Origin of the sequence: Microcoleus sp. B4-C1, assembly GCF_036705285.1 — a bacterium.
Lineage (GTDB): Bacteria > Cyanobacteriota > Cyanobacteriia > Cyanobacteriales > Microcoleaceae > Microcoleus.
Genome location: NZ_JAUBUC010000001.1, coordinates 57,307 through 114,977 on the forward strand (window position 1 = coordinate 57,307; position 57,671 = coordinate 114,977).

At 44.1% G+C, this 57,671-nt stretch carries 55 protein-coding genes and 1 pseudogene (2 of these 56 only partly in view); 22 read left to right on the top strand and 34 right to left on the bottom strand.

Annotated features, from left to right (window positions below; genetic code table 11):
* The 11 genes from QUB26_RS00300 to QUB26_RS00350 all read right to left on the bottom strand — a co-directional run.
* Positions 1 to 1,271 carry the 5' portion of an NAD(P)/FAD-dependent oxidoreductase gene (locus tag QUB26_RS00300; protein ID WP_333237051.1) on the bottom strand. The gene continues 265 nt to the left of window position 1, outside the view, so only the first 1,271 of its 1,536 coding nucleotides appear in the window; it begins with the start codon at positions 1,269 to 1,271; its stop codon lies beyond the left edge, outside the window.
* Positions 1,272 to 1,410: 139 nt separating this feature from the next.
* The gene (locus tag QUB26_RS00305; protein ID WP_333237047.1) at positions 1,411 to 3,126 is read right to left on the bottom strand and encodes a multicopper oxidase domain-containing protein; all 1,716 of its coding nucleotides are present in this window, start codon (positions 3,124 to 3,126) and stop codon (positions 1,411 to 1,413) included.
* A gap of 55 nt (positions 3,127 to 3,181) precedes the next feature.
* Entirely contained in the window at positions 3,182 to 3,376 is a 195-nt protein-coding gene (locus tag QUB26_RS00310) for a heavy-metal-associated domain-containing protein (RefSeq protein ID WP_333237045.1), read from the bottom strand.
* Positions 3,377 to 3,510: 134 nt separating this feature from the next.
* Complete coding sequence (locus tag QUB26_RS00315) at positions 3,511 to 4,275, bottom strand: IS1 family transposase (protein ID WP_333237042.1); 765 nt, start codon at positions 4,273 to 4,275, stop codon at positions 3,511 to 3,513.
* Positions 4,276 to 4,344: 69 nt separating this feature from the next.
* Positions 4,345 to 4,497, bottom strand: coding sequence for a hypothetical protein (locus QUB26_RS00320; protein WP_333237040.1), 153 nt, complete (start codon positions 4,495 to 4,497; stop codon positions 4,345 to 4,347).
* On the bottom strand, positions 4,494 to 5,180 hold the full coding sequence (locus tag QUB26_RS00325) for a class I SAM-dependent methyltransferase (RefSeq protein WP_333237038.1): 687 nt from the start codon (positions 5,178 to 5,180) through the stop codon (positions 4,494 to 4,496). Before QUB26_RS00325 ends, QUB26_RS00320 begins: the two co-directional genes overlap by 4 nt.
* Positions 5,181 to 5,321: 141 nt before the next feature.
* A complete protein-coding gene (locus QUB26_RS00330; protein WP_333237036.1) occupies positions 5,322 to 5,858 on the bottom strand; it encodes a universal stress protein in 537 nt (178 codons plus the stop codon).
* A 55-nt stretch (positions 5,859 to 5,913) separates the two neighbouring features.
* Positions 5,914 to 6,405, bottom strand: coding sequence for a DUF1269 domain-containing protein (locus QUB26_RS00335; RefSeq protein WP_333237034.1), 492 nt, complete (start codon positions 6,403 to 6,405; stop codon positions 5,914 to 5,916).
* An 89-nt stretch (positions 6,406 to 6,494) separates the two neighbouring features.
* Positions 6,495 to 7,184 carry an isoprenylcysteine carboxylmethyltransferase family protein gene (locus QUB26_RS00340; protein WP_333302396.1) on the bottom strand — a complete coding sequence of 230 codons (690 nt, stop codon included), beginning with the start codon at positions 7,182 to 7,184 and terminating at the stop codon, positions 6,495 to 6,497.
* 50 nt (positions 7,185 to 7,234) lie between these two features.
* Positions 7,235 to 7,495, bottom strand: a complete 261-nt coding sequence (locus QUB26_RS00345; RefSeq protein ID WP_333237030.1) for a DUF2933 domain-containing protein — start codon at positions 7,493 to 7,495, stop codon at positions 7,235 to 7,237.
* A 43-nt stretch (positions 7,496 to 7,538) separates the two neighbouring features.
* A complete protein-coding gene (locus QUB26_RS00350; RefSeq protein WP_333237028.1) occupies positions 7,539 to 8,159 on the bottom strand; it encodes a DUF305 domain-containing protein in 621 nt (206 codons plus the stop codon).
* A 70-nt stretch (positions 8,160 to 8,229) separates the two neighbouring features.
* Here QUB26_RS00350 and QUB26_RS00355 point away from each other — a divergent pair, with 70 nt between their 5' ends.
* Complete coding sequence (locus tag QUB26_RS00355; protein ID WP_333151717.1) at positions 8,230 to 8,370, top strand: hypothetical protein; 141 nt, start codon at positions 8,230 to 8,232, stop codon at positions 8,368 to 8,370.
* Positions 8,371 to 8,502: 132 nt separating this feature from the next.
* Here the strand turns inward: QUB26_RS00355 and QUB26_RS00360 are convergent, their stop codons facing one another.
* Positions 8,503 to 8,862 carry a four-helix bundle copper-binding protein gene (locus QUB26_RS00360; protein ID WP_333142793.1) on the bottom strand — a complete coding sequence of 120 codons (360 nt, stop codon included), beginning with the start codon at positions 8,860 to 8,862 and terminating at the stop codon, positions 8,503 to 8,505.
* Between the two features lie 268 nt (positions 8,863 to 9,130).
* Between QUB26_RS00360 and QUB26_RS00365 the strand changes: the two genes are divergently transcribed.
* The 8 genes from QUB26_RS00365 to QUB26_RS00400 all read left to right on the top strand — a co-directional run bounded on the left by QUB26_RS00365 (position 9,131) and on the right by QUB26_RS00400 (position 17,035).
* A complete protein-coding gene (locus tag QUB26_RS00365) occupies positions 9,131 to 11,239 on the top strand; it encodes a response regulator (RefSeq protein WP_333237023.1) in 2,109 nt (702 codons plus the stop codon).
* A gap of 88 nt (positions 11,240 to 11,327) precedes the next feature.
* Entirely contained in the window at positions 11,328 to 11,456 is a 129-nt protein-coding gene (locus tag QUB26_RS00370; protein ID WP_333142795.1) for a hypothetical protein, read from the top strand.
* A complete protein-coding gene (locus QUB26_RS00375; protein ID WP_333142796.1) occupies positions 11,456 to 11,905 on the top strand; it encodes a pyridoxamine 5'-phosphate oxidase family protein in 450 nt (149 codons plus the stop codon). The genes QUB26_RS00370 and QUB26_RS00375 overlap by 1 nt, the downstream gene beginning before the upstream one ends.
* 135 nt (positions 11,906 to 12,040) lie before the next feature.
* Entirely contained in the window at positions 12,041 to 14,167 is a 2,127-nt protein-coding gene (locus QUB26_RS00380) for a heavy metal translocating P-type ATPase (protein WP_333237019.1), read from the top strand.
* A gap of 27 nt (positions 14,168 to 14,194) precedes the next feature.
* Positions 14,195 to 14,659 (top strand): hypothetical protein, encoded by a 465-nt coding sequence (locus QUB26_RS00385; RefSeq protein WP_333237014.1) that lies wholly within the window; start codon positions 14,195 to 14,197, stop codon positions 14,657 to 14,659.
* A gap of 9 nt (positions 14,660 to 14,668) precedes the next feature.
* On the top strand, positions 14,669 to 16,240 hold the full coding sequence (locus tag QUB26_RS00390; RefSeq protein ID WP_333237012.1) for an oleate hydratase: 1,572 nt from the start codon (positions 14,669 to 14,671) through the stop codon (positions 16,238 to 16,240).
* Between the two features lie 251 nt (positions 16,241 to 16,491).
* The gene (locus QUB26_RS00395; RefSeq protein ID WP_333237010.1) at positions 16,492 to 16,719 is read left to right on the top strand and encodes a hypothetical protein; all 228 of its coding nucleotides are present in this window, start codon (positions 16,492 to 16,494) and stop codon (positions 16,717 to 16,719) included.
* A 70-nt stretch (positions 16,720 to 16,789) separates the two neighbouring features.
* Positions 16,790 to 17,035, top strand: coding sequence for a hypothetical protein (locus tag QUB26_RS00400; RefSeq protein WP_333237008.1), 246 nt, complete (start codon positions 16,790 to 16,792; stop codon positions 17,033 to 17,035).
* A 70-nt stretch (positions 17,036 to 17,105) separates the two neighbouring features.
* Here QUB26_RS00400 and QUB26_RS00405 read toward each other — a convergent pair whose 3' ends face one another.
* Positions 17,106 to 18,314, bottom strand: a complete 1,209-nt coding sequence (locus QUB26_RS00405; RefSeq protein ID WP_333237006.1) for an MFS transporter — start codon at positions 18,312 to 18,314, stop codon at positions 17,106 to 17,108.
* A 284-nt stretch (positions 18,315 to 18,598) separates the two neighbouring features.
* Here QUB26_RS00405 and QUB26_RS00410 point away from each other — a divergent pair, with 284 nt between their 5' ends.
* Genes QUB26_RS00410 through QUB26_RS00420 form a run of 3 tightly spaced genes read left to right on the top strand, consistent with a single transcriptional unit; the run spans position 18,599 to position 27,430 of the window.
* Positions 18,599 to 20,293, top strand: a complete 1,695-nt coding sequence (locus QUB26_RS00410) for a hypothetical protein (RefSeq protein ID WP_333142803.1) — start codon at positions 18,599 to 18,601, stop codon at positions 20,291 to 20,293.
* A 23-nt stretch (positions 20,294 to 20,316) separates the two neighbouring features.
* The gene (locus QUB26_RS00415; RefSeq protein WP_333237004.1) at positions 20,317 to 21,639 is read left to right on the top strand and encodes a hypothetical protein; all 1,323 of its coding nucleotides are present in this window, start codon (positions 20,317 to 20,319) and stop codon (positions 21,637 to 21,639) included.
* Positions 21,632 to 27,430, top strand: coding sequence for a DEAD/DEAH box helicase (locus QUB26_RS00420; RefSeq protein WP_333237002.1), 5,799 nt, complete (start codon positions 21,632 to 21,634; stop codon positions 27,428 to 27,430). Before QUB26_RS00415 ends, QUB26_RS00420 begins: the two co-directional genes overlap by 8 nt.
* 38 nt (positions 27,431 to 27,468) lie before the next feature.
* Here QUB26_RS00420 and QUB26_RS00425 read toward each other — a convergent pair whose 3' ends face one another.
* The 7 genes from QUB26_RS00425 to QUB26_RS00455 all read right to left on the bottom strand — a co-directional run bounded on the left by QUB26_RS00425 (position 27,469) and on the right by QUB26_RS00455 (position 38,380).
* Complete coding sequence (locus tag QUB26_RS00425) at positions 27,469 to 28,611, bottom strand: phosphoribosyltransferase-like protein (protein WP_333237000.1); 1,143 nt, start codon at positions 28,609 to 28,611, stop codon at positions 27,469 to 27,471.
* A gap of 15 nt (positions 28,612 to 28,626) precedes the next feature.
* Entirely contained in the window at positions 28,627 to 29,922 is a 1,296-nt protein-coding gene (locus tag QUB26_RS00430) for a hypothetical protein (protein WP_333236997.1), read from the bottom strand.
* A gap of 2 nt (positions 29,923 to 29,924) precedes the next feature.
* Positions 29,925 to 30,773 (bottom strand): hypothetical protein, encoded by an 849-nt coding sequence (locus QUB26_RS00435; RefSeq protein WP_333236995.1) that lies wholly within the window; start codon positions 30,771 to 30,773, stop codon positions 29,925 to 29,927.
* Between the two features lie 380 nt (positions 30,774 to 31,153).
* Positions 31,154 to 35,059: a hypothetical protein gene (locus QUB26_RS00440; RefSeq protein ID WP_333236993.1), complete on the bottom strand. Its 3,906-nt coding sequence runs from the start codon at positions 35,057 to 35,059 to the stop codon at positions 31,154 to 31,156.
* A gap of 44 nt (positions 35,060 to 35,103) precedes the next feature.
* Positions 35,104 to 35,937, bottom strand: coding sequence for a hypothetical protein (locus QUB26_RS00445; RefSeq protein ID WP_333236992.1), 834 nt, complete (start codon positions 35,935 to 35,937; stop codon positions 35,104 to 35,106).
* A complete protein-coding gene (locus QUB26_RS00450; RefSeq protein WP_333236990.1) occupies positions 35,934 to 37,313 on the bottom strand; it encodes a GNAT family N-acetyltransferase in 1,380 nt (459 codons plus the stop codon). The genes QUB26_RS00445 and QUB26_RS00450 overlap by 4 nt, the downstream gene beginning before the upstream one ends.
* Before the next feature lie 749 nt (positions 37,314 to 38,062).
* Entirely contained in the window at positions 38,063 to 38,380 is a 318-nt protein-coding gene (locus QUB26_RS00455; RefSeq protein ID WP_333236988.1) for a hypothetical protein, read from the bottom strand.
* A gap of 251 nt (positions 38,381 to 38,631) precedes the next feature.
* On the opposite strand from QUB26_RS00455, the gene QUB26_RS00460 reads away from it, so the two are divergent.
* Positions 38,632 to 38,814, top strand: coding sequence for a hypothetical protein (locus QUB26_RS00460; protein WP_333142813.1), 183 nt, complete (start codon positions 38,632 to 38,634; stop codon positions 38,812 to 38,814).
* 213 nt (positions 38,815 to 39,027) lie between these two features.
* Here the strand turns inward: QUB26_RS00460 and QUB26_RS00465 are convergent, their stop codons facing one another.
* From QUB26_RS00465 to QUB26_RS00510, 10 genes and pseudogenes are all read right to left on the bottom strand, one after another.
* Positions 39,028 to 39,372 (bottom strand): hypothetical protein, encoded by a 345-nt coding sequence (locus tag QUB26_RS00465; protein ID WP_333302401.1) that lies wholly within the window; start codon positions 39,370 to 39,372, stop codon positions 39,028 to 39,030.
* Positions 39,365 to 40,786 (bottom strand): reverse transcriptase domain-containing protein, encoded by a 1,422-nt coding sequence (locus QUB26_RS00470; protein WP_333236985.1) that lies wholly within the window; start codon positions 40,784 to 40,786, stop codon positions 39,365 to 39,367. Before QUB26_RS00470 ends, QUB26_RS00465 begins: the two co-directional genes overlap by 8 nt.
* Positions 40,779 to 42,584, bottom strand: coding sequence for a group II intron reverse transcriptase/maturase (gene ltrA / locus QUB26_RS00475; RefSeq protein ID WP_333316173.1), 1,806 nt, complete (start codon positions 42,582 to 42,584; stop codon positions 40,779 to 40,781). The genes QUB26_RS00470 and ltrA overlap by 8 nt, the downstream gene beginning before the upstream one ends.
* Before the next feature lie 648 nt (positions 42,585 to 43,232).
* A pseudogene (locus QUB26_RS00480) lies at positions 43,233 to 43,700 on the bottom strand (reverse transcriptase N-terminal domain-containing protein); the annotation flags it as partial.
* A gap of 1,104 nt (positions 43,701 to 44,804) precedes the next feature.
* The gene (locus QUB26_RS00485; protein ID WP_333151713.1) at positions 44,805 to 45,437 is read right to left on the bottom strand and encodes a hypothetical protein; all 633 of its coding nucleotides are present in this window, start codon (positions 45,435 to 45,437) and stop codon (positions 44,805 to 44,807) included.
* A 107-nt stretch (positions 45,438 to 45,544) separates the two neighbouring features.
* Positions 45,545 to 45,865, bottom strand: a complete 321-nt coding sequence (locus QUB26_RS00490) for a hypothetical protein (protein ID WP_333151711.1) — start codon at positions 45,863 to 45,865, stop codon at positions 45,545 to 45,547.
* A 71-nt stretch (positions 45,866 to 45,936) separates the two neighbouring features.
* Positions 45,937 to 46,176: a hypothetical protein gene (locus QUB26_RS00495; RefSeq protein WP_333316052.1), complete on the bottom strand. Its 240-nt coding sequence runs from the start codon at positions 46,174 to 46,176 to the stop codon at positions 45,937 to 45,939.
* Positions 46,177 to 46,190: 14 nt separating this feature from the next.
* Positions 46,191 to 46,508, bottom strand: coding sequence for a hypothetical protein (locus QUB26_RS00500; RefSeq protein WP_333151707.1), 318 nt, complete (start codon positions 46,506 to 46,508; stop codon positions 46,191 to 46,193).
* Positions 46,509 to 46,874: 366 nt separating this feature from the next.
* Positions 46,875 to 47,534 (bottom strand): siphovirus Gp157 family protein, encoded by a 660-nt coding sequence (locus QUB26_RS00505; protein ID WP_333316054.1) that lies wholly within the window; start codon positions 47,532 to 47,534, stop codon positions 46,875 to 46,877.
* Positions 47,535 to 47,551: 17 nt separating this feature from the next.
* Positions 47,552 to 47,887 (bottom strand): DUF3846 domain-containing protein, encoded by a 336-nt coding sequence (locus QUB26_RS00510; RefSeq protein WP_333236980.1) that lies wholly within the window; start codon positions 47,885 to 47,887, stop codon positions 47,552 to 47,554.
* Positions 47,888 to 48,023: 136 nt separating this feature from the next.
* Between QUB26_RS00510 and QUB26_RS00515 the strand changes: the two genes are divergently transcribed.
* From QUB26_RS00515 to QUB26_RS00540, 6 genes are all read left to right on the top strand, one after another.
* Positions 48,024 to 48,248 carry a hypothetical protein gene (locus tag QUB26_RS00515; protein WP_333302403.1) on the top strand — a complete coding sequence of 75 codons (225 nt, stop codon included), beginning with the start codon at positions 48,024 to 48,026 and terminating at the stop codon, positions 48,246 to 48,248.
* Between the two features lie 125 nt (positions 48,249 to 48,373).
* Positions 48,374 to 50,041, top strand: a complete 1,668-nt coding sequence (locus QUB26_RS00520) for a hypothetical protein (RefSeq protein ID WP_333236977.1) — start codon at positions 48,374 to 48,376, stop codon at positions 50,039 to 50,041.
* Entirely contained in the window at positions 50,034 to 50,546 is a 513-nt protein-coding gene (locus tag QUB26_RS00525; RefSeq protein WP_333236975.1) for a hypothetical protein, read from the top strand. The genes QUB26_RS00520 and QUB26_RS00525 overlap by 8 nt, the downstream gene beginning before the upstream one ends.
* 43 nt (positions 50,547 to 50,589) lie before the next feature.
* Positions 50,590 to 51,387, top strand: a complete 798-nt coding sequence (locus QUB26_RS00530) for a mobilization protein MobD-like protein (protein ID WP_333103598.1) — start codon at positions 50,590 to 50,592, stop codon at positions 51,385 to 51,387.
* 477 nt (positions 51,388 to 51,864) lie between these two features.
* On the top strand, positions 51,865 to 52,986 hold the full coding sequence (locus QUB26_RS00535; RefSeq protein WP_333236973.1) for a DUF6753 family protein: 1,122 nt from the start codon (positions 51,865 to 51,867) through the stop codon (positions 52,984 to 52,986).
* A gap of 58 nt (positions 52,987 to 53,044) precedes the next feature.
* Positions 53,045 to 53,467, top strand: coding sequence for a hypothetical protein (locus tag QUB26_RS00540; protein ID WP_333236971.1), 423 nt, complete (start codon positions 53,045 to 53,047; stop codon positions 53,465 to 53,467).
* On the opposite strand, the gene QUB26_RS00545 is transcribed toward QUB26_RS00540, so the two are convergent.
* Positions 53,409 to 54,638, bottom strand: a complete 1,230-nt coding sequence (locus QUB26_RS00545) for a hypothetical protein (protein ID WP_333316056.1) — start codon at positions 54,636 to 54,638, stop codon at positions 53,409 to 53,411. The genes QUB26_RS00540 and QUB26_RS00545 overlap by 59 nt on opposite strands.
* Positions 54,639 to 54,816: 178 nt before the next feature.
* On the opposite strand from QUB26_RS00545, the gene QUB26_RS00550 reads away from it, so the two are divergent.
* The 3 genes from QUB26_RS00550 (at position 54,817) to QUB26_RS00560 (ending at position 55,956) form a co-directional block, all read left to right on the top strand.
* Positions 54,817 to 55,050 (top strand): hypothetical protein, encoded by a 234-nt coding sequence (locus tag QUB26_RS00550; protein ID WP_194012320.1) that lies wholly within the window; start codon positions 54,817 to 54,819, stop codon positions 55,048 to 55,050.
* Between the two features lie 152 nt (positions 55,051 to 55,202).
* Positions 55,203 to 55,823, top strand: coding sequence for a Uma2 family endonuclease (locus QUB26_RS00555; RefSeq protein WP_333316058.1), 621 nt, complete (start codon positions 55,203 to 55,205; stop codon positions 55,821 to 55,823).
* The gene (locus tag QUB26_RS00560) at positions 55,810 to 55,956 is read left to right on the top strand and encodes a hypothetical protein (protein WP_333151689.1); all 147 of its coding nucleotides are present in this window, start codon (positions 55,810 to 55,812) and stop codon (positions 55,954 to 55,956) included. Before QUB26_RS00555 ends, QUB26_RS00560 begins: the two co-directional genes overlap by 14 nt.
* A gap of 109 nt (positions 55,957 to 56,065) precedes the next feature.
* On the opposite strand, the gene QUB26_RS00565 is transcribed toward QUB26_RS00560, so the two are convergent.
* The 3 genes from QUB26_RS00565 to QUB26_RS00575 all read right to left on the bottom strand — a co-directional run.
* A complete protein-coding gene (locus QUB26_RS00565; protein WP_333151687.1) occupies positions 56,066 to 56,587 on the bottom strand; it encodes a hypothetical protein in 522 nt (173 codons plus the stop codon).
* Between the two features lie 185 nt (positions 56,588 to 56,772).
* Positions 56,773 to 57,132 (bottom strand): hypothetical protein, encoded by a 360-nt coding sequence (locus QUB26_RS00570; protein ID WP_015179737.1) that lies wholly within the window; start codon positions 57,130 to 57,132, stop codon positions 56,773 to 56,775.
* 282 nt (positions 57,133 to 57,414) lie between these two features.
* On the bottom strand, positions 57,415 to 57,671 hold the 3' end of the coding sequence (locus QUB26_RS00575; RefSeq protein ID WP_333316060.1) for a hypothetical protein. 469 nt of this gene lie beyond the right edge of the window; 257 of the gene's 726 nt are visible here — the last part of the coding sequence; its start codon lies beyond the right edge, outside the window; the stop codon is at positions 57,415 to 57,417.

Consider the following 57,671-nt stretch of genomic DNA (forward strand, 5'->3'; position numbering starts at 1 on the left):
ACATAGTGTTTTTCCACAACATCCAGGATGGAATCCAAGATTTCTTGCTTCTTCTGGTTGTAAGCTTTGCGATCGCTCTCCCGCAATTGCTTGAAATAGCCGTAATTGGCAACCGTGAGAAATTCCACAATTTGGCAATCTTCTGGGCAATCTCGACTCGCTTCCGTCAGTAAAGTAGGCGTTGTAATCGCAAAACTAGGATTAGAAAAGTCATGGCGATCGTACATCTGTGCGAAGGATTCATTCAGGTCTTGATGCCCGCTATGGGCGAGGTTCCACTTGCCAAATCCATAGTCTCGCAGGTCTATATCCTTGACGACGCAATACGCCATGTAGTTAGATGCCGAATATTCATAGTTAAGTTTTCGACGCACAGTTTTGGAGAACTTTTCCTCACCGATCATCTTGGCGGCTCTTTGAGGGTCAATATTGCAAATCACCGTATCACCCGTAAATTCGGAGGTTTGATTATTGGTGAGATCCATTGCTTGAACTCCCGTAACCGTTCTGTCTGTGACTCTAAAATTCGTGATTTCATGGTTTAGCAACACCTCTCCCCCATGTGATTCGATCACCTTGACTAAGGAATTAATCACATCCTCAAAATGCTGGGTTGGGTAAAATGCACCTGCTTGATAGCCTCGGAACAATGCCACCCAAGCATAAAACGACAGTTGATTTGGAGGTAATAAAAAATCAAGCCATTGCAGAGCCAATAGGGTTTGAGCGGCTTGGGGTAGCTGAAACTTGTCAAATACATCTTGAAGTGTGCTGTTGAGATGCTGGAAAGCACATAATGCTTCACTTGGGTGTTTGAGTAATTTAATCGGCTTGATTGGAGGAGCAATTATTTTCAAGCCTACGCCAGTCTTTTCTACTTCGTTAACGAATTGGCGAATGCGATCGCCATGTGCCGGAAATAGAGCCGATAATCGCTGGATCAGTTCTTCTGGTTCTGAGGGAATATCCAACGCATACCCTGGCATTCGCATATGGTCAAAGCCGTCCGGGTCATAACGTTCAAAAGTTACTTCCTTATCCAAGCCCAGTTTTTTGAGCACTTGATTGACAGTTTGCCCTTCACCACAGTTCCAGACGTAGTGAAATTGAGCATTGAATGTATACTTTTTAGCCATTGTAAACGTATGCCCAAATCCCCCTGGATGCTCGTGAGCTTCGAGGATTTGCACAGTCTTGCCGGAGTTTGCCATCAAAGCACCAAAGGTCAATGCTGATAAACCACTGCCGATAATCAGGTAATCCGGTTTCATAAGAGAGTCTCTCGAACAATAAACATCTTTACAATATCGCTGTAGCGCCTGTAGCCTGAGAATTAGACATCCAGTGAAAGGCTTTGAAATTGAAGTTATAACCAATTACAGCGGGTTAACTAGCCTGATAGATGCCTGATTATTCCTTGACTCGATAATTTCTCATCATGCCAGCGTCTTCGTGCTCTAAGGTATGACAGTGGTATGTATATAAGCCGCTGTATTTCTCAAATTTCATGAGCAGCTTCACTCGCTCACCCGGCATTACCATTACAGTATCCTTCAAGCCCTCGTCTACATAGCCATCCTTGACAGTTTGCCATCCTGCGGCAAGTTCTGGCAGCACTTCCCGACTAATAACTTGAAACTGCACGCCGTGTAGATGGATAGGGTGCGCCATCCCCTTCGCATCCATCATGGCTCCGGGGTTGAGTTTATTGATAATCTCCCACTGTTCGATCGAATTTAGCTTTACGGTTTCTTGCGGTAATACAGTATTCATTTCAAAGGGCTGCCCATTAATCACCCATTTCATACCTTTGAGAGAAAGCTCAATAGGTCGTGGCTGGGTGGCATTAACGGCATCTTCTGGACGCAATAGTGGTAGGGCTGCTAGTTGACTGGGGAGTCGCAGAGTTTCTTTTTCTTTGCGCTCAATCTTGACGTTGAATAGCATCATCGCTGAACCAAGTTCCGGGGCATTGTCAGAACTCATCATGCCGCTCATGCTGCTACCTCCTACATTTTCTGCTCCTGAAAAAGCCAGACTATTTAGAGATACTTCTGTCCCAACTTTCAACTTACTGAAATCTGCCCAAACATCAATCCGCTCACCTGGCGCTAACATGACATACTTTCGTTCGGTAGGTCGAGGCAGTAAGCTACCATCAGTGCCAATGATGGTCAGTAGATCGCCACTGCTCCACGCAAGCTTGTAGATACGTGAATTAGATCCATTTAAGATGCGAAGGCGGTAGACTCGTGTCGCCGCAGAAAGTGTGAAGTTGGGCTTACCATTCACGAATATCTTTTGACCCAAAAAGCCCATCATGCTGCTCATGTCACCCATCATGCCGTTGCTGGATTGACCGGAATTACCCTGTTGCATCCCGCCCATGTTGCTATTACGGGGGGTACCTATTTTGCTGCCGAGATAGAGGAGTTGATTATCGGCATCTAAGGTGCGATCTTGCAGTACGATCGGCACATCATAAGCCTTGGTGGGTAGATTAAGGGCTTCTTCTTCTGCATCTGTGACTATAAATAGTCCCGCCAAGCCAGCATAGGCTTGCTGCCCTGTAAGCCCGTCTGGATGAGGATGAAACCAGTTCATACCTGCCCGATTAATCACCTCAAACTCGTAGACATAGGTCTGTCCTGGCTGAATCGCAAAGCGAGGATGTCCATCCATCTCCTCTGGTAAAATCAATCCATGCCAATGCACAATGCTGGCTTGTCCTTGAGGAAGGTTATTTTGGAAGTTGACCCGCACGCGCTGACCTTTGCGAACGCGAATAATGGGGCCTAAATAACTATCGGGAATGGTTTGTAAGCTGTTTGGGTCGCCCTTGACCAGTTGTGCTGCGTAAGACCAAACTTGGGTCATTTGTCCCGGCAAGATTGGAACCGTTGTCGGTGCAGCCTTCAGGTTGATTTCAATATCGGGAATAAATTTTGCATTCGGCCCACGGGCTACGGTGTTCCCCTGAGCCATTTCTGTGGTGGAAGATTGAGGCGAACAACTGGATAGCAGGCTGTGAATTCCGCTTCCGATGACAAGTCCGCCTGCAAATCCACTCCCTCGAAGAAAGTTTCGGCGGGTTAGGGGATGTTGGTAAGTGGTTTTAATGGGCATATCGCTCTCATTTCTGAATACGTCAATAAGCTTGTCTTGTCCCTTCAGAACTTTGTTAAGCCACTTTGTAGCCAGCCGCCGTAATTACATCCTTGATTGCAGCTTCTGAGGCTTGAGTTTCCACTGATACAATCTTGGTTTTTGGATCTCCCTGAACGGTAGCTTTAACATCGACTGTTCTAATCGCTTTAGTAATGGTGTTTACACAACCACCACAGGTCATATTGGGAACTTTTAATTGGAGTTTCATAATGTCAAATCCTTATTTTTGTGTGGTTCAGTCAAGAAAAACGTTTTGGACAATCAGCAATGCTTTTCTCCACTTTTCAACCAGTTCAGTTTCACTGTTCGGGCAGTAATCTGTACACTTATGCGGTAGTGCTTTTATGTAAAGGATGGATAAAATTCAGGCAGTCGAGCCTTCAGCATTGCTAATCTGATTTGGTGATTATAGTCATGAATGAAGTTCCAAATAGCACTCTTGTGATTCTCCAACTTCTTAGAAAACGATAACGTCTTCCTGACCAATCGCGAAACTCGCTGCCTGAGTGTATTATTCAATCGTTCAATGTAGCTGGTTAATCCACTTTCTTTGCCGACAGACTTATGCCGTTTACTGGGTAAAACCGCAGCATAGGCTTCCCAATGGTCAGTATAAATCTTGGCACATTGGCGATAGACACTCGGTAGGGAATCCCATAATGCTTGAGCCGACTTCAAGGAACGGTCTCCAATATGACATCCAATCACTTCCCGAGTCTTGGCGTCAATCGCTAACCAGACCCATTGTTTAGTCCCTTTGTCGTCTACAAAAGACCAAAGTTCATCGATTTGGATGGTATGTTTTCCGACTTGTTTCGGGATGACTGTGGCCTTTTGTTCTACGGCAGCGTACAGGTGGTTCACATAATTTTGGAGCCAGCTCTCAGAAACATCCATGACTCGGGCAATACCAGCGAGGGAAATCCGCTCCAGAAGAAGCAATTCAATTTTTACCAAGGTGTCCGTGTCCTTGGCTTGCCACTGAGGGTTTTCGACAAACTGACGGCCACAGTCGCGACATTTGTGATTTTGTTTGCCCCGACGAGTCATGCCATTTTTCATCACATCGTCAGAACCACAAGTGGGACAAATCAGATAGGGTTTCATGATCAGACTCCTCAAAATACCGAACCTAAAGTTATTATCCTCCATCCTTTACATAAAAGCACTACCCACTTATGCTTGTTGGGTGAGTACGAGTACCACAAAGCTAATAATAATTAGGAAGCCTGCATCCAGTTCAAGGATAGTTTCACTGACAGATTTGAGCCACATAAAATAGATCAGGGGAAAGGCGATCGCCAAACACCAGATTTTTAGAAATATCATGATTTCTTAAAGCCGATACAAGCCATACTGGTGAAGCGAGCTAATCCTATTGGGAACGATAAAAACTGAACGCGATTTAACCCGGCTTCACGTATCAGCGCTGAGAGTTTTTCCTGGTTGAAACATCGAGTGCCCCAATGCCACTGAATGAGTGAGCCGAGTAGTCCCGATCGAGTCACCACAAGAACTAATGGTGCGCCCGGACGCAAAACTCTGACCATTTCTTGTAATCCCTGTGCTGGATTCAGTAAATGTTCAAGCATATAGGCACTCATGACACCATCAAAAGAATGGTCTGCAAATGGCAACGTATTCACATCACTTTGACAGATTTCATGACGAATATTTGCCTGACTGAGTTGTTGATCGGCTATTTTGAGCATCTCCGATGAGACATCGACTCCAGTAATCTGTATTGTTGGATTAATAGTTTGAGCAAATGCCAGACTGAAGTCCGCTGTGCCAATACCACAATCACAAATGTTCAGGTTATCAGGCCAGTGAAGCAAAATATCAGCGTTTTTTAGCGATCGCCATAGCTCTCGATAAGCATGACGATAACCCAGAAGACGAACAAGTTGATGCCACCAGATGGCAGCTTTGTTATAGGTTTGAGACAGTTGTGTAGTTGTTGGATAAACTCGTTGAACTGAAACCTGCCACCATCCAACCGTCCATTCCATTGTGAAACCTCATTGATATGGAGTAATAATGCTAGTAGCTGCTGCTAATGTCTGGACACCCTTCTCACCAGGTGACATAATATGCACCAACATGAGGTTGGCTTGATTCGATTTTGCTTCCATTTGCTGTAAGTCTCTGACCTATGTGTGAGCGAGAGTAGGTTCAGTTTTTTCAGTTTTTATCGTGATGGGATGTTGCACACTCAAAACAGAGCAGGGGGCATGGTGAAACACATAGTTACTGACGCTCCCCTGAATTAACTCTTTGACACCGGACAGTCCCCGATGCCCGATGACGATCAGATCCGCTTCCCAGTCTTGGGCGATCGCACAGATGGTTTCACCGGGGTTATCCACAAAGTCGCCAGTTTTTTGCATAGATTCTGCACCTACACCCGCTGCGATCGCCCGTTCACTAGAGGCTTGCAGTAACTTCAAGCCCATCTGTTTGTAGGTTTTCCAATGCTGTTCGTAGAACTGTACTTCTGTATTAAAATACTCAGGATTGTAACTTCCGCTGATAAGTCCTTCGATCTGGGGAAACCCTTTCTCCTGCATATGGATAATATGGAGCAGGAGCAAACTGCCTCCGGTCGTTTTTGCCTGATCGATCGCGATTTCAACAACATGATCGGTCAGATCGGATTGATCGATCGCCACTAGAATTTTGTGAAACATAGAATCTCCTTTCAGAATGATACGTGGTGGCTTCGAGATTTCTTGGAGTTACGACTTACCCTGCTTCGGTTTTCGTAAGAACTGCCTGAAGTTGTGCCTCATCTTCGTGGGATAACGAAGTTCGTAGGACTTTTCCCTCAAATTTGCTCAAGTCGTCCAAAACCTTGTCAGGTGTAGACTTTCTCACCAAAACAAAAATGGCAGAGGTTCCAGGTTCGATCGTGTTGCCTAGTTCTTGAATGAAATTGTCATCAATGCCGATATCCGTTAAGGCACCGGAAAGGGCACCCACTGCTGCACCCACAATTCCCAGTATGGGTTCAAAAAACATCAAGCCGATTAACAGTCCCCAGAAGCCGCCACTTAACGCGCCACCGGTGACGAGTTCTTGAGTTTGTTTAATCTTGACTTTGCCATCTTTCTTTCTGACCACGATCGCTGCATCTTCTAGATCGATCAGATATTCCCGCTCCATTTTTCTGAGATCGAGCAACACTTCATCTGCCTTAAATTCATCAGGAAAGCCAATCACAATTAGATCACTCATATTTTTCTACCTGTTTAAATGAACACTCAACTTTGAAAAGGAAAAACTTGCACGAAGGTAATCACAGTTCCTAGTCCTAGAAAAAAATACTAGATGTCATGGTGAGACTCCTGTGAATGAGCTAGTTTTTTCTGAATGTTGCGATGACCCCAGGGGACAAATGCAGGTGTCAGTGCGGCATAACGGGCATACTCCTCACCAAATTCTGCTAAGGCATCCCGTTCTTCTTGGTGAGCTAATCGGATATACATCGCGACCAAAATGGGGAACATGAGCAACGTCACGAGAGTAGGCCATTCCAGCAAAAAGCCCAACATGATGACAATGAAGCCGACATACTGCGGATGGCGAATGGTTGAATATGGCCCTGAAACCGCCAATGTATGACTTCGTTGAGCTTTGTAGAGAACTTCCCAAGCATTTCCTAAATAAATCAGTCCACCAAAAATTAGTACATTACTCAGAAGGTGAATCGGATTCCAATGAGGATCGCCTTTCCACCCCAGGAATGTCCACCACAGATGCCCAGCATCATGGGAAAAAATGTTCAATCCTGGATAGCGGGTTTGCAGCCAGCCTGAGAATAAGTAAAGCGTTAAGGGGAACCCATACATTTCTGTGAACAATGCCACAATGAATGCTGAAAATGCCCCGAACGATCGCCAATCTCTAGGGTTACGCGGCTTGGTGAAACTAAAGGCAAAGATGATAAATATCAGGGAATTAATAATCACTAATCCCCACAGTCCGTAAGCAGGAACGTTACTCATATCTCTCATGGTTCGATCTCCTGGACATAAATTGATTTACAGAGTACGAATAATTGCCTTCAGCGAGATGGGCTATTGCCGCTGTTACCGTCTCCATGTCCTCCATGTCCCCCATGTGCTCCGTGCATAAATAGGTGCATGAATATACAGATGAACAGTAAAGAGTACGGTAAGAATCCCGCTAAATGCGCCCAATGTTCTGTAATCAAAAAGTACGCAATAATCCCGATCGACACATACAGCACAACCTTAATTGGCAAGCTGAGACGAGTTGGCTGACGATCGGGCTGGGACTGATTTGATGAACCATGTTGGTGCATAAAGACCTCCTTGTGAATAGAACAACTCGCGATTCCAGGCTTGTTACCACCCTTGCATCTGTGCGATTTCAGCGCTCTGAGATGTGATGATTGACTGAGCCAAAGTACGGATTTCTGGATGAGAAGCACGCTCAGATGCCATCTTCGCCATCATCACCGCCATTTGATGATGGGGAATCATTTGGCGCACAAATTCTTTGTCAAAGTCCGGGGCTTTCTTGAGCGCGTCGAGGTCAGTTTTCATGCTCATCATGCCCTCACCCATCATGCCTGAGCCTGTGCCCTGCCCTTGGTTGTGGTGCTCTCCCATCATGCCCATGTCATTCATTGAAGGTGCAGGGACTTCTTTGCCGAACCACTGTTTGTACCAGCTACGCATCTCTTGAATTTCACGAGTTTGGTCTTTTTTAATCGCTTGGGCTAATTTTTTAACTTCTGGGCGTTTGGCGCGACTAAAAGCAAGATCAGCCATTGCGATCGCATCTTGGTGATGCGGGATCATCATTTCGATAAAATGCTGATCGACTCGGACTGATCTGGGTTGTTGAGGATTTCCTGGTGCAGGTAATGACTGAGCCTGTTTGCTGTTACCAAGAACAAACCCCGTCACAGCACCACTACTGAGTAGCCCGACTAAACTGTAAACCAAAAACTTCTTATTCATAAACTTACCTTGGCTAAGGGATGATCACGTTATTCTACTTTTTAAACTACGCTTAGATTGTGAGAAACTTATGAGCGATGTAAAGCTAGAGAGAGAACTTTTTGCTTGTCCAGCTTTTGATGTAGGAACGGGCATTTTTTGCCAGCAACTTCGACAAAACCAGTGGATAGATCCACCTTGGATGTGTCGGAGAAGTTTATCGGAGCAATAAGAACAATTTTGCATGGCTCCATTTGATAAAACTCAGCTAAAGCGGGTACTGATTCTGCACTGATGGCTGTTGCGTAGGATAATGGTTGAGCGCGATCGCTCATGCAGCAGCCAACGTGCTAAATAAATGGTTTTATGCCGTTGCTTTAGCCATTTGACGGCAAGATTCAGCACAACGACGGCAGGCTTGAGCGCATTTCTTACACTGATCGTGGTCGTGCTTCTCACACTCAGTCGCACAGCGATCGCACGCTTCTGCACAAACCGCACACATTTGAGCGTGCAGGTCAGAATTACGAGCCATGAACCGAGCGCAGAGAGCACAGGTATCAGCGCAATCGCGGCATAGCTGAATACATTGAGCCATCATCTGCACCATGTCACTGGTTAAGCAAGCGGTTCCGCATTGCTCACACTCACGAAGACAGTCGAGGCAATTCTGAATGCAGGTTTCTAGCAGAGATTGATGAGATTTAGTAGTAGTAGTAGTCATGGTTTTAAGCTCCTAAAGAATCAACACAACGAAGAACGGATTGTTATGCCCTTCACCTTGGTTAGGGGATGACTAAGTTCTTATATCTCTCAAGCTACGCTCAGACTATGAGAAACCTATGAGCGATTCAAGGTTTACGTCTTTAGGAAGATTTTTCCAGATTTTTGGCGATGAGCAATTCATTTCATCCTGATTTCATGATTTCTCATCATTATGGGAGGATTCCGCCCATCTGACACCGCAACCAGCCTGTAAAGGATTTAGACTGATGAAAATTTTGGTGGTAGAAGATGATGAGGCCATTGCCGACCTACTTACTTGCATTCTCTCCAACCAAAATTACGTGGTTGAAGTTGCTAACGATGGTGAGGCAGCTTGGGAACTGATTGTTGTTTATAACTATGATTTACTGCTGATAGATATTACGCTCCCTCGTTTAGACGGAATCAGTCTCTGTCGTAGAGTCAGAGCGCACGACTATAAAATGCCAATTATGCTGGTAACAGGGCGAGGCAGTGGTCACGACCAAGCGATCGGGCTAGATGCAGGTGCTGATGGATACATGGTGAAACCGCTCGATCAGGAGGTATTGATTGCTCGAATTCGAGCCTTGCTGCGTCGCGGAGACACGGCTTTTCAATCTGTGCTGGAGAAGGGTAGTTTGCGGCTCGATCCGACAAGTCGTGAAGTTACTTACGCAGGGCAACTTCTATCCTTAAGTCCCAAGGAGTTTTCGATCCTAGAGTTCTTTTTGCGGAATGGTCGTCAAGTCTTTACCTACAGCGTAATTTTGGATCAAATCTGGGCGTATGGAGAGACTCCTAGCGAAGATGCCGTGAGAACTCATATTAAGGGGCTACGGCAGAAATTTAGAGGGGTCGGCGCTCCCACAGATTTGATTGAAACGGTTTATGGACTGGGTTATCGGCTTAAACCAATCGCTGATTCAACCAAGACGGCTCAACTCACGTCTAATGAAGCGACTCAACCGATTCAACAACAAACCCTCAGCGCCTTATCCAAGCGTCAAGAAATTGATCCCGCCTCAAACGACTTAACTACAGAACGAATCGAGCCGGAAGAGTCTCTGTTTGTGGATGAGCGTCCTTTGTTATTGATCGTCGATCCCGATCGCCAACTGGCCCAACAGTTGATAAATGAAGCGGTGGACTGGGGATTTCGGAGCGCGATCGCAACGACACTTTCCGAAGCCGAAACGAAAATTGAGCAGGATGCGCCTACCGTTGTGCTACTCGATCCCGATATTACTCATCCCACAACAGAGAGTTTAAGGCTGCTGGCAAAGCTCAGTCATCAAACTCCTTCTGTGCCAGTTCTAGTTTTAACCAGTCACGATCAATTAACCGATCGCCTAGAAGTTGCCCAACTCGGCGGACATAGTTTTTTACACAAACCCTTGCCCCCGGCTCAAGTGCTGAAAGCGATCGCACAAGCGGCACAACAAGCAGAGACAGCAAAGCAACGGGTGATGGTCGTTGATGCTGAGCCCCAGATTCTTGCAACTCTGAAGGAGTTCCTAGAACCCTGGGGATTGAGCGTAACAACGCTCAACGCTCCTCAACGATTTTGGGAAACGTTGAAATCATGCTCACCGGATCTGCTAATTTTAGATGTGAAAATGCCTGGTGTGAGCGGCGTGGAGCTTTGCAAAATTATCCGCAACAATTCGCGCTGGGGGCGCTTGCCGATCATTTTTTTGACGGCGCATACCGATGCTGCGATCGTCAATCAAATGTTTTCAGTGGGTGCAGATGACTTTGTGAGCAAGCCGATCGTAGGGCCAGAATTGGTCAGTCGCATCATCAATCGCCTAGAACGGATCAAACTCCTTCAGAATGCTGCTGAGACAGATTATTTAACCAAACTCTCTAACCGCAATAAGTCAACCCAAGACTTAAACAAATACCTTCAACTTGCAAATCAACAGGAGCAGCCGCTCTGTCTAGCAGTTCTGGACTTAGACAATCTCAAACAGATCAACGATCGTCACGGGTACAATACTGGCGACATGGTGATGCGTCAGTGGGGACAATTGCTCCGGCAAACTTTTAGGCAAAATGCAGTCGTTGCTCGCTGGGAGAGCGATGAATTTGTGGTTGCCTTATCTAGCATGATTAAGGCAGATGGTATTCAAAGACTCACTCAATTATTAGCAACGCTCCACCACAGAAAATTCGTTGCTCCCGAGCAAACTCAATTTCGGATCACATTTAGCGCTGGAATTGCTCAATATCCAGATAATGGAACGGATTTGCCTTCTCTTTATCAAGCCGCATCCGAAGCCTTGCATCAGTCTAAAGTTGCTGGGTGTGCTTGTATTTTTTCTGCGGGAGACTCTAGGGCTATTCTCCAATAAACGAAGTCTTAATTCATTATTAACATTCTCAAACTCAAACTTTTCTTAACTCCTCATAAGTTCCTCAGATTGTTTTATTACAGTCAAAGTGGGTATGCAAGGACTGTTGCATACAATCACCTCCGATCGCGCGCATTCTGGCATTGGGGAAGGTTTTGTATATCAGAGAGTTTTAGTAGCGATCGATGATTTTGAAATTAGCAGTGGAGAACAGTAATGTTAGATATCGATGAAATGGGACAAAAAGAAATACACGAACTGCTACATAAAGTAGGATATGGACACCTCGGCTGCATAGGCGAAGGGTATCCATATATTGTGCCTATGCACTATTACCTTAAAGACTCAGAAATATATATCTTCACAACGGTGGGAATGAAGACTGAGTATATGGATGCAAATCCAAAAGTTTGCTTACAGATCGAAGAAGTTCACGATCTGGTGCACTGGCGCAGCGTTGTTGTGAATGGTCGCGCTGAACGCCTCACTGAGCAGCAAGATATTGATCGGGTGATGCAATTTGTCAAAACGCAGAATCCAACACTTTCGCCTGCGATCAATCGAACCTGGATCGATGCTTGGGGACGAGCAGAGGTGATTGCAATCTACCGCATTCACGAGAATGAAATGAGCGGACGCACGACTGATGGAGTTAGCAGTCAGTGAAATCGAAAAATTTGGACAAACTTATTTTAGAAGGCTGATTTTAATTCGGCGATCGCCTCTCTAAAATTTCGCCCTAGCTTCCTTCTCTGTAAATCTGCCAACCAGGGCATCACATTAAATTAGGAGGATTAATTTATGAACCACGATCGCCATCAACATGGACAAACCCAACCCAAGCCAGGACACGCTGGGCACCACGAACACAAACAGCAACTTGAAAGGAATCTACCTGACCCACACAGCAATCATAGTGCTCACGGTAAACAGCCTAATCACGCTCAACACGCAGGTCACGACAAACACGCTGGACACAGCCCAGAGATTTTCAAACGACGCTTCTTTATTTGCCTCTTACTAACGCTGCCCGTTCTCTATTTTGCGCCCATGTTTCAGGATTGGTTTAGTTATGAAGCCATCCAGTTTTCAGGTGCGAATTGGGTGATTCCCATTTTCTCAACGATTATTTATTTCTATGGTGGCTGGGTTTTTCTGAAGGGAGCTTACTACGAACTCCGCAGTAAAATTGGCATGATGACTCTGGTTGCTCTAGCAATCACCGTGGCGTTTGTCTACAGTGTGGCAGTGACTCTTGGATTGGCGGGAGATTCTTTCTACTGGGAACTGGCCACCTTAGTCGATATCATGCTGCTCGGTCACTGGATGGAAATGGCTTCTGTGCTGGGAGCCAGCAATGCTCTACAAGAACTTGCCAAGTTAGTACCTTCTGTCGCTCACAAGAAGCAGGCGAATGGGCAGATAGAAGATGTCCAAGTAAGCGCATTAGTTGAGGGCGATCTAATTCTGATTCGTCCCGGTGAACAAGTCCCAATTGATGGTGAGGTCATCGAGGGTACTTCCAACGTCAACGAAGCTTTTCTCACTGGGGAGTCGCGCCCGGTGGTCAAAAAAGCCAACGATGAAGCGATCGCCGGAGCAGTCAATGGAGAAGGCGCTTTGACAATCAAAGTCACTCGCACCGGAGATAAAACAACCTTGAGCCAAATTATGCGCCTAGTTGAGGAAGCGCAGGCATCTAAAAGTAAATTTCAAACACTAGCCGATCGACTCGCCTATTGGCTAACTTATACAGCGATCGCGATCGCTACGCTAGCGTTCATCATTTGGCTATCTGTTAAACCAGATGGTTTAACATTTGCAATTAATCGCGCCGTTACTGTATTGGTGATTGCTTGTCCTCATGCGTTAGGTTTAGCGATTCCCTTAGTTCTAGTTAACGCTACTGGAATGTCCGCTAAAAACGGCATTCTGGTACGAAATCGAGAAGCGTTTGAACGAGCCAAAGACATTAAAACAATCGCATTTGATAAGACGGGGACATTGACAACCGGACATTTTGGCGTGCAACGAATTTATACAGATAGTATAGATGAGTTAAAAGCTTTGGGCATTTCTGCTTCTCTCGAATCTTTATCAGAACACCCGCTTGGACAATCGATCGTAGAAGAAGCCAGCCATCGCAAAATCGAGCTTTCAAAAGCCAGTGACTTCAAAGCAGTTCCCGGTCAGGGCGTTGAAGGCGTGGTAAACGGTCAGCGCTATCGGGTTGGCAGACCAGAATGGGTTCAAGAGTTGAAATTGCAGTTTCCGCCAGCGTTGCAAAAGGGACTACAAGAACGTGAATCTCGTGGTGAAAGTGCGATCGTGCTGATGGACGACAAGCAAGTTCTCGCCCTATTCGGGTTAGCAGACCAGGTGCGGGCATCTGCACGAGAAGCGGTTGTGAAATTACAGAAAATGGACGTGCAAGTGGTCATGATTACAGGCGATGCCGAAGCGGTTGCCAAGGCGGTTGCTGGGGATTTGCAGATCGATCGCTACTATGCTCGTGTCCTACCACAGGATAAAGCTGCATTGATTCGTAAGCTCAAAGCTGAGAAGCCAACCGCCTTTGTGGGCGATGGAATCAATGATGCACCGGCTTTAACCGAGTCGGATTTAGGACTGGCGATCGGCGCTGGAACCAATGTGGCGATCGAGTCGGCTGATTTAATTTTGGTTAAAAGCGATCCGCTTGATGCAACCTACGCGCTTAAACTTGCGAAAGCGACCTACAACAAAATGACTCAGAACTTGCTTTGGGCAACTGGGTACAACGTCGTTGCAATTCCTTTAGCAGCAGGAATTGGTGTACCGTTCGGCCTTCTATTAACGCCAGCATTGGGCGCAATATTAATGAGTGTTTCGACGGTCGTTGTTTCAATTAATGCAATGTCGTTACGTCGCGTTCGTTTGAGTGATTAACTGCATATCTTGGAGGAGTAAGAGTTTATGTCCAAGAGAATCTTCCAAATTCTGGCGGCACCAGAAACCAACCTGTTTCTCTTTGCCTTTTTGCTCAACTTTGTTTACGAAGTTTGGCAGGCTCCCTATTACGAGTTCTACCGAAGTCCCTCTTTAGCCGACAAAATCAATGACTTGACTCACTGCTCCTTCGGCGATGGGGTCATTATTCTATTTAGTAGTTGGGTGGTGAGTGTGTTAGTTCGTTCGCGGAAGTGGGTGCTTTATCCCACCTCGAAGCTGGCGTTCCTGTTTACCAGTATTGGGTTGGTGATTACTCTGGTAATCGAAACCTATCGAGTTAATGTTTCTAAAGTCTATGGGGTTCCGGTGCTGGCAGTACCCATTCTAGGGATGAGTTTACTGGCCGTAATTCAGTGGATCGTTTTACCACCATTCATCCTTTATCTGGCTCGCCGTCATATGTTGGGTTATCTCGAAAAGCGGAGCTAATTAATCGACATGGACAAGGAATTTAATGCCTATCTGTTGGGTGGTGGTATCGGCTCTTTAGCAGCCGCAGCCTTCATGATTCGCGACGGCGGACTCCCTGGCAGAAATATTTTTATCCTAGAAGTAAAGCCCATCTTGGGCGGGAGTTTGGATGGAGCCGGGAACCCTGTAGACGGTTATTCGATGCGGGGGGGACGGATGTTGACGAGTGACAATTATGAATGCACTTGGGATCTTTACAAGTCCATCCCCTCCCTAAGTTCGCCCGGTAAAACAGTGTTTGACGAAACTATGGAGTTTAATGAACGGCATAAGTCAAATTCTATGGCGCGTCTCGTTGACAGCCGCCGAGCAAAAGTCCCTGTGAGTTCAATGGGCTTTTCCATGCAAGATCGTCAAGAGTTGCTGAAGCTTAGCCAAGCTGATGAAGACGAATTGGCTGCTAGTCGTATCACTGATTGGCTTTCTCCAGAATTCTTCAAGACTGAATTCTGGTTTATGTGGGCAACTACATTCGCCTTCCAGCCGTGGCACAGTGCCGTTGAATTCAAGCGTTACTTGCATCGCTTCATGCTCGAATTCTCTCGGATTGAAACCCTTGCTGGGGTGAAGCGAACCATTTACAATCAGTACGATTCATTGGTTCGTCCACTTCAGAGTTGGCTCGCAGATCAAGGTGTCAATTTCATCGTCGATTGCAAGGTCACAGATCTCGATCGCAACACCGAAGAAGGCAAGTTTGTGGTGACAGGCATTCATTATCAGCAGAAGGGTGAAAGTAAAGCGATCGCGCTTAAAGACGGCGACCTGGTTTTTCTGCAAAACGGATCGATGACTGATGCCTCAAGTTTGGGTTCTATGACAAGTGCGCCCAAGAAGCTGACCAAACAGGACAGCGACAGTTGGAATTTGTGGGAAAAGCTGGCGGCAGAACGCCCAGATTTCGGTAATCCTTCTGCTTTTAACAACAGCATTGCCGAGTCACTGTGGGAGTCTTTTACAGTCACACTAAAAACCCCTACATTCTTCAACAAAATGCTTGAATTTAGCAGCAATCAACCGGGAACTGGTGGGCTTGTCACGTTTAAAGACTCCAACTGGCTGATGTCTATCGTGCTCGCCTATCAACCCCACTTTATAAATCAACCTGTTGATATACAGGTCTTCTGGGGATACGCTCTTTTCCCCGATCGCGTGGGTGATTTTGTGCCCAAGCCGATGAGCGAGTGTAACGGTGAAGAAATTCTGCGAGAACTCTGCGGTCATCTACGATTCGATCTGCATACTGTGGAATCGGCAAACTGCATTCCTTGCAGGATGCCGTACATCACAAGTATGTTTATGCCTCGTTTAGGCACGGATCGACCGTTGCCGATTCCTCGCAGCTCGAAGAACCTTGCTTTCATCAGCCAGTTTGTCGAAATTCCTGATGATGTTGTCTTCACGGTTGAGTATTCGGTGCGAGTTGCTCAAATGGCAGTTTATGAATTTTTAGGTATTAACCGCCAAATCCCGCCCGTTTCGCCTCATGATAAGTCACTGCGAGTGCAGTTTGAGGCTTTAATCAAAGCGTTTAAATGAGTTTTGTAACTTCCCAGAAAAGTTGATTCATACCGTCAATCAGCAACGCCGTTTTTTCATTATCTTTACCAAAATTTCTGTTCTATTATCTTAAACTCTTTAGTCGAGTAGAGAGTCAAGTAGAGAAGTCAACATCATTCTTCAGGCATATTTACTCGAATTTTTGAATCTAGGCCTTGACTCTCTAGTGAGGTTGAGAGTTTAGTATGGACTTAGTTCTAAGAAAATTAGTCACTCAATTGAGGATAAAGATGAGTATGCTCACACTTGCTAAAACAGTAATCGGTGGAACTATAGCTGGCTTAACGTTGTTAGCTTTGACAGCTAATCCCTCGTTTGCAGACACTCACAACCAGACTGCTAGTCAAACAATAGCGCAAACCAATCAGGCTCCGCAGCAGCCTACTGAAGGCGGATGTAGCTGTTGCAAGGATATGATGAAAAATATGCCTGGTATGTCTGGGATGAGAGGAAATTAAAGCAACCGCTCCAGATAGACGGTTATGGCGATCGCCATGCGATCGCCTTTTGGGAAATATTTAGGATGCTGTGAAAAGAACTAACAGACAAGGCGTTCTTTGGAATCAGAAAAACGGTGTCGCCCTAACAGTTTTACTGCTCTGTTTACTGCTTTGTTGGTGGTTGGAGCATCCTAATATAAATCTATTCACACCAGAAGGCTTCAAACAAGCAGTCAAGAATCTAAGAATTTTTGTTGCCGTTCAGGTGTTAGCCACCGTCGCGGCAATTTCTTTGTTCCGCTCTGAGGTTCCAAAGCGGGAGTTTAGTCAGTAACCCTGAACCTGAATTTTTCTCACTAACTCAAGCTTGATGCCAGACGTGAGGTAGTGTTGTGCCTGAATCATCAATGCTGATGTTTCTGCATCCAACCCAGCATTAAGCCAGTTCCCATTAGTAAAAAGCCAGCAAAGCTATAAGGGGCGCTTACCTGCCATGCAAATAAAACGCCCCCTAACATTGATCCCCCAACTTGTCCGAGGCTATTAGCGGCATTTTGAATTCCTAACACTGTTCCCGTGTGTTGACCGCCCCGTTTTGAAATCAAAGCAGCTACATTTGGGGTAATCAATGCCATACCGAATGCCAATATAGCGACAACTCCCAGCACAATCGGAAGCGATCGCGCCATTAGCAGCAGGAAGATTCCGCTTCCCATGAGTGCAAATCCCAGAGCAACTTGGGCGATCTCATTCATATATCGAGACAAAAAGCTCACTGCAATGATTTGAAAGACTGCCATCACTGAGCCACACATCATAAATACAAAGCCTGTTTGGACGGGCCCGTATCCCAATATTTCTTGAGCATATAATGCAAAAACGGCTTCAAACATCGTGAGTCCAAACTGGGCGATCGTGGCTAAACCCAACAGCAGTAATAATGGTTTATCCAGCCTTTTCCAATCTAGTGCTGGCTGACGAGGGACTACAGTTGCGGATCTCGATGGTAACGATTCTGGCAACCAGCGGAGAGCGACTAGCAGCGTTAAGAACATCAAACCCGCAGCTAGAAAAAAGGGAGGAGCATAATTTTCAATTTTGAGATCGAAAAGACCGAGGGTAAAATGTAAGTCTTCACGAGTTGTCAAACCACCAAAAGCTGGTCCAGCAATTGCTCCAAGACTCACTGCTGTACCGAGCCAAGCCATTCCTTGGGTGCGATCGCGCTCAGTCGTTACATCCGAAACATAAGCCGCAGCAGCAGGCAGCATCGCAGCGGCTAGAACCCCACCGACCGATCGAGCAACATACAGCATTGCGAGGGATGATGCAAACCCAAATAGTAGTTGAGCGATCGCGGAACCGGCAATTCCGATCAAAATTAAGGGTCGCCTGCCGACTCGATCTGACCATTGCCCCCAAAACGGTGCTGTAATTAACTGAGCGAAGGCGTAAATGCTGGTTAATAAGGTAATGTGAATGGCGATCGTCTCACGCGGAACAACTGCTGTATGTAAATGTTGGGCGTAGAAAGGAAGTACAGGCAGGCTTACTCCGAAGCCAATCATGACTACAAATAAGCAAACAAGAAGTAAGAAGAGCTTTTTAATCATAAAATCAGGTGAGGGGTTTTATTTGTATTGGGTTGGTAATTACTCTGGTAATCGAAACCTATCGAATTAATGGTTTCTAGGCGTTGCTGATTCACGGTATGAATCAACTTTTCGCTTGATGTTACAAAACTCACCCTACTTAGCTTATACCCATTCCGAAATCTTGAATTTATACCTGTATTCAGCAACGCCAGGCTGAATCTCATTAACTACCAATAGTCACACAAACCTGGGATAATTTAAACAAACGGCTCAGATGGTAAGCCAAAGAAGCGAAAACAGCAATGGCAAGCTACAGAGAATGGAACCAAGCATTAGTGTCTTACTTTACCAGTGGCGTACCGCGCGGTACTAAACTTTACGTAAGCGTTGACGACGATGTACTCGAGCGTATTGGTCTAGAATTTGGAAAGGATACGGGCGTCAACAACGGTCGCGATGACTTTTTGATTGCCGTAAGGAAAAGAGTCATCATTGACCAACAAGTTAATTTGAGCAACTTGCGAGGGTGTGATTCTGACGGTTTACCCAAAAGTATTGCCTTTCTCAGTGCCACAGTCCTAGCCGCCTATCAGATGGCTGAGGAAGAAAAAATATCAGAACTAAACTACTTCCGGCGATTGCAGAAAATTTTAGGTCTGTCCGACGCTCGTCGTCCACCGGGCATGGAATCTGGTTCCGCTGCTGAAGAACCGCTATGGAAAGAATGGAATCTTTGGCTAAGGCAACAGGGATTTTTACCTTCAGCAGTTCGGGGTCGCGGTGGTCCAACTACCTATATAAATTATCCAATTTCGCAATCTCTTCTACGCCACGCTGATAAAAACCGACTTCTAGATATATTTAACGAAAAGCAATGGACAGCCCAATGGGATGCCCAAACTTTATTTACTCATGTCCGCCGCGAGACGCCGAGGCTTTGCCAACACTTAAAAGAGTTACTGACGGACAACAGGCAGCGCTATGAAGCCGTTGCCGAAGCAATTCACGAAGTTTACGAACAATGGCAAAATGAGGGGAAACCAGTAACACTAAAACAAGGAGTACGCACCTGGAGCCGCTACCTTTTTGCAGGTTTATATCGCACTGAAGATCCATTCTTGGGCCAGATTGATTACTATCTCTACCCGAAACAGCTAAAAGGGCGACCAGTAGAATCGGTACAAGTTCAGTACAGAGATAACGTTCACCAGCTTCGGGACGAACGCGCTGGATGGTATTTCCCTCTAAAAAATCCAATAAATATGAATGAATTGGATCGCGGTGCAAGATACCAAATTAGTTGTTCTACAGACCTGGATTCCCTAATTTTGCCCGAGCGTAACTTTTGGATATTAATTCCAGATCCCGATAACCCAGATTCAGGAGCCTATGCTTCTTGGGGAACGCCATCCCTCGGTACGCCATTTATCCTACTCTACAAAAAAGAACTGCTCTCAGATATTCAACGGTTGCAAGATGAGCAGCTATTGAAATGGCAGGGTGGAGCACAACCAGTATTTAAAAATTCTACCTGGTTTGAAATTCACACCTGCATGGTTGTTTCCCAAGCTTGGGATGCAGTCTTTATCAAAAGTCAAGAACTTAAAGATGCTTTGCAACCCAGTGTCCGTTTATCTATTAGCTTTTCAGGTGGTTTGCGCGTACCTCAATTGGGTGCATGGCTAGAGGGACATAGCCCTCTAGTAACTATCTTTGGTTTCCATCCCACAGTTGAGTTACAAGTAACTCGATTATCGGATGATTCCCAAATTTGGGAAAAGTTACAGCAAAGTACAAATATTCCCATTGTAGTTAACTTTCCTAGTGTAGGTGACTATCTCGTAAAAGCTACTTGTGGAGGTGAATCTAGCGAGCGCTTTGTCAGAATTGTTGATTGGAGTGGTCTGTCAATAGTAGAACCATCAAGTTGTGAAGTGATGCCGATCGGTTCAAGTCATAATATTTGTGGCAGCGTCCTTCAGTCATTGGCTCAATAAAGTTAAATAAATTCAAAAGTAAAATGACCAAAATTCAACGTTGGTACAGAGGATTTTCATACAAAGGGAACCCAAAACAACTTATCCAGGAAGTTTCCAAACACATACAACACCAAAATATCAGTCAATATGTGCCACTTCTGCGACTGGAAAAAGGAGCTACTTCTAGAAAAAGCTTTTATTTTTTTCTAGCAATTGAAAGTAGTACCCTAGGAGAAATACCTCAAGAAATTGTAAACTCTAATTTGCTCAAATTTCCCTGTTTTAAAACTTCGGCAGTTCCCGGCAATAAGAGCTTCACCTATGAACAAATAAAATCTATGGTTGGGGCAGCCCATGAAGTTTACGATTACACGAACCCTATTCCTTATCAGCCTGTAGAGAAAGTTACCTATGATAACCCATTTGAGGCGAGCGCCTCATCGCCTATCAATCAATCGTCACCAGATATTGAGGCACTTTCCCAGCGTTACGAACACCTTCTCTACTGGCTATCTACCCTTGGTAGCGGAACGTGGGAATCCTTCAAAAAAGCCTGCGATACTCTGAGACTTGAGGAACCAAAACGCATTTTACGGAGGCTTAGGTTGCTTGGGCATATTGAGTCTTCTTCAGACGGTACACGATGGTCTATGGCTCCTACAGCCCTCGTTAAGATTAAATCAGACTCTCCAGAATTTCTTCTTTGCGGTCAACGCAGCATCAAGTTGCTGAAGGAGTTGGAAAAATATACAGATATAATTTCCAGTCATCAATCAAGAAGAGACGCACCGCCTTGCATTCGTCTCAATTTGAGTGACTTTAATATAATTACAAGCCAGTTTTCTATCCTTTACGCTGGGGAAGTATCGAGCCGACTTGCTGAAATTATACCAAATCTTGACATTTGGAAGCAGAATCTCAGAAGCTTGCAGGGAATTGTGCCGAGTATATACGAGTGGAAGCGCTTTGATGGTAATGATTTTATTAGCTGTATCTCTCCCAATCAAACAGGTATGTACCAGATGTGGAGGATAGAGGAGAGCGATCGTCCTGGCTATACACTCTTTTATGACCAAGAAAGCGCTAGTTGGCGACAGGGCGACTGGTATGGTCTACGATTTTTAGCATTGCAGCACAGTGGCTTTGAATGTATTGCACGTTACGATCACGCTAGCGGGCGTTTAGCAATACCTGTCTCCCAGCGTTGGCCGGAAATTTACGAACGTGCGCTAGTGCTAGCATCTGGACAACTCCCAACTTATCAAAAATCCTGGTTGCTCTACGAGAACGTGCCGATGGAAGTAATTTCTCTGCTAACTGATAAACTTAATGTAAAGTGCGAAGAGGTACCTGCCAGTGCATGACTTAGTTGGCGCATATCAAAGACTTGATCGCATTTATCAGCTATATATCAAAAGTGCCTTTCCCCTGCGTTACCGCGCTTTGGCTGATGAACGCGATCGCCTCCTCCAGCAACCAGGTATCTTGAGTCAGCCTCCCTTAGTTGAGCCTGTCCCGATTTATCCATCATCGGGGATGAATTTGTCAGCCGCAGCCAATCAACTGCCCTCCGAATACCACAATTTGGCACAACTTGGGCAAATGATTTTCGATCCGGGAGTCCAGCTTTACCAACACCAATGGGAAAGCCTGCGGGAAGTGTTGGTTAACCAGCGAGATTTAGTCGTGACTACTGGTACGGGTTCCGGTAAAACCGAATGTTTCCTCTTACCGCTTTTCGCACAGTTAGCAAGGGAATCCCAAACTTGGGGGGCTAATCGCCAACCGCCATCAAATCATCGTTGGTGGGATAACAATGTAAATTCTAATGGCGACCGTATCTCTCAATGGGCGCATACACCCCGACCAAAAGCCCTCCGTGCCTTGATTCTCTATCCTCTTAACGCGCTAGTTGAAGACCAGTTGCGGCGGCTGAGAAAAGCGCTAGAAGCGCCATCAGTACACCAGTGGTTAAATCAAAACAGAGGGGGAAATAGAATTACCTTTGGACGCTACACCGGACAAACACCAGTTTCAGGCATACAGAAAGACGATAGTATCAGACGACTGAAAAATGAATTAAGGGAACTAGAACAGCAGCGCCGACAGAGAGATACGGATATCCAAAACAATCCGTCTTGGCTTCAGGATATGCCCGATTTGCCTTACTACAAACCGCTACTTGATGGCGGTGAAATGTGGTCTCGGTGGGATATGCAAGATAGTCCGCCGGATATTCTAATTACTAATTACTCGATGCTCAACATTATGATGATGCGGAGTATTGAGAACAATATTTTTGATGCTACTCGTGACTGGCTTGCTGACAATCCCGACCACCAATTTTTCCTCATTATTGATGAACTTCATGCTTATCGCGGTACGCCGGGGACAGAGGTTGCTTATATTCTGCGATTGTTGTATTCGCGTTTGGGATTGACACCAGACTCGCCACAACTACGGATTTTGACGACTACAGCTAGCCTTGAGCCAAATCAACAGGGCAGAGACTTTTTGCGTGAGTTTTTTGGCCGCGATAATTTTGACTTCATCACAGGACAACAAACCCCACCAACACCAGGGGCAAGATTCAATCTTTCGGCCTATCAAAATGCTTTTGCCCAGTTTGCTCAGTCAGTACAAGCTGACCCATTGCAGGAAATGCAACCGCCAAATTCAGCATCTAATCAAGTGCGGAATGCTATGTCTAATTTGGCTATGCAGCTTGGACAACCGGCAGGATCTGGACTAAGTGCGGAACAACATCTTGGAGAAGCACTGGCTACTTTAGGCGCAGCCGATGTACTGAGAGATGCTTGTCGCGAAGTCGATCGTCTGCTTAATCCAAGTAATCCTAACCCTACAGTGAGGGCTACGAAAGTTATAGATGCAGAACACTTAAATGATCCAACAGATTTAGACCGTCAAATTTTCTCTGGTGCTGCGAGTAATGGGTTGGTATCTGATGCGATGCGGGGGCTACTTCTAGGACTGGGAATGTCTCAACGAGTGAGTACGGGGCGATCGCCTCAACCTGTACGCGGTCATCTATTCTTCCGCAACCTGCAAAACTTATGGGCTTGCTGTAATCCTAACTGTACCCATTCACCAGTCGATCGAAATATAAGGCAGAACACTCCGAATCCTCCGACTGTTGGTGCAATTCATGCCACTCATCGCCTTAGCTGCTCCTGTGGTTCTCGTGTTTTGGACTTAATTATTTGTGAAGTGTGTGGAGAGGTTTTTCTTGGAGGCTACAACAAAACTACTCAACCAATAGGAAACACAAATGTAGAAATTCTTACACCCGATCAACCCGATTTAGAGGGAATCCCTGACCGTATTACTCTCAATCAACGCTACGGAAATTATAGAGTTTTTTGGCCTTTGCCTGGAGAGACACCTGTTTGGGATACGCAGCCACAAGACCCAGAATGGACGCTTGATAAAATAAAACGCCGATGGGTTCGTGCCAAGTTAAATCGGACTACAGGCGCACTTACGCAGAATAGCACTCAACCACAAGTAGATGAAGAAATACCAGGGTGGCTCTATCAAGTGACAGGCAATCATCCAGAAGAACGAGCATTGCCAAGTAAATGTCCTCGCTGTGATGCTGACTACGGAAGACGAGACAAATTTCCTACTCCCCTGCGTTTCCACCGCACCGGATTTCAGAAAGCTTGCCAAGTGCTTGCCAGTGGACTTCTGAGAGAAATGCCAGCACCAATAAGCCCCACCAGTCGATCGTCTCGCAAGCTGGTCATATTTTCCGACAGCCGTCAAGATGCCGCCAAGCTAGCTGCAGGGATGGAGCGCGATCATTATCGCGACATGGCGCGGATGTTGCTGATTCAGTCTTTTCAAGATTATTGGAATGACTTTGTAGGCTTCCTCCGCATTACTTGTGCAAATAACCAAACAGCACTTACTAGGTTGCAGGCATTGAACCCAGATCTTTACACTGCTGTTGTTGCGAATCCGCAGCCTGATGATATGGTTCGGCGCAACCGATTTCGCAATACTAATCAGGCTTTGGTAAATGAAGCAAGAGACTGGATTGATGATTTGCCCTCAAGTAATCAGCAGGCTCGTGACGAATGGCTAGGATTACTAGAGCGCTACCCAGGGGGAATTCCTCTTCTGAATTTGCGGGATAAGATTCGAGATGGCCTTCTCAATTATGGCATTTGTCCGGGCAGACCCAGCTTTCGGACTATGACCTATACAGTCGGACAGGGAAGGGGAGTAGAAAGGTTTCCTTGGTTTGATTGCTACAACTGGAATGCTAATCCAATCGCACGAGTTATTCCCGGCACCCAGGAACAGAGAGCTCATGCTGACCTGTTGGAAGCTCTCTTAACTGAAGAGTTGATGTATGCTCTTTTCCCCCACATTGCTCGGACTATTGAAGGACTGGCACAGGGTTGGGTTAGCTATCAATATCAAGGAAACCGAACTCCGTTGATTGAAGCAACTGAAGCAGTGATTCGACAATTAGGAATTCGGAAATTACATCGCTATTTTCCCCATGTCCGTCTCGACAATAATTCTGATTTGCCTAAGTTTGCTCAACGGTACATTAGTAGAACGGGCCTTGAACTAAGCGACGTGCAGCATCAGTTACAACAAGTCATTCCAATCCAACCTTCAAATCAATCTCAAAGTCAACGATTTATACTCGATCCAGATCGCCTCTATCTCGTTTTACCACCCCCGGCAAATTCTGATGGTTCGCGTCCGGGATTCCGTTGTCCGCAATGCAATGCTTTCTTTATTCAACCTGCTGCTGGAGTTTGCCCCGAATGTAACAGCGATCGCCGTTTTGACAATCCGAATACTTCCACAATTCATCTGACACCAGGACAGACAACAAGCGACTTTGATTACTATACCTATCTTTCAGAGCAATCAGGTCAGCCGTTCCGCATGAATGCAGAGGAATTAACGGGTCAAACTGACAAAAAAGAGCGAACTAGGCGCCAGGAGTTATTTCAAGACATCCCTATCAATCAAGAAATTCTGCGGGTTCAGGGTATCGACTTATTGAGCGTCACAACGACAATGGAAGCGGGGGTAGATATTGGTGCATTGCTAGCAGTAATGATGGCAAATATGCCGCCCCGCCGATTTAATTATCAGCAACGAGTTGGTCGTGCTGGCAGACGTTCTGCGGGAGTTTCATTAGCTGTTACCTTCTGTCGAGGCCGAAGTCACGATGACTTTTACTTCCAGCGTCCTGAAAGCATCACAGGCGATCCGCCGCCACCGCCCTACGTTGAGATGAAGAGTCAAGAAATTTTCCAGCGCGTCCTCATCAAAGAAGTGTTAAGGCAAGCTTTCACAGACACAGGAATCACTGCGTCTTTAGGTGGGACTGACAACGTACACGGTGAGTTTGGTGATGTTGCTAATTGGGCTAATTATGAAGTAGCGATCGCCAATTGGTTAAACAATCCAGCCAATGAACCGAAGATTTTGTCAGTTTTGGATATTTTGCGGGTGCAAACAACATTATCGAATGCTAGTAATTCTCAAATGTTGAATTATCTCCGCCAAAACCTGATAAATGCCATTCAAAATGTTGTAAATGACCCTACATACACTCATAATGCGCTGAGCGAACGTTTGGCAAATGCGGGGTTATTACCGATGTTTGGTTTTCCAACGCGGGTGCGTTTGCTTTACACGCGCTGGCCCTCACCGGGCGCTCAATGGCCACCAGAGACGGGAATAGTCGATCGCAACCTTGATGTGGCTATCAGCCAATTTGCACCAGGATCTGAGACTGTCAAAGATAAGGCGGTTCACACTGCTTGTGGTGTGGTTGAATTGTATCCTCAAGGCAACACAATTGCGACCGCACCAGGCTTAGTCCCAGCACTCACTCAGGGCAACGAATCTCTCGGACTTTGTAGTAACTGTCAAGCGGTAATCTACCCGTACATAACCTTAAATGAACCACTCCCTGGCGGTCAGCGATCGCCAACAACTCAATGTCCAGTTTGTGGTGTAAATGATGCGATGCGTTACATTGATGCCAGGGAACCCAAGGCATTTTTTACAGACTTGCAACCAGAGGACTTTGATGGGCAATTTGAGTGGCAACCGCGATCGACACGACCTTCTTTGAGTATCCCTCCGAATGATGGCACGCCTGCAAATAATGGCACGCCTGCATCTGTCCTTAATGCTTCTGTATCTGCATTCAATGACAATATCATTTCGGTTAATGATAATGGTGGCACTGGAGGGTTTGACTTCTACGAAAGAGTTAGGATTGATAATCGACATAAATCAGGAGCTTATGCTGTATCTAAGCAAAACAGTTCGGTTAGTACATCTGGAGCGGTTTATCGGGTAGCTCTACTATCTCGACGTAAAACAGATATCCTATTAGTAAATATTCAGGAATGGCCTAATGGCATATTTGCCAATCCAACTACAGTTGAAGGTCGTGCTGCTTGGTATTCTTTCGCGTTTTGGCTGCGGGTAGCGGCTGCTTCTCTTCTCGATGTGGATGCACTGGAGTTGCAGGCGGGTTTTCGTTCATTAGAGCAGAATGGAGCGATTATAGGTCAAGCTTTTCTTTGCGATCAATTGGAAAATGGAGCTGGATATTGCCAATTTCTCGCCCAACCGAATGAGTTTCAACGACTGATGGATCGGGCAGATCCAACAATTTCAAACAGCATTGCCTGGAAATGGACGAATCCTCACGAGCACGGAAGTGATTGTGATACTTCCTGCAATTTGTGTTTGCGGGACTATCAAAATCTGGCTTATCACGGGTTATTGGATTGGCGACTGGCTTTAGATATGGCACGATTGGTGTCTAATCCTGCGTCGGCGATCGATCTCAACTCTTCTTGGGGCAATTTCCAGAATCCTTGGCTTAACTTAGTGCAAGTTCCAATTCCAGCCGCACTTCAACGCTTGGGTTATGGTGCACCAGTGCAGTTTGAGACTCTCACTGGCTACGTGCACCAGAATGCTCGACGGCGGACAATCAAAATGATTCGACATCCTTTATGGAATGATGACCATCCAGAGTGGATTGCAGCGGTGGCGAGCGCGCGATCGCAGTATCCTGGTTATCAGGTGGAGGCTGTCAACCCGTTTATGGTTCTCCGGCGACCGGGAGATTGTGCGTGATGTGGGAGCAGATATTTTCAAACGAATCACGATGGAATTTAGCGTTTTCCATAGGGTGTTGCGTTTGGAGTCTGGCTGTGGTCAAAAATTGCTGTCCAGTCACGAGAAGATTTCCAAAAAAATGTCAAGGTATTGTTAGGGCAATTACGGTGATGACAAGTTAGAGAGGCAGAGTCAAGATACCCCAATGATGTGCTTCCAGCTCGCCGACAATATTTATTAACAAATTCTTCATATTCTGTTTCTGATATCTTATAATTAGATAGAGCAGCCAAAATTTTTAAATCCTTATAGTAAAGCATTTGTTCAGCATAAATTGTTTGCCAGTTGTCGGTAGAAAACTGTATTATTTCTTTTTTAAAGGTTTTTGATTGAGCAATATACATGATAATAAAAAATGATTTTTTCCATTTTGGGAACTGATCCAATAAATCGTTGATTAGGGAGACACAGCCGGATAACTGTTTACCAGTTCCATTTATGTAATCCATAAAAACAAAAACACTATTTTCTGGATCTACATCGACTTCAGGATCATTGTACCCAGGGTTTTCAAAATAGTCTTTTAGTAGTCTAGGTTTACTGGCAGGAGGGCAACCAGTCTCAGAACCAGTGAGAGCATGATTTTCGTAATAGCCCCAAAGTGTATGCTGGCTTTCAACACCCTTTTTTTTAGGTTGAGGAAGCCAAGCATACCGGATAACTTTATTACGCAGCCACCTTTTAAATTTTATTTCACTCTTCGTTGGTGGGTTTTCGAGAGAATGAAATGCTTCAATTAAATGTTCTTGATCGAGCAGAAAATTCAGAAGTTGGTCTCGTAAGTTTTTAACGTCTGTTTTAATAGTGCCTTCTGAAAAAAACTGAATCTCTCTCAGAAGCAAATAGGCTATATTTTTTTCAAGAGAAGTGTCAAATTGATTTAGCCATTCCCTGAGTGTATTAGTAGATATAGTTCCAGGTGCTTGTCTCAGTCGCTCAGCGATGGCATCTATGTGATGAATATCATAGATTTCTCTTTCATCTACTTCTCTTTCTTGAGGAAGAATAGAAGAAATTGGTGTGCGATAAAGCGCAGTTAAATCATACCAATTTTCTTGTAGTGATTCTAAATACTTTCTCAAATCATCTTCGTCATCTGAATTCGAGAAACTACTTAACTGATTTTTTTCCTGAGTCATATTTGGGATAAGTTATTAGTGAGTTTGACTTTCAAATGTATAAATATTATTAAACGTTTTCTTGGTTAAAGAAAAACAAAATGGTCTTCTTCCTGAAATTTCTATTATGTCAGATAATTCTGGTGTTTCTCTAATTTTAAAACTTGCTTTATTGTATAAAATATAGCGGGCTTCTGAATCAGTGCGATTGTAAAGATAATTATCGAAACTATTATTTCTTTTTGAAATCAGTTCATTAACTGATAACCTATATCCACCTTCCGCGAATAGGACTTTTAAAAATCCTTGAACATCTCGATCAAGTCCCAGATTTTTACAAACATATTCAAAGTAGCTAAATGCTTGAGCGCGGTACTGATTAACAAAAAGTCTTCGGGCTGTGTTGATATCTACTGAACCATTAGAATTCTCATCAGCTTTAGAAGCCCAAATCAGATGACACAAAACTTCTATATTTCTCGGCATTCCTCCAGAAACAATAGATACAAAATCAATAATATCTTGATTAAAAGGATAACTTTTATCCTTAAATCTTAGTGTGATCTTACTATTTTTTTCTTCTATATAATCCTTGATTTCTGTTTCACTTAATGGCTCAACCAATCTAAAATCAAATCTGCCATCTTTCAATTGAGCTGCTTCTGCTTGAATGTTAATCAAGTAATCTCCTGTCACACTAACACATATTCCCCAGCTTCGATTCGTAGAAAAGCACTTTTCAGACAAGTCGTGCAGGAAAGTCATCAATTGGGAGACATTAATTTTTAGGCTTGAAAATAAAATTTCTACTTCATCAAAAATCAGCAAAATATGACTTTTGGTAGTAGCGGCAAACATTCTCATAATTAAATCTATAAATTCAGGTTTATCAGCTTGCTTGATTAAAGTCAAGCATTCCTCCCTACTTAAAGCTCCCTGAGAAATCAAGCTCCTCCGAATATTATCCAAAACCATTCCATAAAAATTAGTAATTTCGCTCTTATTTGGATCGCCAGACATAGAAATTTGATTTGCTATTTCTTGAAATCTGATTGGAATACAAAGGCTGCGTTCAGCTTGAAGTACCTCTCGTCTGACAAGATTCAGTCGAGTTGTTTTACCAGAGCCATAATCTCCCGCAAAGAAAAACCTGATTGGTTCTGTTTTATATTTGATGCTATATCTCACTGTCTTCAGTAAATCAGATACTGTCCCTCTTTCTACAATAGGGTGAAACAGCTCATAACCTGCTACTGATGAAGCAGATCCTTTAGCTGCATAGGGATTTTGTGCAGGAGAGAGTAAGCCGCCATTGATATCTGTGTAAGCCATATTCAACCCACCATAGTATAGTCAAGTATCTTCATAAATCCATACTTAATACCTTGAATATCGATTAACTCGATACCAAGGTTCTCAGCAAGTTGTGATTTAGTCATTCTCAGTTCAATTCGATTGGTAATGCGAAGTCTTACTAAAAAGCTTTTAATTTCATCATCCCGGTAATCCGAAACTTCTTTTAATCGATTCACAACATGGCTAACCGGAACTAATCCCATATTTTTTTTTGCATATTCTTGATAGTTACTAATAACAAAATTCATGAGCTGTAGATAATTATTTATTTCAATTTGCTCGCTGTAAACTAGCTCTAAATAACCAACAGGATTTTTTTTATGATTTCCAATAAAGCTATAGCCACAATGCTCTATTAATAGTTGGCGAATCAAGGCAGGAGCCGGGTTATCACCCAGTTGATACTTATCTTTAAGTAGTTGTCGGTCCGAGCTATATGTTTTAACTATTTGTGAATACTGTGAGCAAACCTGAGTTAACTTTTCGTTAAATGACGTGGCTTCTAAAACCCACTTCAAAGCTTGAATAACTTCGATTTTGGATTGAAGCGAAAGTGGAACCGTTCTACCAGGAGTTAAGTCGCGGTAAAAATTATTATTAGCCTTGAATAAGTCAAGAACGTAAAAACCAGCTAAATAGTTTTTAATGGTTGTGGCTGACATCGGGCTTCCTGCTTTGGGGCCACTATGAGCAATAAGTTTGCCTTGAAGCCATGAGACAGCAGACTTGATAGTTAGTCCATCATTGGCTAAAATTCCCTCTGCCAGCAGCTTCATGTCTTCTTCATACTCTTTGGGCAAGTAGAAAATCGGGATTACCTTAGACATACTACGTTCTAAGCCTATAAGCAGAATATTGCTTCTGCAATAATCACCAATACCATCATACTTTACTTTAGTCTTCTCAACTAGACAGGTTAAAACAAAAGTGAAAACAACTTACTTTCTCACAGTTATCACCCAATTTGGCTTCCGAACTGATCTGTTAGAGCATTACGCTCTCGCTTTGAGAGGAGAACCCATAAACCAGAGCCCCTTCTTAAACTTCGCTAACGTAACCTTGTGCGAACAGACGCTCCTCTACCAGTAAGCCCCTGCCGACAATCTTGCTGCAGGTAAGGTGATAGAAGCACCATCCGTCAGAACAGGTCAAGTGCTCGGACTCAGGTCTGCCAACAAGTGAGTGAGAGCCTCTCACCCTTTAAAAATTAGTCCCGGCGGCGAAGCATAATCTCTAGATGTCCCTTTTTGTACAAAGTCTTTAAGAGTTCCCATACCTCCTGATTATGTGGCAAATTTTGACGAAGTTGGCTAATGGCGATCGCACTGCTGTCAGAGCTAATGGCATTTAAAAGCTGTCTTTCTTCCTCCAGAAGGCTTTCATCTCTTTTAAAATGAATTTCTTTCAATTTATCCTGAAGAACCTGACCCTTTTCAAAAATAGATTTGAGTTGGATTATTCGTTCTTCAAGGTTAGTTAAGTTGTCGATCGCAGATGGCAACTGTTCTCTTTGTAATGATAGCTGTGTTTTTAAATCAGTGAGTTGACTCAAAAACTCTGTCATATCGTGGTCGCGTTCTTGGGAAATAAAGGAAAAATCACGCTCCAATTGCTCCCATTCTGAAACCAAACCTTCGCAGAATTTTTGCAAATTTTTCCACAAAACTCCTTTCATAATGTGGTAAGATCCATCCCGGTCTTCATCATCAAATTTGCATCTATTTTTCAAAGGAGATTCATTAATTGAAATTAGATCGAGTAAGACTTCGTAACGACTAAGCATTTGCTCGAAAGCCTCTCGACGGGAGCGCTGTTCACCATTAATTTCCTCTTCAAGTTCAACCAAAGGTTGTTGCAGTAAATCGTACTGTCTAAAACTCTCAAGCTGATTGTTGCTAAAATGCTTAACAACCCGGTCAACAAAGTCATCATTATAACGCATCAAGCGAACTGGGTCTTTATTCAAATTCTCTCGTAAAATCTGTGCTCGATTTAGAATAATTCGCCACTTCTCTAAACCATCTACCAACTCCTCAAGCCTTAATTTAGTGGTTTCGTAAGTTAGCAAAAACTGCTGACACTGCTTTAGCTGATGATGCAATGCAAGTATATCAATTTCATTTACTTTAAGCGAACTAGCTAGGCTTTGGCAATCTTTATCTAGCTGATTTACTTGCCTTTCCAAAATTATCCGGTAGTCATTGAGACAAGATTCTAGGTCGCTATCACTTTCAATCATTTGACTAATTTTAGAAGCATTCAAGTCTAGGGTAAATTTTTCTAGCCTGAGTTTAATTCCACGCAGTTCTTTTTGCAGGGTTGAGCGCCTCTCAATGCAAAAATTTTCTAGAAGCTCCCGTTCGGCTTGAATATTTCTATGAACTTGGTCGAGAGCTACCTCAGACTCATGGTTAGCCTCAAGAATTTTTTCCTCCTCATTTATCTTTTCATTGATTTCATGTAAAATCGTCTCATCAAAACTTTCAAGTAACGAAGTAACCCGAACGCGGAGTTCTTTTAATTGACCATTTAACTCCTCTGGCTCTAATTCCAAACTGGCTTCGCGGATAACATCCGTTGAACGCGCCCACTCTATGTAGCGTCGCCGCTGCAACCATTCAAGAGCTTCTTGGAACTCGTCTTCAAGATAGCCAAGCAGTTTAACTGCTTTCCATAACTTTGAATACTCTAATGCTTTAACATCTTGCTGTCTCCACGCCGTCTCAACTGTCTGTGTTCTGCCTTGTGATTGCAGTTTTTCTTTAATAAACGATTCCAAAGGATGTTCTGTAAATTTAACTTGGGAATTTCCTTCCTTCCGTTTGGCAATTTTCTCCCCACTCATCAAGCCATGTTGTTTGAAAACTGCTAAAACACTGGGTAGGCTAGAACTCCCCATTTCAAACAAATTTTCAAATTCTTCTTTGGAAACTTGATATAACTGACGACCTTTGCGAACAGATAAAGGTATTTTTTCCAAGAGGAACTTATATTTACGTAACGTCGGGTTCAGACTATTATAGAAAGACTTATAATCGGTAAATAAGGCTTTACATTTTTGATAGAACACTGATTCGATAAGTTTACTGTCTGAGCCATTTACCCCCTGGAGGCCCCCAATTTCCCAAGTTTGAGGCGAAATCGCCGGAAACAGCAATCGCATGGCATACTGGTGACACTCTTGGCGATGGTGTTCTAATCTAGAGCGATCGGCTTTACTGACTTCAGGATTTTTTGAGAGCCAGTCTTGAATATAATGAGACAGACTCAGCAGCGTACAAACAGAACATTGTTCGGAAGGCATGACTTTGCGGAGTAAGCCGAAGGATGTGGGATATTCGCCTTCAAAACTTCGACCTAACTGAAGATGGAAGTCTACTTGATTAGTTCCGGCGATCGCAGTTAAAACCTGTGGAACGACGGTTGCTTTTCGCTCATAGCTAAAGTAAAAGCGCCAATCTAAGTGAGTTTCTTCTGGGGATTGAAACCTCATTAAACCAGATTCTTTACTCCCGACACTGATAACAAGAGAACGCTTAGGAAAATCCGCATTATATCTTTCTGGAGCCCCATCTAATAAATTAAAAACTCCAAACCTATCCTGCTTCCACTCCCCTTTATAGCGCCATGACCAATTGGCTTTCTGACCCGTTCTAGAAACTGGGAAGAGTAAAGAAATAATTTCCGACTTAAAAATCGTTGTAGCCATCTCTTCTTTTTGAGTATCATTCCACTCTCCAAACCATTGCTGACGAAATCGATTTAGAATTTTATCTACAACTGTGGGAATGCTTGTCTGAAGAAGGGCGACTAAAGCAAAAGTGCGCTCAGTCGGCTGTATAATGTGCAGTCCGTAAAAATTGTCATCTTCGGCTAGTTTTTTTAACTCCTTTAAGAGGTGAAATTGTTTAGCTACATTTTCAGAAAGACCTGAAGGGAAACCCGCGAGTAGCTTGATTACGTCTCGTCCTTTGGGGTGTTTTGGAAAGGAGATCAACGGCTCCAAGGTTTTGATAGTATTGCTAATTTTGTGTTGTTCCGTACCATATAACTGTACTTGTCCTTCTAGATAATCCTGAATCAAATCTAAAGGAGTATAGGGATGCTGATTATTTTGGGCAAAATGGACGATGCGTTTAAATACTTCAATGACGGTGCGAGGACCATTGCTGAAGTTTTGTCGATCGCATAATTGCCCTAAACTTTCAATTGTTGCTGGATGTGCCAAGTGATTTTGCTGCGCCTTGTCTTCCAGAAAATTAGTACACAAATAATTCCACAGTTTTGCTGGGAACTCAGAGCTGTACGCACCAGCTAATCTAAGAGATACTTTCTGTTCCTTCATACGGTGAATAATATCACCAGCTTGTTCTTCAATAGCTGATTCAGTCGGAGTAGTCGGCATACTTAGAATTAATGCAACAGGCGTAGAACCCAAAGCTCGCATTCCTTTAACTAAATCGCTCAAAATCTGGATGCGAACGCTAGCACCTTCTTCTGTTCGCAAAAATTCTTGGCTTTCATCCGCAAATATTGCTAAACCTGCAAAACCTGCTTGTCGAAGGATAGAAACTGTTTCCTGCCAAAAATTCAAAACATTATCAGTATTTGTGGTGTCAGTATTTAATTGTTGAATAATTTTTAAAGCTTTGTCTTCAGATAACTTGTACTTAAGCGCTATTTCTGCTGCTATATTTTGCTGAGACTTCAAGCCATATTTGCGATACAGTCCCTCAATCTGAGGAAGAAATTCTGGTTTGAGGCGCGTTTTTATCCAGCCATAAGTGGCAACCATCAAATCTCCCAGCTCTTTAAACTTGAAAGGTGGCACCGCCATTATCTTATGATCCTGACACTGCTGCCATAAATAAATTAGTGTTGCTGTCTTACCATACCCATAGTCGGCACTAAGGTAGCCAGTAACAGGTTTACCCTTACCAATTTCCTCAATCAAATGGTCTTTTAGAGTTTTTACGGGTTCAATTGGGTTATAGCTGCTTGCATATAGATTATAAACTCTGGCTACTTCTTGAGGCTCATTTTCTATCTGGGAGGGATTGACTGTATCAACAATTGCTTGGATAGAGTCTAGTTGTTCTAATAATCTTTTCATGGATTGTAAATATAAAGTGTGTCTCGGAGAATGCTAATACTTAGCTAAAGCAATTGAGTCCACTCAGGGGATTGAGTTAGCATTACCCATTGTCCGTATCCCCCTTCATAGCCACAGTCAAAGAAGCCACCTCGATCATAATCATAGGTGCATTTAGCATTATCTATGCTACCATCTAATCCGCTCGGATCTAGCAACAACATTTGACAAATAGCCTCTTGAACTTCTTCTCGCAAGAAAATCTTGACCCCATAGGTTCGTTGTTGCTGTTTGTAGATTGTATCTACTGCCTGAAGTAAAATAGGAGCGGCACTGAAGTAGCGACGGGTGAAGTGTTCGTATTTGCCTTCTGGTTCTATAACACTGGGTGATAACGATCGCAGCCAATTGAGGGCACCAGCCACACTCGTATCACTAAATGCTATTTCACTGGTAGGTAGTTCAAACTTCACAGCAGCCTTTTCAATTACTTCTCCAACTAGGGACTTTTTTTCTGGCGGTGATAAAACAACTTCTTTTCGCAACCATAGTTGTTGTACAACTGTAGCATAAGTCCAAGAAAACCTTTTTTCAGCTTCTTCTTGGTGTAGATTATAAATTACTAAATGTAAAAAATCTCCTAGCAATTCGGGGTTAGACTCTTGAATTTTAGCTGCAACTTGACCAAGAGGTGTCAGTGAGGGGGGATTTTTTTTTGAAATAATTGAAAGATTCCGCAAGAATGGAAATACCACCTTTTGGAGAACGGAAAGCCCTAAATTACAACTAGCTCCAAGCTGTTCAAAATTTGTTTCTTTCTTTCTCAAAAAATCAAGAATTATAGCTACTCTTTCTAGGGTAGTATTTTGCTGAATATGTAAAGTTAATTTATTGCTCATAAAGCGCGTTCTAAAGTATCTAACCAAGCAGTCAAATTGTGCATAATCCGATATTCTCGGCTGGTTCTCAATTTATCAATACTTTGACAAAAGAAACATGAATGTTGCGTAGATTTTTTGAGTTCCTCTAGACCAGTTTTAGTAGTTTCAAAACCGCGTCTAACGGTAATTTGAATTTGAGAAGTACCCGGAAAAAAGATGCTGCCGAAGGCTCCTGCTTTTGACCAGGTTGAGCTATCTAAGCTATGGGGTACAAGGGAGTTGTTGCGGAGGCGATAAAAGCTGTTTGGACCGCCAATGCCAAAGCAGTGAACTTTCATGTTTTTTTCGCGGGCGATACTGCCAACAATCTTAAACAATGCCAAACTAGATTCAGAAATCATATTAACGCTGCCGTTGGGTCCTGACGTTCCCCAAGAGCCAAAGCCGATACGGGTAATACCCATTTTTGCATAGGTTTCAATGCAGCGATTGATTTGGTTGATAGTGCGTCCGTGTACGGGGGCGATCGCGCGTTCTTGTACATAAACAGGCATTTTACCGAAAAATTTTTCGCAATGGTAAAGCGTTTCGCGAACTTTGTACTCCACTATTTCATCTGAATCAGTTGAGATGGGTACAATATCGGGCAATACATACCCATCTGCCCAAGTATTATTGCGATAAAAATTATCTAAAAATTCCAGCAGTTGATCGTAAGTAAATTTCCCCTGTTGCACCTGATATGCACCGCAATCTAGCCAGACTTCCGAAATGTTTCCCACATCTTTTTGTTGACGAAAGTATTCTGTAGTAGAAGCTGGGCACGTTATCGGTGAGTAAAGAACGTTTTCAAAAGGATTACGCCGATCACCGCTAGAATTCCACAACTGCCGACTGCGTTCAATCTCAGGGCCGCCAGCACTTACGGCAGCCACAAACTTGGGAATTGTCAGGAGAATATTAGAGCATAATATCTTTTCCCAAACAACCAAAGAGCGGCGTTTACCAGGTTCAATTTGTACTCGATCAAATCCCATCTTGTTGTAAAACCCGTTAGCTTCTATGTCCAGGGGGCATTTTAGGCGCAGTTTTGTAATACCGCACTTCCTACTGTGTTTTTCCCATGCACAAATAAGCTGACGACCCATGCCTAGCCTGCGGTGGTCGGGGGAAACGCAAAGATGGTAAAGAGTAGAGATTTTGTCTCGACGGTGATGAAAATGGAGAAAGCCGAAGGGGTGGTAAAGAATTTCACCGCTTGCGATCGCAGAAGCCAGGACTGCCCGATTCACAAAGCCTATCTCTTGCCGATGCACATCGGCAAGCACCTTAATCTGAACTAGCTCCTCGCTCGAAGCAAATACCACCTCTGACTCTAAACACCTAGTCTGCACACATACCTCACTTCTTCCAACCAACGAACGTAGACAAGTGTAGCCGATGTCCGCACCTGTTAATTTTACACTTGTTGCTTGTGGTAAAATTTATACAATTAATTGTATTGTACTTTTACGACTTTATTAAACTTTTGCATTAATAAATTCTTTGATTAAAACATTACATCTTGATTAGTTAATAGTTTTATAGAATAACTTACTTAACCAGAATCTATGCCAGTATCCCAATTAATAAGGTGGATCCGATAAGAAACCCATGATAATCTGATAATCTATCCATAATCAAAATCTGACACACGTTGCAAGGTGATTCGCGTATGCTACTTGCATAGTCCTATCAGTAGGATGTCATGGCTACATCCTATGACCAGCAAGGGTTGTGCTGGCTATTACTGTCACACCCGGTACTTGCACGAAAATTAAGCATTTTAGAAGGATAAAGACTTCAGAATATAACACAAGTGCTAACAGATCACAACACCAGCAGCACTTAACTGGATTTTTAAGAAAGCCCCAACACAAAACTGGATGGATAATTTATGGAAGAGAGCGCGAGCTACTAGAATGGCGAACTTATCCTGCAACACTTAGAACTTTTAGGCGCTTACCCGCTGTTTACTAATTGATGTCCCCAATGCGGAATAACTTATTCCAAGTACGAAACCCCCTCTGCACTGGGCTATTCCAAGTGTTGCGAGCTAGAGATTCGATGTAAAGCGATAGTTCGGAACGGTACTCTTAATTTCTTAGCAACGGGAAAACACTCGCTCGACACCCCACTTGGAAGTGCAGCCGACTAATCCCCCAACAAACACCCAAAACGCGCCTTGAGGCCACACACTTAACACCGCAAACTCATGCGGCCACGATTGCCAGAAGCGAAACAGGATTGCAGCGATCATTGTTAGTAAGAATATTTTGCCAACAGTTGCTTCACCGATCGTCCAACCCCGGTACATTCCCCGGCAACAGGCGATCGTCAATTCAAGAAACAGCACCAAGTTCAAAACGCTGATGATGGCGCTGTTGATGTTGATGTTGTGCAAAAAGGTTAGTGAATTCATAGGGTTGATTTTTTAGACTACTCGCTAATCTAGCAAGCTTAACAGAAGTTGTGTAGCCACTGCTTTTCAAGTTTCCTCACCAACGCTCGTCATCCCAAAAGTCACCAACTAAAAAACCCAGGGGTCGCTGGGACTGTGTGCGATCGTCAAGCGAGTTTCTGCTGCTGTGTACTTTGTGTGTTCTTACTTGGCGATCGCTCAAGAATGAGACAAGCGTGAAATGATGGCAGATAGGCACTAAGAAATATGGAATGCAGAGAATGACTGACTGGCCGATCGAACAAATCAATTTGCTGGAAATGGACTATGCCGACATCCTTGCCAGCAGCATCCATCCATCATTTGAACTACAACTGGTAAAATCGGGGGTTAACCCATCAGAAGCCCGCATCAAAACCAATTTCCTCACTCTGTCTGGTGCGCCAAAAACCTAAGACTCCCGAACAATGGGCTATTTTAACCGAAGCATGGGAAGTAGCTTGCGAGTATAAGCCCACCGTTGAAGATTTTCGCTTATTGGCAGAATTCCTGTGGGAGAATTAAGACAGCGTTGAAGTTGACATTGACTGCTGACAACTTTGAATTGAATTTACTTCGATAACAGAGCGATCGCCCTATTTTGAAAAGATGAGCTTTTACCGCTATGCCTAAACCAAAGAGATATCCCGACAATTGGCAAGAGATTGCGCTTTCGGTGAAAGAAAACGCGGGGTGGCGTTGTGCAAAGTGCCATCAACAATGCCTCCGACCCGGTAAACTCCGACCCGGTAAACAAAGCGGCTTAACCAAATCTGAACGATGTGCCTTAACTTTAGCGGTGCACCATCGCAATCGGATACCGGAGGACAATCGCCCAGAAAACTTAATCGCTCTGTGTACCGCGTGTCACCATTAAACTCAACGAGACTGTCACCAGCCCCGTTGGTCTTCAAAACCGTGCATGAAACTTTAATTTCACACGGCTCCTCAATGATTTGGTGCTTGTTACGCATACCTCATTACCCATTTATCCTCGACTCTTTCAAGTCTTTTGGTGGGTTTAGGCTCGACACTGTTGCAGTCGGATTTGCTGCCAGAACTGCCATCATTGGCTGTCTTTATATCATGGCAATGTCTATGTAGAAGTTGAAAATTTTTATACTCATCCTTTTCACCTTTCGATTTGGGGATGATATGGTCAACTTCCATTACATCATCTTCACGGAAGAACAAACCGCAGTGGGTGCATTTCCCTTTTTGCTTTTTCAGGAGCGTTGCCACTCTAGACGGCATTTCCGGGTTTTTACCCATTCTTGAACTCCAATAAACTAGGTTTCCGTCATATGGTGACGATTCGCCTTTAACTTTCACATGACGCACTATTGGGGTGACGGCATGGTCAAGTAACCGAAATGAGGTTAATCCATCCTTCTTCGTTGCGAATACCCAGTTATCACCGCCTATGGAATGCCAATATTTGTTTGACACCCATTCCCTGCTCTTTTTTGGGTGGCGGCGTTTTGCCCAAGCGCTTAACTTTTGGTACGTGAGGCTATCGATATCTGAGTAAGCCACCTTACTTACCACAGTCGCATAGTAGTTTGCCCATCCCCTAATGATTGGGTTTAGATGGTTGATTAGCGCCACTTGTGGTGCTGCCTTATGGGCTTCGATAACTCTAGCGATTTGATCGTAATGTACCTTTTGCGAATGCTTGCTTGGGGTGATGATTGTTTTAAAACCCTGATTAGAGTGATACTTTCCCACAGTGAATTGTTGTATCCTAAAACCAAGGAAATCGAACCCTGGTTTTTCTTGCTCATACTGGTTGAGAGTGTGAGTAAGTCTCGTTTTGCTGGGTTTTAGTTCTAAACCCATGCCTTGTAACCATTCAGAGATAATCTCTTTACATCTTTGGACAACGGTTATGTCTTCGTGAAGAATAACGAAGTCATCGGCATAACGAATTAGGCTTAGGCTTTTACGGTTGTCCCGCTTACCATGACCACTTCGGGTGGGCAAAGTATCAGCATACTTTTTAATTCGTTCTTCCATCCCGTGGAGGGCAATATTTGCCAGTAGTGGAGAAATTACCCCGCCCTGTGGCGTACCCTCAGATGTTGGAAACAACTGCTTATCATCCATCACTCCCGCTTTTAACCAGGCTCGAACTTGTCGGCGGATGGTGGGGAATGTATTTAATTTTTTGAGCAGTGCTTCATGGTCGATGCGGTCGAAACACTTGGCAATGTCAGCATCTAGCACGTATTTAGATTTCTGACTAATTACCGTGAATATTTGCTCTATCGCATCATGGCATGAGCGATTAAACTCAGCGAGACTGTCACCAGCCTCGCTGGTCTTCAAAACCGTGCGTGAAAATTTCTTTTCACACGGCTCCTCAATGTTTTGGTGCTTGTCACGCATACCTCATTACCCATTTGTCCGCGACTCTTTCAAGTCTTTTGGTGGGTTTAGGCTCGACACTATTGCAGTCGGATTTGCTGCCAGAACTGCCATCATTGGCTGTCTTTATATCATGGCAATGTCTGTGTAGAAGTTGCCAATTTTTATAATCATCCTTTCCACCTTGCGATTTGGGGATAATATGGTCAATTTCCATCACATCGTTTTCACGGAAAAACAATCCACAGTGGGCGCATTTTCCCTTTTGCCATTTCAAGAGTGATGAGACTCTTGTCGGCATTTCTGGGTTGTTGCCCATTCTTGTACTCCAATAAACCAGGTTCCCGTCAAATGGGGATAGTTTGCCTTTAACTTTTACATGACGCACTATTTTAATGCGGGCATGGTCAAGTAACCGAAGTGGGTTTTTCCCAACTTCAGTGGTTGCAAATACCCAGTTATCATCGCCTATGGAATGCCAATATTTCTTTGACACCCATCCCTTTGATTTCTTTGGGTGGCGGAATTTTGCCCAAGAGACAAGCTTTTGATACACTAGGTCATCTAACTGAGCGTAGATTTCCTTACTTATGACAGTCGAATAGTAGTTAGCCCAACCCCTAATGATAGGGTTTAGTCGCTTAATTAGCGCCGCTTGCGGTGCTGACTTATGGGAGTCAATTACATCCGACAGACGGTCATAATGTGCCTTCACTTTTTCCTGACTTGGGGTAATGATGGTCTTAAAACCAAGTAATTCCCCTTTCGTATTTTTACCTGTATGGTGTTTCCCTTTGGGGAACTGACGTATATTAAATCCAAGGAAGTTGAATCCTGGCTTTTCCTCAACAAAAGTTGAAAGAGTGTGCGTCAGCCGAGTTTTACTGGGTTTTAATTCCAAGCCTATGCCCATTAACCATTCCGAGATTATTTCCCGGCATCTTTGAACAACGGTTATGTCTTCATGGAGAATCACGAAGTCATCGGCGTACCTGATTAAAGTAGCTCCTGGCTGATAGCCAGCGTATTGACCTTTCTTGACAATTGTGCCACTAGGAAAGGCGCTTTTTATCCGGTTTTCCATCCCGTGGAGGGCTATGTTTGCCAAAAGTGGCGAGAGACATCCACCTTGTGGCGTTCCCTCAGATGTAGCAAACAACTGCTTACCATCCATCACCCCCGCTTTTAACCATGCACGAATTTGACGGCGAATGGTGGGAGATGTATTCAGTTTTAAAAGCAGTGTTTCATGGTCGATACAGTCGAAACACTTCGATATGTCAGCATCAAATACAAACTTTTGTTTATACCTGATGGAGTTAAAGATTGCCTCGATTGCATCATGACATGACCTTCCGGCTCTGAACCCGTATGAGTTAGGTTCAAATCGCGCTTCCCATTCTGGCTCTAGTGCCAGTTTGACTAGCGTTTGCAAGGCGCGGTCATCCATTGTAGGTATTCCTAAAGGTCGCTTCTCATCACGTCCAGGCTTGGGAATCCATACACGCCTGGTCGGGCTGACCTTAGAACCCAGTTTTATTTGATTTATCAAGGCCAGACGGAGATTAGGAGTCAGCGATTTAACGCCGTCTACACCTGCCGTCTTTTTGCCGCAATTATCCTGGGTAACTCTACGAACCGCTAACGCTCTTGCTGACCAAGAATTCATCAACGTTTTTTGGAGTCTGCGATATGTTTTTACATCGCCACGAATCGAGGCTTGATAAATTCTCTGTTGCAGCTTATACACTCTACGTTCTAGCTTTCGCCAGTTAATAGAACGCCATTCCCCCGTAGTCTTTAAACTCGTATTAGACATATTTACTGCTACTGGAAACTTCATCTTCCAAATCACCGTGATTCTGTCTGCCTATCCTCACCATTACAGTCAGGCGTTTTGCTTTTGAATCAATCTTGCCTACTCTTCGTATTAGTTAGCACCTACTCAATCATTGAAGACTGAGAACAGACGAGAGGTTACTTCGTTTCTGATAGTCATTGTTTGAGTTTTTAGAGCGGTACTCTCCACCGGGTTTAGAGGAAGTGCTTGTTGGTCAACCAGGAACTTGCCAACTCCCCATTATCCTTGCCCATTTTGGGACTCCCAACGTAAAAAGCCTGATTTCGCTGGTTATTCATGACGATGGTTCAAATGTACCTTTGTATTCCTACTCATGAACTCTTGCTCGGTGTTTACCAGGTTAGGCTTCCAGTATTGACACCTTTCACCCCCGCTTCAGGGATTGATGGCTAGTCGCTACCCTGGGGGACGCAATTCTTGACTGCGCTCTGTGTGCTTTCACTCCTGCACCTGGAGGGTGGGACTTAGTTTTCTAGGATACTTACCTCACCCACATGACTATCAAATTGTCTTGGCGAAGCCTCTCCCTTTGGGAGAAGGTTCTTGTGTAGCTTGCGGGTAATCCTCTACCCATTTCAGGGTTAGTTTCTACCCAACGAATCGCACTCCGGCTCTGAACCCGTATGAGTTAGGTTCAAATCGCGCTTCCCATTCTGGCTCTAGTGCCAGCTTGACAAGTGCTTGCAAGGCTCGGTCTTCCATTGTAGGTATACCCAAAGGTCGCTTCTCTTCCGTCCCAGGCTTAGGAATCCATACCCTCCTAGTTGGACTGACCTTTGACCCCAGGTTTAATTTTTGAGTTAGGTCTAAACGTTGCTTTGGAGTTAGCGACTTAACGCCATCTACACCCGCCGTCTTTTTGCCGCAATTATCCTGGGTAACTCTACGAACCGATAAGGCTCTTGCTGACCAAGACTTCATCAACGTCTTTTGGAGTCTGCGAAATGCTTTTACATCACCACGAATAGAGGCTTGATAAATTCTCTTCTGGAGCTTATACACATTACGCTCTAGCTTGCGCCAGTTAATTTTGTGCCATTCCACCATCAGTTTTTTAGACTGTGTATTAGACATATATACTCACTACTTGAGACTTGATCTTCCAAATCATCGTAAGTCTGTTTGCATATTCTGGGCATTACCCCAGACGTTCGCTTCTGACTTAATCTCTCCTGCTCGCTGCATACGGTTAGCACCTACTCAGGTATTCGACCACCTGAGAGCAGACGAGAGGTTATCTCGTTCCGAATGACCATACTGTGTACCGTTAGAGTGATACTGTTCGCCGGGTTTATTGGAAGTGCTTGTTGGTCAATAGACAACTTGCCAACTCCTTATCCTTTGCCTTTTGGCTCCAGCGCATTAAGCCTTATTTCGCTGGTTTTGTGTGACGACGATTCAGTTGCATCTTCAAGCCAGGACTTTACTCATGGGTACTTTGCTCAATGCTTTACCAACTTAGGCTGTCAGTAATCACACCTTTTCACCCCGCTTTACGGATTGATGACTATTCGCTACCGTAGGGGTGATGCTTTCACCGCTGCACCTGCGGGGTAGGATTTGAGGGTTCTAGGATACTATTTCTCACCTACATGGTCATTCAGTTGTCAAGGTTCTAATCCTTGCGGCTAATCCTCCAAACCCTTTCAGGCTTTAGTTTCTAGCCAACGATTCGCACTGTCCTATCACAATCGCGGTCAATCAAACGTATCGCCAGGGCAATTATCCTTGTTCCCCGATGATGGCATTGACTGGGATATTATGGAGTGCTCTCTGGAATCGGCATGAAACAATGTATCCGATCCGAATCCGCTGGTGTCCGTTTACTTTGTTTAAAGGTAGCTTTACAGTTTTCCAGCGCGAGCGTGTTCGCCGTTGAAGAGGAAATTTCGTATTTTTGTTTAACAACCAGCCGGGAAGTCCCTGCGGTAATTTATTCGGGGTACTTCGCGCAGCGCTCAGATTAATCCCCTCTAAATATACCGAGGGACTTCCCGGCTGGTTGTTAAAGGTCTTCGTTACTCTTAGAAAGCTGCCAAGCATCGAGAAAATTACTGAATAAATTGCTTTATCCCTCCAAGTCAATCGCTTCATGGGCTAACTCCGCGTTTGCTACACTATGGGTGTTTTGTACCCATGCCGGGGCTGTAATATCGAGACTTCTCCGGCATAGATAATTTAGTTGCTCTCTAATTGCTGGTGGTATTTCTTACCTTCTGAGATTCTACGCTTGAGGGTGTCTAATGCCCTCACCGCTGTCCAATTACCCAGATTAGCTAATTGGATATATTGCTGTATCAATTCTTCGGTGATTTGTTGGTCTAGCCACTGCACCAATTCTGCGGTTGCGAGGCGCGCTTGGGGATTGGTGTTGCCGAACATCTCGAACATTCCCAAACGCTGCATTTGCTCTAAGGTCATACTTTCCACCGCTTTCACGGCTTCTTCAAACTCTTGGGCGGTCAACTGGGACGGCTCATGGGGATGCTGCTGTAACAGGAAATAATCGATTTCTTTGTACGCGCCGACATACATTTTATGGCGAACAGTGTCGCATAAAATTGCGTGTTCGGGCAATTCATCATCAGAGCCTAAGTTGTAAGATTCTAAGTGGATTGCGAGAGTTATGTGTTCTATCAGTGGCGCATACACGGCGTAGTAGCTAAATGTAGCCATTGCTCTGCCATTACTCCAGGTGGCTTTGCTTCCTTGGTAATAAAGAGCAAAGTATTGAGTGTTGTTGACTCCCACCATCCCCGGTAACATGGGTGGCATCGCTACGGGTAATTCGATGAAGTGTGTTCCTAACATGATTCCTCCTTGTTCAAGTAAAAGGGCATGGAAACGCTGGTTTTTTGGCCTTTCGTGTATTCAATATCTACCGTTGTTTTAGTCAATGCTCAACAACGAATTGCTCTTTATTTTGTTGTTATTTCATTTGAGTTACCTCCCAGATATCGGGGTATTTTAAATGTTTGAATCCATTGGGCATCAACACGAACCATCATTTCTGATGAATCATTTTTGATGACATTCAGCCAAGGATTTTTCGCATCTCTCAGAATAAACTCTACTTTAATAGACTGCACGAACACTTCAGGCGGAACCCGACTAGCTTCAATCCATACCCCATCATCAAACGGGTTGATTGGATAAATCATTTTTTTGAAGTTATACACATTGTCGTGATAGCAGTTGGGATACTCATAGCGCGATACCATCCGATTGGAATGAGACATGGGATTGTACTTCCTCAATGAGAAAATCTGCATCTTTTATGACTCCATTAATCCCAGAGTGTAGTAGTTATCTAACAATCGAGCGAAAGAAAACAGCCGTTAGATTGATCAGCCAAAGTTATCTTTAGTTCAAGCCCTTCTGTTCTCAAAACTTTTTCTGCCTCATCCAACAGCTCAAAAGAGTTGAACCAAACTTGAATGATGCCCTCAAGTTTATGATGCTTTAAGGTGTATCCTCGTTCGTGATGGGAAGGGTGACGGCATCTCACGAAGCAAGCCGTTCTGAGGAATGTGTGAATGTTTCTGGTCATTTTTATGTGTTCTGTTATTCAAATAGGATGAGAGCGCTGCTTTCTTGGCGTTTCCCGTAGTCTGGGTCTACCTGCTTTCTCAAATACTCAAAGTCATCAAATAAGTCACTGCGGACATACTTGGTATTGTTTCTAGAGCTTAGTTTGTAATAGGCGTGTTGCCATTCTGCAAAGGCATTCAATGATGCGCTGCTGTGCAGCAACCAATCGCAGTTGTTGAGGTGCTTGAACCCCCACTTTTCATCAGTCCATTCGGTGTTCGCATTATCCTTGCTATGCCAGCAAAGATACACCGCACCTGGGAATCCTTTGAGTAGCACTATTTCGTACAAATTCCCAGCTTCTGTGTAACGGTAGCAACTTTCTTCGTTGATGCACTCTCCGGGAACATCTCACTTTTGCAGCCAAGCTAGAAATTGGAGTTAGGAGCCAGGAGCCAGGAGGAAAGAGGAAGAAGGAAGAAGGAAGGAGCCAGAATAAGTGTTTTTACAACTATGAGAGGCTCCCCACTCTCCGCCTTCATCTAAACCCATTTGAGGACAATCTAACCCTAAACAGCAGTGCATTGTGTACCTTTAACTTAGTGTTTTTTCTACACTAGCGACAGCTATCTTATTAAAATTACTTTTGTTTTTATGTTAACATTCAGCAGGAAATAGTCCTTGGTAAAAAGTGATTATTTGCTGCTTAATGGCAATCTATAAAACGCTCAAATGAGTTTCGCGTCCTCCGAATTGTGCAACTTTCTGAGCTTCGATATCTCCCGCTTCCAAGGCTTGTCGGATGACTGAATTATCGGGCGATACTTCAATGCGTTGAAACTGGGGAGGAAGTTGATTTACTTCACAAGGGAGTTTGAGGGGCAAAACTCCGCCATTGTTGCTGATAGTTAAGTGGATGCGGCGCAGCCTTAGTTTCTTGACACCCTGAGATTTGAGACAGCTCTTGAGTTGCTGTTTCATCCAATTCACTCGTTTGCTGTCGGTAGCTGCGAGTTTATTCAGGCGTTCTGCTTCAGATTTACGTTGTTGGCTCAGGGCATGGCGGTTGGTAATGGCAGCGCAGTAGTTATCAACCTTGGAAAGCCATTGCTCGTAGGTACTACCCCGTTGTTCTAAGAGTTGTTGCACCGCTACTTCTAATTCGGGTGTGATTTCTTCACCTTCGATGTTGTCGATTAGCTTATCCAAGTCCTCCAGTTCTACAGTAAGTAAATGCAATGACTTAGTGCGCCCTCGGTGAGCCTCACAGCGACTGGAAATCAGAGCACGTTGGTCTGGGTTCATGTGTTGCCATGCTTGCTGCACAATTGAGTCGGTTTCAGGAGTTTCGGGGTAAGGAAGTTGCCCCAAGCGCAAACTTGAGGCATGATAGATTAGATCCTGCTCGCAATAATCAGATTTGTCGCGACTAATTGAAACTGAACTTCGGTCAACCCTATTGTTTCACCATCATCCGTACAGGCAGTAGCAATCACTTGACCGCCAAGTGCAATACTGCGACGAGTAATGCAGGTTAAGGGCAATTCCTTGTATAAGAATTCCTCATCACAGATTAGGTCTATCGCGGGATCTGGAAATTGATTCGGGACATATTCTATGAACGCAGGTTCACCTGCAATGCCCACTCGGTTTTGCAAATCTGCCAGTTCCAACTTTTCTTCTACTTCCAGCCGGTGGATTCCTGTTGAATTAATCAAAGCGTAGAGCATAGCTTACTCCCTATTTTTTACACCCTAGCGGTAGCCCTTTAATTTAAATTATTTGTATATTTAAAATTACTCTTGATATTAAGTTGATTTAGTATGACCTCTGCTTACCACTTAACCCGCCCAACTCTGGTGGTTAGTGCTATCACGCCCGCGATCGACCAATCATGCGGGTATTGCTTATAACGATGGCGTAATTACCAAGTGGGGTACGTTCGATAAGTGCTACTCCCACACCGAACTCAAACACTTTATTGAAGATACTTTGGGTGTACCTGCTCGGTATCTCACTCACAATACCTACACCGTTTCTTACAACTCTAAAGCTCTTTCCCTGATAATCTACCCAAGATTTTTTCCTTGAAAGGCAGCCTGTCCCCGCCATTTGGAGGGGGCTATTTTAATTATCCAAAACCACCGGATTTGGTGAGGTCAGACTTAAACTGAAGCCAATACTATCATTTTATAACGTAATAAAAGCCAGCATTTATGAAGAAAAAACCATCAATACCAGATGCGATTCTGGCTATAGATTTTGGCGGCTTATCTACTAGAGTTTTCTGCCAAAGCTCACAAGCAGGCAGTAAAGCAAACTCCTTTGTAATGGAATCGCAGGTGGGGCCAGTGAGCCAAGACATAGCCAATTGTTTCACACAACCCAACCTCGCATCAGCATCTCCCGAAAATATTGCTTGGGTGGCAATTGGTAATGAATGCCGAGCCGTTGGCTACCTGGCAGCAGCGCAATTCAATGCTCACATCGGTTTAGCGGGACTGAAGTACAGTAGCGCTTTGTACAAAGCTCTAGCAGCTTTGTGGGTAGTGTCGCGGAAGTTAGATTTAGGCAATCAATTTAGCGCTGCGATCTCCGTTTTCTTGCCCCCAGGCGAATTTAATGATTCCAAGCAATTTTTTGAGCTATTAAGTCAATACTCTGCTTTATTTGAAACACCCACAGGCAAGCTATCCGTCACCCTAGACAAAACCCAAGCTTTGCAAGAAGGTGGCGGCATTGCTTTGATCCACAACAGCAACTTAGGTTCAGCCTTCAAGCAGCGGGTAACTGCCTTTGTTATGGTAGGATTTCGCAATGCTTCGGTAATAGTTTCGGCACGCGGTGCTGTCGGTAAGGGCAAAACTTCAGACTTAGGAATGGTAAGGTTGGTGGATCTAGTTCAAGAGCGAACATCTAACTACGATGCTTCCCGTTTGGCTTTATCAATCGCTCAAGCGGGCGTAAGCTACAACCGCCCTTACTTTTACCGAATTGCTCGGAATCGAGAGGAGACAGCGAAAGATCGAGAAGTTGACCAATTGATTGAAGCAGTCAAGCTGTCTCGCTTCGACTACGCTCGAATGCTATCTCATTGGATTAATGAAGTGCTGCCGCCCGATTTAGATGAAATTGTATTTTGCGGGGGGACTTCTGAATATATGAAGCCAGAACTGCGAAATCAGTTTTCTCATTATTCGCTGTCTTGGCACGCAGGCATAACAGTGCCAAAAACACTTGACCCGGATGGTTTAGGTTGCCGCATAGCTGATGTTTACGGACTATTTTCTTACTTCAAATCTCAGTTTGAGGTACTGAGGCAAAGCTCTGTTGCGGCAACTTCTCAGAGGGCAGAAGATACAACTTCTACTTCAGGAGATGCTCCACTTCCTCCAACTGATATACAGAGTGTAAAAGAATGTGCTGAACAATCTATCAAGCCCAAATCTGAACAATCTGCCAAGCCAAAATCTGAACAACCTACTCACCCAAAATCCGAGCCACCTACTCAATTAAAAATTGAGCAATTTACTCACGCTAAATCGGAGCAATCTACTGAACAAAAATTTGAGGAATCTACTGAACAAAAGACTGAAGATATTACTGAACAAAAAATTGAAGAACCCGCTGAACAAAAATTTGAGGAAGCCACTGAACAAAAGACTGAAGATATTACTGAACAAAACAGTAAAAACGGCGCTCAACAAAAGGCTGATTCAAGTATCAAACATAGCTGCTTAGATGATTCTAATAAATGGAGTGAGGAGGAGGAGTCGTCCAATACAGAACCTTCATTAGAGGAATCAGAAGCAAACTTAGATGCAGCTCTCTTATTGGGAGGACCCTACCGAGGTGCTGGAAAGAAGGTGAGGAATTATGCCTAGAAAACGTTACAAGGAATTTTGCTGGCGCTGTCAAGTTTTGCCAGATTCCGAAGACGCTATCTTGCTATCTTACCTGCAAAATCATCCTTTTTTTAGTTTACAGGAAACGATTTTACCTCTAATCAAAGCGCGGTGGCTGTTAGCATCATTACGCAATAGCGGTAGTCATTCTAGTACAGAGTTAGAGTATTTGAGGCGAGAAAGCATTAATTTTTTGCTTAGGCAGATAGATGAAGTTTGCCGAGATGCGGGATTTAACTGTACCGAGTTAGGAGCAATTGCCCCTGGTATTTCTTCGGGTTTAATTCCTTTAGCTACTTTCCCTCACTTATCGAATTCAGGTGCATCTATTGCTACGGAATTAACTGCCCTTGAGAGTTCAAATCCCGCAAGTTTGCCCGAAGAAAAAGAAGCAGAGGAATTTTCGGGAGAAGTTGAGTTTGAAAACAGCGCATTTAACTTAGCTGGTTTCGATCCAGCAATGGTCGGGCCTAGCTTTAGTTAAAAATTATTAAGTCTTGAATAGACATCCAGCAAGGAGGAATGAAATGACTAACATGATTCACTTGGTTGACGGCGAGAAAGGTGGCGTTGGCAAGTCGATGCTAACTCGGATTCTGGTTGAATTCAATCAGAAGTATGAACTGCTGTACACGTTAATTGATGGTGATTTTCAAAATCCTGACGTGCAGCAGCGCTATCCTGAACACAATGCAAAAATCGTAGCTTTAGTTGAAGATGAAGAGAAGTTTTTCGATATCGATATTATTTTTGAAACAGCAGTAGAAACTCCTGTGATTGTCAATTTACCAGCTCGGGTTTACAGCATTATCAACAAATGGATTGACGAAGCTAATTTAACCTCTCCTGATTTTAAAGAGCAGTCAGGAGTTGATGTATGCAAGTGGTTTATTTGCGGTGGCACGACGGACAGCATTGAGATGTTTATTGACTCTTTCAACTACTTTGAAGGTCAGCTTAATCACATTTTTGTCCGCAATTTTGGAGTTTGCAAAGATTGGTCGCACGTACAAAGCCATAAGGAAATGAACAAGCTCATTAATAATTACCGAATTCCTGTGGTAGACTTGCCGGCGCTGAGTGCAAGAGAGCGCAAGTTTATTGATACGAAGCGGTTGTCATTTTCTCAAGCAATGAAACACTCTGAATTCTTCTTGATTAGTCAGCAGCGATTGCATACTTTTCTGGAAGACTGTTTCCGTCTGATAGAAGATGTAGGTTTGTTTAACAACGCACCCAATCGCAATAAAAAAGAAGTTATCGCTCCCTATGAACAAAAAAAAAATGAGGAAATGCAGAGAGAAAATGAGCAACAAAATGAGTAACTAAATAAGCAACAGGTTGTAAAGTCTCAGGAGGCTGTAATTTGTAAAAAAGGTATCGTAAGCTTTTAAGAATCTAAATTAAGGCTTACGCACACACTCTACTGATAGGGTGTGCCGAAACCAGCCCGCTGGCTGAGTGCAATCAACGCAGTTGTGTTATCCCAGGCGTTGGATATTAGCAATAAACGTTGTTTATTGCGTTTAAATTCTGAAAAGAAGAAGATTGATCGATCGCCCGCTACGAAATTTCCAGGGTTTCAAAAACTTCTTCACCACTGGGTCAGCGGGCTGGGTGTGCCGAAACACATCTTAATACTACAGATAGTGTCTAAACCGATAATTTGCGGGTATTCCTGTAAATTTTACAGTCAATGGGTGATGAACTCGTTAGGAGACGGACAAAATATGAGTTCACACTATAGAATGCGCGATGCAGAACAGCATAAAGATTAGGATTTTGATTAGGTAGGAGGTTAAATGTCCGATCGACTTTTAGAAGAACTTTCCGAAGTTGACTCTGAAGAGTTTGGCGAGATATTGGAAACGCCAAGGGAACAGGGCAGACTTAATAATACCAAAAATAATTCCATACAATCCGCTGAAAATTCGCAAAATTTGCCCGATTCTCCAGATACAGTCCTAGAAGATGCAGTAGAAGAAAAGTTGAAATCAAATGGGAGTAAGCTAAATGAAGAGCAGTTTTGGGAACTCATAGACGATGATTCGAGGGAAAGAGAAGCTCTGAACAGAGATCCTTTATCTGCCCCTCCCATGTACGAGAGAGATACTGAGTCACTAATCAGCCAGGTACTCAAGGGCAAAGACTCCAAATTTCGCTCTCATGTCATTCAGACAGCTTACCGATACGGTCTCAATAAAAATGACCCGCTTTTTATCGTATTGCTGGCTACAGGTCAACTCGAACTGCTGTTAGAAAAAAAACCGCAAGAGATTGACCAGTTTTTCAAGAATTGGCAATCTCAATGGCAAGGTGATTTGAAAGATTCTCAAGCTGTTATTTCTCAAGAACTGGAACAAGTTCGCCAGCTTACTGAAAATTGGGAAAAAGAAAGCAGGGAGTTTTTAGAACGGCAGGGAAAAGCGGCTGTTAAGGTGCAACATCGCCACATTTCCAACTCAGTTTACACCCTAGTGCGACAAGCAGCTTTAGAGAAAGTTGCTCACGATATTTGGTCGGTGATTTTTGGGAGCGGGGTAGTGTTAGGGGCAATGGCGATTGGCGCGTTTATCGGGTTAGCGCTGCCCCGGTTCATTCCAGCGCCTGAACTCGACCCAAAAGGGCCGCGCCAGCTCACTTTAGAACAAGCCGTAGCGCTCGAATGGGGGCTGAGCAAAGAGGGTCAGTTTGCTCGCAAGAACGCGGATACAATTCAGTGGGCAACAAGCAATGAAGGGAAATATGCTCGCCAATTTATGAGCTGGAATCAAGCTTTGTTGAGCGAGAAAGGTGGCAAAAAACTGTGTGAAACTGAGATAAATCGATTGGGGGTGACGCTGACAGTAGAGGGTAAACCTGCACAAAAAGGATTTTGTACTTTGTGGATTCGCTCCCCTCAAGAACGAGAGTTTGTTCCTTGAGGGCAAATACTAAAGTCTTGAGTGGGATGTAAATAAGTTAGCTTAACAGGAGAAATCTATGATTGCCAATTTGAACAATCAGCCGTTACCTGACCAAAATCAGAAGCAAGTGCAGTCGCAAATATCGGGTGTTTTAGTTGCACTAAACGACCCATTCGATGAGATGGTTTGGGATTACTGTTTGAGTCAAACATACCCAATATCGGAACAGATTAATATTGTACTGAGTGCTTTCTGGGGGCCGTTTGCTGCCAAAAATGCTAGCAAGTCTCCTGAGCGAGTGCGAGCAATAGCTTGTTATTCACTGCAACAATTAGCAGCTCAACAAAAATTGATTGACTCAGTGTTTGAACTGTCAAGTGAATCAACTAAAATTTCCGAAGTTATTGCTGTTCCCAAAAGGAAAAATAGTTGCAAGGTACTCAATCAAGCTTGTGTTTGTTCTCAATCTGTTCTAAATACTGCAATTCGGTGGGAGTAAGAGCCGTTGTTCTTTCTAACAAGTTGAGGATTTCTATCTCAAAAGGATCTAGATTTCCTAATTTGTGAAGTCGGTCAGTGCGATCGCAAATTTCTTGAAGTCCGGGTTGATTTTCGAGCGGCCTGGCGGTGAGAGCCGAGTGTTTGAAGGTATGCAAATTCATGGCAAGAGTAGGGATGTGCCGCATCCACACGGTAGCCGTTTTCTCGCCCACTGACTGAATGCGGCCTAACCTGCCGTTAACGTCTTGGCGATCGGGCGCGTACACTTCCACCAAGGAACCAATTTTGAGCGTCAGGTGGTGGGCGATCTTAGGTTCGCCTTCAGGTTTTACTTTTTTGTCGCGCCCCTGTAAAGTTTTGGCAACCTGAGCGGGATTGCTGCGAGTGTCGTTTGCCAAAGCGATGACCTGCTTCTTGGTCAGCCCAGCAGAGCGATTCAGTATTTTCCACTTCACTTCGTCCCCTCCAATAAAACTGAGAGCATCCACAGCTCGAGTAAATTGGGCATCCCGGTAAATCGTTCTGGGGGAAGCTTTGAACCGTTCTCCTAACTCTCGTGCTGTTTTGTCTGTCAAGCTGCCATTTTGAGAGCTTGCTCCTTCTGGCATTGTTTTGTCTGTCAAGTGGTCATTTTGACAGCTTGCCTCATCTGGCATTGTTTTGTCTGTCAAGCTGCCATTTTGACAGCTTGCTCTATCTGGCGATACTTTGTCTGTCAAACTGTCATTTTGACAGTTTGCCGAACGCTTGCCCCCGTGAGATTCCTTGGTCAGCTCGTACCAGGTGCCGCGCAGGTAGCTAACGGATTCTGGCGTCAAGCTGCGCCGTCCCAGTTGGTTGGCGATCGTCCAGACCTTGACTGCATTCCGACTGTCAAAAGACATCTCTACAATTTTGTATGGTATGCCGTGCGCGGTACAGATGGCGAACCTGTTGTGGCCGTCGATGAGAAGCTTTTCCTCGGCCCAGACTACTAACGGATCGTGGCATCCTTCCTCCAGAATGCTCGCTTGCAGGGCGGCTTTTTGGTCTTTACTCAGGGGAGGAATGAGAGATTGAAATTCGGGGTCGATTCGCAGTTGTTTCGCAGCACAAGAGGTACACCCTCCAATACCCCCCGGGAAAACAATTAACGCTTGCGGCTCCCGATCGTCTGCTTCTGATTGCATTTGACGCATTCCTGGCGAGTTTGTTGAATGCAAGGCTCGCCCGCGCTCGACCGCAACCGGAGTAGGGGAGTCAGCGCGGGCAGGAATTTTCTTGAACTATTCAACACTAACATAGTTATCGTCGAGAAGCCTCCAGAAAATGCGAAAATAGTAAAAAAAAGGAAATGCTATCCACGCTATGTCACCTAGGAAAGGAATTCACCCCCATCCCAACTCACTAGCCAACCTCAACCGCTCTGGGGGACAACCCCGCTATGAAGAACCCAAGAAGCAAAGAAATATTCAGGTAACATCGGTAGGATGGGAAGGAATTCGCGCGATCGCCATTGAACGCGGATTGAGTCTCAACGAGTTGATAGAACAGATTGGCCGGGGTCTGATTCCCCTTGGCAATGGTGAAAAAAGTAACTAATTGCCAGATATGGAAAGAGAGGTTAGAGCAAAAAAACTTTCTATCAACTAGTTACGAGAAGTTTTATTAATAGTAACAACGGTGTTTTTATCGGTTAAAAAATGTTCTAACTTACGGTATTGTGCCCTGCCAATATATCAGGAAAAAATATAATGGTTCAATCACCTCCAAAACTTATAACTGTTGATGAATTTATTACAAGCTACGGCGACAGCGATTGCTACGAACTGATTGATGGTGAATTAACCGAAATGGAACCAACAGGGCCGCACGAACAAATATCCGGTTTTCTGGGACGAAAACTGAATGTAGAAATTGACCGCCTGGATCTACCCTACCTTATCCCCCCTCGCTGTCTCATCAAACTATTAGGAACAGCAACAGCATTTCGCCCCGATGTGCTTGTATTAAACCAAACTCGACTAATTAATGAACCTTTGTGGCAACAAGAACCTGTAATTACATCAGGTTCCTCAATTAAACTGATTGCTGAAGTCGTTAGCACCAACTGGCAGAACGATTACGCCCGCAAAGTTGAAGATTACGCCATACTAGGAGTGCCTGAGTATTGGATTGTTGACTATCTGGGCATTGGCGGCAGAGAATATATTGGCAAACCCAAACAGCCGACAGTTACAATTTGTACGCTGCGAGAAGACGAGTATCAAAAACAGTTGTTTCAAAATGACGATCGGCTTATTTCATCAATCTTTCCCGACTTGCAATTAACCGCACAAAAAATCTTCGCTGCCGGCAGATATGCTGCTATGTAGCTTATATCCAGGTAACGTCGGTAGGATGGAGGAAATTCGTGCGATCGCCATTGAATTGGGATTGAGTCTCAACGAGTTGAGCGAACAGATTGGCAAGGGTCTGATTCCCCTTGGCGCTGAAGAAAGTAACTAATAGCTTGGTCAGGAAAAGGAGGGTTCATTCAAAAAAACTTTCTATCAACTCGTTACCAGAAGTTTTTTTGAAAAAGAACACTAATTTAGTCGTTGATTCTCCGAGCATTTTAACTAGCTTTCAAAATTTGCTCAATTAGGGAGACAACTTGCTGCGGTCGATGCTCAAAGTGCTTCTTAATTTGAAATTTTAACGAATCTGCTGGCACATCTTTTTTGTTTAGTTTCAGGCGAATATGCTCACTTCGTGGGAGAGTGGAATTGAGCGCTCGAATAACGGTGCGGCATTGTCGGAGACTCAGGCTAGCGACTTGAATGAAGGGTAGATTTAATGTGTCGGTATCGAGTTGAATATTAGAAGCAAATTCGGCTTTAAGTTGTAGCGAAGAGGTGAGGCGCTGTTCTTCTGTGGGTTCTGGAGTTGCTGCCGATTCGGTAACAGCAGGAAAGGAAGCAATTTCATTGAGAAGAGGCACAAAATCTGGGGCAAGTTCTGCTGAGAGTTTTTCAGAATGATTCATCCGCTTCGATGCTAACAGCGTAGCGAGATAGTGAACAATTAAGCCACCGTAACCAAAAATTACCACAGTTTCAATTGTGAGGGTGAGAAAATGCTGAATATGTTCGTACATGATTATAATTTATTTGCAAGTGGAACATCTCTCAAACGCGCTCGCGTTTAATATCAAAACCTTACTAAAGCCTTCTGAGAATGCGATCGCAAATATCGCAAACGGAACTAATGCGGTGGGTGGGCGGGCAAATAAAATCCTGCTCCAAGCAGGATTTTATCCCCTTTATCGGGGGTCGTCATTGATTACTTGACAAAATCATCAATCTCTTCATTATCGTCAGTTGCCTTTTTCTTATGAGAAGCTTTGACTGCCGATTCGATATAACGGAAGTGCAAGTCAATCACAGCTTGCTCAGATGAAAGCCAGTAAACGTTGCTCAAGATTTCTTCAAGCATCTCGTCAGCCGAGTAGCCTTCATATTGCTTGTTAAACCAAGTATTGAACGCTTCCCAGTCAAGAGCTTTACCTTTCTGCAACTGTCGCTGTTTGGCACGTCCCGTTAACTCGCGGGCAACGTGCAAAAACATCTCAAAGCGCTGTTCTTCAAGAGTTTCTGCAAATTGCTTTTGCATCGGAGTTGGAGCGGATTTGCGATTAGCCATGATTAACCCTCAAGCGTGTTTTTTTTCACAACTAAAGCGACGGCAGTCTGCTAATTACAATTAATTCAAAAAAAATAGTGGTGGGTGAGTGGGTAAAATTAAATTCACAATCAAGGTCAAAATTTCCTTGATTGTGAATTTGTTGGGTCTGCTTCCCAGAGCGTCCTGATTCGGACGGTGGCGACAATCATTACCCAGCATCGCGATTCGTGGAAAAGGCCTCGATAGAGGCAAAAAAATGCTCTGCTTTTTCAGCAGAGCTTTCTAATCAAACTTTAGCAATTATTCGTCGTCTTCCTCAAATTCTTCCTCTTCGTCTAAACTAAAATCATCCTCCTCATCGTCATCATCCTCATCCTCATCGCCTTCCTCGTCTTCGTCTTCGTCATCAATTTCATCGAGTATGTCATCAATTTCATCATCTTCATCATCGAGCTCGTCATCATCATCGAGTTCTTCAGTATCTTCTTCTGAGGATTTAGCTAACTCGTTGCGACGCTTTAAGCTTTGAGCATTGAACTCCATTAAATCGGCAATGG

Excerpts from the sequence above, each read along its gene's own strand:
- QUB26_RS00360 (WP_333142793.1), bottom strand. The coding sequence starts at position 8,862 with ATGACTACTACTACTACTAAATCTCATCAATCTCTGCTAGAAACCTGC.
- QUB26_RS00315 (WP_333237042.1), bottom strand. The coding sequence starts at position 4,275 with ATGAAACCCTATCTGATTTGTCCCACTTGTGGTTCTGACGATGTGATG.
- QUB26_RS00345 (WP_333237030.1), bottom strand. The coding sequence starts at position 7,495 with ATGCACCAACATGGTTCATCAAATCAGTCCCAGCCCGATCGTCAGCCA.
- QUB26_RS00330 (WP_333237036.1), bottom strand. The coding sequence starts at position 5,858 with ATGTTTCACAAAATTCTAGTGGCGATCGATCAATCCGATCTGACCGAT.
- QUB26_RS00355 (WP_333151717.1), top strand. The coding sequence starts at position 8,230 with ATGAGCGATGTAAAGCTAGAGAGAGAACTTTTTGCTTGTCCAGCTTTT.
- QUB26_RS00510 (WP_333236980.1), bottom strand. The coding sequence starts at position 47,887 with ATGCTCTACGCTTTGATTAATTCAACAGGAATCCACCGGCTGGAAGTA.
- QUB26_RS00410 (WP_333142803.1), top strand. The coding sequence starts at position 18,599 with ATGGCAAGCTACAGAGAATGGAACCAAGCATTAGTGTCTTACTTTACC.
- QUB26_RS00530 (WP_333103598.1), top strand. The coding sequence starts at position 50,590 with ATGACTAACATGATTCACTTGGTTGACGGCGAGAAAGGTGGCGTTGGC.
- QUB26_RS00495 (WP_333316052.1), bottom strand. The coding sequence starts at position 46,176 with ATGACCAGAAACATTCACACATTCCTCAGAACGGCTTGCTTCGTGAGA.
- QUB26_RS00540 (WP_333236971.1), top strand. The coding sequence starts at position 53,045 with ATGATTGCCAATTTGAACAATCAGCCGTTACCTGACCAAAATCAGAAG.
- QUB26_RS00425 (WP_333237000.1), bottom strand. The coding sequence starts at position 28,611 with ATGACTCAGGAAAAAAATCAGTTAAGTAGTTTCTCGAATTCAGATGAC.
- QUB26_RS00340 (WP_333302396.1), bottom strand. The coding sequence starts at position 7,184 with ATGAGAGATATGAGTAACGTTCCTGCTTACGGACTGTGGGGATTAGTG.
- QUB26_RS00380 (WP_333237019.1), top strand. The coding sequence starts at position 12,041 with ATGAACCACGATCGCCATCAACATGGACAAACCCAACCCAAGCCAGGA.
- QUB26_RS00520 (WP_333236977.1), top strand. The coding sequence starts at position 48,374 with ATGAAGAAAAAACCATCAATACCAGATGCGATTCTGGCTATAGATTTT.
- QUB26_RS00335 (WP_333237034.1), bottom strand. The coding sequence starts at position 6,405 with ATGAGTGATCTAATTGTGATTGGCTTTCCTGATGAATTTAAGGCAGAT.
- QUB26_RS00435 (WP_333236995.1), bottom strand. The coding sequence starts at position 30,773 with ATGTCTAAGGTAATCCCGATTTTCTACTTGCCCAAAGAGTATGAAGAA.
- QUB26_RS00470 (WP_333236985.1), bottom strand. The coding sequence starts at position 40,786 with ATGCGTGACAAGCACCAAAACATTGAGGAGCCGTGTGAAAAGAAATTT.
- QUB26_RS00320 (WP_333237040.1), bottom strand. The coding sequence starts at position 4,497 with ATGATATTTCTAAAAATCTGGTGTTTGGCGATCGCCTTTCCCCTGATC.
- QUB26_RS00415 (WP_333237004.1), top strand. The coding sequence starts at position 20,317 with ATGACCAAAATTCAACGTTGGTACAGAGGATTTTCATACAAAGGGAAC.
- QUB26_RS00460 (WP_333142813.1), top strand. The coding sequence starts at position 38,632 with ATGCAGAGAATGACTGACTGGCCGATCGAACAAATCAATTTGCTGGAA.
- QUB26_RS00555 (WP_333316058.1), top strand. The coding sequence starts at position 55,203 with ATGGTTCAATCACCTCCAAAACTTATAACTGTTGATGAATTTATTACA.
- QUB26_RS00395 (WP_333237010.1), top strand. The coding sequence starts at position 16,492 with ATGAGTATGCTCACACTTGCTAAAACAGTAATCGGTGGAACTATAGCT.
- QUB26_RS00440 (WP_333236993.1), bottom strand. The coding sequence starts at position 35,059 with ATGAAAAGATTATTAGAACAACTAGACTCTATCCAAGCAATTGTTGAT.
- QUB26_RS00390 (WP_333237012.1), top strand. The coding sequence starts at position 14,669 with ATGGACAAGGAATTTAATGCCTATCTGTTGGGTGGTGGTATCGGCTCT.
- QUB26_RS00305 (WP_333237047.1), bottom strand. The coding sequence starts at position 3,126 with ATGCCCATTAAAACCACTTACCAACATCCCCTAACCCGCCGAAACTTT.
- QUB26_RS00490 (WP_333151711.1), bottom strand. The coding sequence starts at position 45,865 with ATGTCTCATTCCAATCGGATGGTATCGCGCTATGAGTATCCCAACTGC.
- QUB26_RS00560 (WP_333151689.1), top strand. The coding sequence starts at position 55,810 with ATGCTGCTATGTAGCTTATATCCAGGTAACGTCGGTAGGATGGAGGAA.
- QUB26_RS00545 (WP_333316056.1), bottom strand. The coding sequence starts at position 54,638 with ATGCAATCAGAAGCAGACGATCGGGAGCCGCAAGCGTTAATTGTTTTC.
- QUB26_RS00465 (WP_333302401.1), bottom strand. The coding sequence starts at position 39,372 with ATGCGTAACAAGCACCAAATCATTGAGGAGCCGTGTGAAATTAAAGTT.
- QUB26_RS00535 (WP_333236973.1), top strand. The coding sequence starts at position 51,865 with ATGTCCGATCGACTTTTAGAAGAACTTTCCGAAGTTGACTCTGAAGAG.
- QUB26_RS00430 (WP_333236997.1), bottom strand. The coding sequence starts at position 29,922 with ATGGCTTACACAGATATCAATGGCGGCTTACTCTCTCCTGCACAAAAT.
- QUB26_RS00570 (WP_015179737.1), bottom strand. The coding sequence starts at position 57,132 with ATGGCTAATCGCAAATCCGCTCCAACTCCGATGCAAAAGCAATTTGCA.
- QUB26_RS00325 (WP_333237038.1), bottom strand. The coding sequence starts at position 5,180 with ATGGAATGGACGGTTGGATGGTGGCAGGTTTCAGTTCAACGAGTTTAT.
- QUB26_RS00565 (WP_333151687.1), bottom strand. The coding sequence starts at position 56,587 with ATGTACGAACATATTCAGCATTTTCTCACCCTCACAATTGAAACTGTG.
- QUB26_RS00485 (WP_333151713.1), bottom strand. The coding sequence starts at position 45,437 with ATGTTAGGAACACACTTCATCGAATTACCCGTAGCGATGCCACCCATG.
- QUB26_RS00375 (WP_333142796.1), top strand. The coding sequence starts at position 11,456 with ATGTTAGATATCGATGAAATGGGACAAAAAGAAATACACGAACTGCTA.
- QUB26_RS00350 (WP_333237028.1), bottom strand. The coding sequence starts at position 8,159 with ATGAATAAGAAGTTTTTGGTTTACAGTTTAGTCGGGCTACTCAGTAGT.
- QUB26_RS00405 (WP_333237006.1), bottom strand. The coding sequence starts at position 18,314 with ATGATTAAAAAGCTCTTCTTACTTCTTGTTTGCTTATTTGTAGTCATG.
- QUB26_RS00385 (WP_333237014.1), top strand. The coding sequence starts at position 14,195 with ATGTCCAAGAGAATCTTCCAAATTCTGGCGGCACCAGAAACCAACCTG.
- QUB26_RS00525 (WP_333236975.1), top strand. The coding sequence starts at position 50,034 with ATGCCTAGAAAACGTTACAAGGAATTTTGCTGGCGCTGTCAAGTTTTG.
- QUB26_RS00455 (WP_333236988.1), bottom strand. The coding sequence starts at position 38,380 with ATGAATTCACTAACCTTTTTGCACAACATCAACATCAACAGCGCCATC.
- QUB26_RS00445 (WP_333236992.1), bottom strand. The coding sequence starts at position 35,937 with ATGAGCAATAAATTAACTTTACATATTCAGCAAAATACTACCCTAGAA.
- QUB26_RS00550 (WP_194012320.1), top strand. The coding sequence starts at position 54,817 with ATGTCACCTAGGAAAGGAATTCACCCCCATCCCAACTCACTAGCCAAC.
- ltrA (WP_333316173.1), bottom strand. The coding sequence starts at position 42,584 with ATGTCTAATACGAGTTTAAAGACTACGGGGGAATGGCGTTCTATTAAC.
- QUB26_RS00310 (WP_333237045.1), bottom strand. The coding sequence starts at position 3,376 with ATGAAACTCCAATTAAAAGTTCCCAATATGACCTGTGGTGGTTGTGTA.
- QUB26_RS00365 (WP_333237023.1), top strand. The coding sequence starts at position 9,131 with ATGAAAATTTTGGTGGTAGAAGATGATGAGGCCATTGCCGACCTACTT.